At 50.9% G+C, this 57,671-nt stretch carries 50 protein-coding genes and 1 pseudogene (2 of these 51 running past the window's edge); 13 read left to right on the forward strand and 38 right to left on the reverse strand.

Annotated features, from left to right (window positions below; translation table 11 throughout):
• From H6750_00525 to H6750_00535, 3 genes are all read left to right on the forward strand, one after another.
• A protein-coding gene (locus tag H6750_00525; protein MCB9772795.1) for an AAA family ATPase crosses the window boundary here: on the forward strand, positions 1 to 926 show its 3' end. It extends 1,498 nt beyond the left edge of the window; 926 of the gene's 2,424 nt are visible here — the last part of the coding sequence; the start codon falls outside the window, past its left edge; it ends in the stop codon at positions 924 to 926.
• Positions 927 to 1,023: 97 nt separating this feature from the next.
• Positions 1,024 to 1,188, forward strand: coding sequence for a zinc ribbon domain-containing protein (locus H6750_00530; protein ID MCB9772796.1), 165 nt, complete (start codon positions 1,024 to 1,026; stop codon positions 1,186 to 1,188).
• 182 nt (positions 1,189 to 1,370) lie between these two features.
• Positions 1,371 to 2,501 (forward strand): molecular chaperone DnaJ, encoded by a 1,131-nt coding sequence (locus H6750_00535; GenBank protein MCB9772797.1) that lies wholly within the window; start codon positions 1,371 to 1,373, stop codon positions 2,499 to 2,501.
• Between the two features lie 136 nt (positions 2,502 to 2,637).
• On the opposite strand, the gene H6750_00540 is transcribed toward H6750_00535, so the two are convergent.
• From H6750_00540 to H6750_00575, 8 genes are all read right to left on the reverse strand, one after another.
• Positions 2,638 to 4,182, reverse strand: coding sequence for an alpha-amylase (locus tag H6750_00540; protein MCB9772798.1), 1,545 nt, complete (start codon positions 4,180 to 4,182; stop codon positions 2,638 to 2,640).
• A 402-nt stretch (positions 4,183 to 4,584) separates the two neighbouring features.
• Positions 4,585 to 5,007: a nucleoside diphosphate kinase regulator gene (gene rnk / locus H6750_00545; GenBank protein MCB9772799.1), complete on the reverse strand. Its 423-nt coding sequence runs from the start codon at positions 5,005 to 5,007 to the stop codon at positions 4,585 to 4,587.
• A gap of 131 nt (positions 5,008 to 5,138) precedes the next feature.
• Positions 5,139 to 5,381: a hypothetical protein gene (locus H6750_00550; protein ID MCB9772800.1), complete on the reverse strand. Its 243-nt coding sequence runs from the start codon at positions 5,379 to 5,381 to the stop codon at positions 5,139 to 5,141.
• A gap of 200 nt (positions 5,382 to 5,581) precedes the next feature.
• Complete coding sequence (locus H6750_00555) at positions 5,582 to 8,308, reverse strand: cation-transporting P-type ATPase (protein MCB9772801.1); 2,727 nt, start codon at positions 8,306 to 8,308, stop codon at positions 5,582 to 5,584.
• Positions 8,309 to 8,444: 136 nt separating this feature from the next.
• A complete protein-coding gene (locus H6750_00560) occupies positions 8,445 to 9,395 on the reverse strand; it encodes a universal stress protein (protein MCB9772802.1) in 951 nt (316 codons plus the stop codon).
• A 41-nt stretch (positions 9,396 to 9,436) separates the two neighbouring features.
• Positions 9,437 to 10,984: a 4-alpha-glucanotransferase gene (malQ, locus tag H6750_00565; protein MCB9772803.1), complete on the reverse strand. Its 1,548-nt coding sequence runs from the start codon at positions 10,982 to 10,984 to the stop codon at positions 9,437 to 9,439.
• 136 nt (positions 10,985 to 11,120) lie between these two features.
• Positions 11,121 to 11,690: a DUF2934 domain-containing protein gene (locus H6750_00570; protein MCB9772804.1), complete on the reverse strand. Its 570-nt coding sequence runs from the start codon at positions 11,688 to 11,690 to the stop codon at positions 11,121 to 11,123.
• 683 nt (positions 11,691 to 12,373) lie between these two features.
• Positions 12,374 to 12,613: a hypothetical protein gene (locus H6750_00575; GenBank protein ID MCB9772805.1), complete on the reverse strand. Its 240-nt coding sequence runs from the start codon at positions 12,611 to 12,613 to the stop codon at positions 12,374 to 12,376.
• Between the two features lie 885 nt (positions 12,614 to 13,498).
• On the opposite strand from H6750_00575, the gene H6750_00580 reads away from it, so the two are divergent.
• Positions 13,499 to 15,172, forward strand: a complete 1,674-nt coding sequence (locus H6750_00580) for a cation:proton antiporter (protein MCB9772806.1) — start codon at positions 13,499 to 13,501, stop codon at positions 15,170 to 15,172.
• Positions 15,173 to 15,641: 469 nt separating this feature from the next.
• Here the strand turns inward: H6750_00580 and H6750_00585 are convergent.
• From H6750_00585 to H6750_00625, 9 genes and pseudogenes are all read right to left on the reverse strand, one after another.
• Positions 15,642 to 17,155 (reverse strand): annotated as a pseudogene (locus H6750_00585) (SulP family inorganic anion transporter).
• Between the two features lie 564 nt (positions 17,156 to 17,719).
• On the reverse strand, positions 17,720 to 18,193 hold the full coding sequence (locus H6750_00590) for a hypothetical protein (GenBank protein ID MCB9772807.1): 474 nt from the start codon (positions 18,191 to 18,193) through the stop codon (positions 17,720 to 17,722).
• A 468-nt stretch (positions 18,194 to 18,661) separates the two neighbouring features.
• Positions 18,662 to 18,961 (reverse strand): hypothetical protein, encoded by a 300-nt coding sequence (locus H6750_00595; GenBank protein MCB9772808.1) that lies wholly within the window; start codon positions 18,959 to 18,961, stop codon positions 18,662 to 18,664.
• 165 nt (positions 18,962 to 19,126) lie between these two features.
• Positions 19,127 to 19,561: a CBS domain-containing protein gene (locus H6750_00600; GenBank protein ID MCB9772809.1), complete on the reverse strand. Its 435-nt coding sequence runs from the start codon at positions 19,559 to 19,561 to the stop codon at positions 19,127 to 19,129.
• A 131-nt stretch (positions 19,562 to 19,692) separates the two neighbouring features.
• Positions 19,693 to 20,022: a cupin domain-containing protein gene (locus tag H6750_00605; GenBank protein ID MCB9772810.1), complete on the reverse strand. Its 330-nt coding sequence runs from the start codon at positions 20,020 to 20,022 to the stop codon at positions 19,693 to 19,695.
• 188 nt (positions 20,023 to 20,210) lie between these two features.
• Complete coding sequence (locus H6750_00610; protein MCB9772811.1) at positions 20,211 to 20,699, reverse strand: hypothetical protein; 489 nt, start codon at positions 20,697 to 20,699, stop codon at positions 20,211 to 20,213.
• Between the two features lie 147 nt (positions 20,700 to 20,846).
• Positions 20,847 to 21,365: a DUF1264 domain-containing protein gene (locus tag H6750_00615; GenBank protein MCB9772812.1), complete on the reverse strand. Its 519-nt coding sequence runs from the start codon at positions 21,363 to 21,365 to the stop codon at positions 20,847 to 20,849.
• Positions 21,366 to 21,630: 265 nt separating this feature from the next.
• Entirely contained in the window at positions 21,631 to 21,912 is a 282-nt protein-coding gene (locus tag H6750_00620; GenBank protein MCB9772813.1) for a DUF2934 domain-containing protein, read from the reverse strand.
• A complete protein-coding gene (locus H6750_00625; protein ID MCB9772814.1) occupies positions 21,912 to 22,898 on the reverse strand; it encodes a hypothetical protein in 987 nt (328 codons plus the stop codon). The genes H6750_00620 and H6750_00625 overlap by 1 nt, the downstream gene beginning before the upstream one ends.
• 1,284 nt (positions 22,899 to 24,182) lie before the next feature.
• Here H6750_00625 and purE point away from each other — a divergent pair.
• Both purE and H6750_00635 read left to right on the forward strand, forming a co-directional pair.
• On the forward strand, positions 24,183 to 24,683 hold the full coding sequence (purE, locus tag H6750_00630) for a 5-(carboxyamino)imidazole ribonucleotide mutase (GenBank protein MCB9772815.1): 501 nt from the start codon (positions 24,183 to 24,185) through the stop codon (positions 24,681 to 24,683).
• Positions 24,680 to 25,930 (forward strand): 5-(carboxyamino)imidazole ribonucleotide synthase, encoded by a 1,251-nt coding sequence (locus tag H6750_00635; GenBank protein ID MCB9772816.1) that lies wholly within the window; start codon positions 24,680 to 24,682, stop codon positions 25,928 to 25,930. Before purE ends, H6750_00635 begins: the two co-directional genes overlap by 4 nt.
• A gap of 351 nt (positions 25,931 to 26,281) precedes the next feature.
• On the opposite strand, the gene H6750_00640 is transcribed toward H6750_00635, so the two are convergent.
• The 9 genes from H6750_00640 to H6750_00680 form a co-directional block, all read right to left on the reverse strand.
• Positions 26,282 to 27,052, reverse strand: a complete 771-nt coding sequence (locus H6750_00640; protein ID MCB9772817.1) for an STAS/SEC14 domain-containing protein — start codon at positions 27,050 to 27,052, stop codon at positions 26,282 to 26,284.
• 86 nt (positions 27,053 to 27,138) lie between these two features.
• The gene (locus tag H6750_00645) at positions 27,139 to 27,816 is read right to left on the reverse strand and encodes a hypothetical protein (GenBank protein ID MCB9772818.1); all 678 of its coding nucleotides are present in this window, start codon (positions 27,814 to 27,816) and stop codon (positions 27,139 to 27,141) included.
• 112 nt (positions 27,817 to 27,928) lie between these two features.
• The gene (locus H6750_00650; GenBank protein MCB9772819.1) at positions 27,929 to 29,101 is read right to left on the reverse strand and encodes an ABC transporter permease; all 1,173 of its coding nucleotides are present in this window, start codon (positions 29,099 to 29,101) and stop codon (positions 27,929 to 27,931) included.
• Positions 29,098 to 30,252: an ABC transporter permease gene (locus H6750_00655; GenBank protein MCB9772820.1), complete on the reverse strand. Its 1,155-nt coding sequence runs from the start codon at positions 30,250 to 30,252 to the stop codon at positions 29,098 to 29,100. The genes H6750_00650 and H6750_00655 overlap by 4 nt, the downstream gene beginning before the upstream one ends.
• On the reverse strand, positions 30,249 to 32,240 hold the full coding sequence (locus H6750_00660; protein MCB9772821.1) for an ABC transporter ATP-binding protein: 1,992 nt from the start codon (positions 32,238 to 32,240) through the stop codon (positions 30,249 to 30,251). Before H6750_00660 ends, H6750_00655 begins: the two co-directional genes overlap by 4 nt.
• A 190-nt stretch (positions 32,241 to 32,430) precedes the next feature.
• Positions 32,431 to 33,543 carry an efflux RND transporter periplasmic adaptor subunit gene (locus tag H6750_00665; protein MCB9772822.1) on the reverse strand — a complete coding sequence of 371 codons (1,113 nt, stop codon included), beginning with the start codon at positions 33,541 to 33,543 and terminating at the stop codon, positions 32,431 to 32,433.
• 142 nt (positions 33,544 to 33,685) lie between these two features.
• Entirely contained in the window at positions 33,686 to 33,982 is a 297-nt protein-coding gene (locus tag H6750_00670) for an STAS/SEC14 domain-containing protein (protein ID MCB9772823.1), read from the reverse strand.
• A gap of 14 nt (positions 33,983 to 33,996) precedes the next feature.
• The gene (locus tag H6750_00675; protein MCB9772824.1) at positions 33,997 to 36,702 is read right to left on the reverse strand and encodes a bifunctional acetate--CoA ligase family protein/GNAT family N-acetyltransferase; all 2,706 of its coding nucleotides are present in this window, start codon (positions 36,700 to 36,702) and stop codon (positions 33,997 to 33,999) included.
• Positions 36,703 to 36,905: 203 nt separating this feature from the next.
• Positions 36,906 to 37,832: a universal stress protein gene (locus H6750_00680; protein ID MCB9772825.1), complete on the reverse strand. Its 927-nt coding sequence runs from the start codon at positions 37,830 to 37,832 to the stop codon at positions 36,906 to 36,908.
• A 360-nt stretch (positions 37,833 to 38,192) separates the two neighbouring features.
• On the opposite strand from H6750_00680, the gene H6750_00685 reads away from it, so the two are divergent.
• Entirely contained in the window at positions 38,193 to 38,828 is a 636-nt protein-coding gene (locus tag H6750_00685; GenBank protein ID MCB9772826.1) for a YchE family NAAT transporter, read from the forward strand.
• A 1,570-nt stretch (positions 38,829 to 40,398) separates the two neighbouring features.
• On the opposite strand, the gene H6750_00690 is transcribed toward H6750_00685, so the two are convergent.
• Both H6750_00690 and H6750_00695 read right to left on the reverse strand, forming a co-directional pair.
• Positions 40,399 to 41,379: an NTP transferase domain-containing protein gene (locus H6750_00690; protein MCB9772827.1), complete on the reverse strand. Its 981-nt coding sequence runs from the start codon at positions 41,377 to 41,379 to the stop codon at positions 40,399 to 40,401.
• A 364-nt stretch (positions 41,380 to 41,743) separates the two neighbouring features.
• Positions 41,744 to 42,100, reverse strand: a complete 357-nt coding sequence (locus H6750_00695; GenBank protein ID MCB9772828.1) for an STAS/SEC14 domain-containing protein — start codon at positions 42,098 to 42,100, stop codon at positions 41,744 to 41,746.
• A gap of 371 nt (positions 42,101 to 42,471) precedes the next feature.
• On the opposite strand from H6750_00695, the gene H6750_00700 reads away from it, so the two are divergent.
• Complete coding sequence (locus tag H6750_00700; protein MCB9772829.1) at positions 42,472 to 42,612, forward strand: hypothetical protein; 141 nt, start codon at positions 42,472 to 42,474, stop codon at positions 42,610 to 42,612.
• Positions 42,613 to 42,691: 79 nt separating this feature from the next.
• Here the strand turns inward: H6750_00700 and H6750_00705 are convergent, their stop codons facing one another.
• The 9 genes from H6750_00705 to H6750_00745 all read right to left on the reverse strand — a co-directional run bounded on the left by H6750_00705 (position 42,692) and on the right by H6750_00745 (position 54,229).
• Positions 42,692 to 43,018, reverse strand: a complete 327-nt coding sequence (locus H6750_00705) for a DUF2934 domain-containing protein (protein ID MCB9772830.1) — start codon at positions 43,016 to 43,018, stop codon at positions 42,692 to 42,694.
• Entirely contained in the window at positions 43,015 to 43,992 is a 978-nt protein-coding gene (locus H6750_00710) for a hypothetical protein (protein ID MCB9772831.1), read from the reverse strand. Before H6750_00710 ends, H6750_00705 begins: the two co-directional genes overlap by 4 nt.
• Before the next feature lie 312 nt (positions 43,993 to 44,304).
• The gene (locus H6750_00715) at positions 44,305 to 44,550 is read right to left on the reverse strand and encodes a hypothetical protein (protein ID MCB9772832.1); all 246 of its coding nucleotides are present in this window, start codon (positions 44,548 to 44,550) and stop codon (positions 44,305 to 44,307) included.
• Between the two features lie 277 nt (positions 44,551 to 44,827).
• Entirely contained in the window at positions 44,828 to 44,998 is a 171-nt protein-coding gene (locus H6750_00720; protein ID MCB9772833.1) for a hypothetical protein, read from the reverse strand.
• Between the two features lie 74 nt (positions 44,999 to 45,072).
• A complete protein-coding gene (locus H6750_00725) occupies positions 45,073 to 46,116 on the reverse strand; it encodes a response regulator (GenBank protein MCB9772834.1) in 1,044 nt (347 codons plus the stop codon).
• A gap of 175 nt (positions 46,117 to 46,291) precedes the next feature.
• The gene (locus tag H6750_00730) at positions 46,292 to 46,984 is read right to left on the reverse strand and encodes a response regulator transcription factor (GenBank protein ID MCB9772835.1); all 693 of its coding nucleotides are present in this window, start codon (positions 46,982 to 46,984) and stop codon (positions 46,292 to 46,294) included.
• A gap of 234 nt (positions 46,985 to 47,218) precedes the next feature.
• On the reverse strand, positions 47,219 to 47,869 hold the full coding sequence (locus tag H6750_00735) for a response regulator transcription factor (protein MCB9772836.1): 651 nt from the start codon (positions 47,867 to 47,869) through the stop codon (positions 47,219 to 47,221).
• A 297-nt stretch (positions 47,870 to 48,166) separates the two neighbouring features.
• On the reverse strand, positions 48,167 to 50,986 hold the full coding sequence (locus tag H6750_00740; protein MCB9772837.1) for a PAS domain S-box protein: 2,820 nt from the start codon (positions 50,984 to 50,986) through the stop codon (positions 48,167 to 48,169).
• A gap of 138 nt (positions 50,987 to 51,124) precedes the next feature.
• On the reverse strand, positions 51,125 to 54,229 hold the full coding sequence (locus tag H6750_00745) for a PAS domain-containing protein (protein ID MCB9772838.1): 3,105 nt from the start codon (positions 54,227 to 54,229) through the stop codon (positions 51,125 to 51,127).
• Positions 54,230 to 54,618: 389 nt separating this feature from the next.
• Here H6750_00745 and H6750_00750 point away from each other — a divergent pair, with 389 nt between their 5' ends.
• Positions 54,619 to 55,266, forward strand: a complete 648-nt coding sequence (locus H6750_00750; GenBank protein MCB9772839.1) for a superoxide dismutase family protein — start codon at positions 54,619 to 54,621, stop codon at positions 55,264 to 55,266.
• A 312-nt stretch (positions 55,267 to 55,578) separates the two neighbouring features.
• Here the strand turns inward: H6750_00750 and H6750_00755 are convergent, their stop codons facing one another.
• The gene (locus tag H6750_00755; GenBank protein ID MCB9772840.1) at positions 55,579 to 55,974 is read right to left on the reverse strand and encodes a hypothetical protein; all 396 of its coding nucleotides are present in this window, start codon (positions 55,972 to 55,974) and stop codon (positions 55,579 to 55,581) included.
• A 58-nt stretch (positions 55,975 to 56,032) separates the two neighbouring features.
• Between H6750_00755 and H6750_00760 the strand changes: the two genes are divergently transcribed.
• The 4 genes from H6750_00760 to H6750_00775 all read left to right on the forward strand — a co-directional run.
• The gene (locus H6750_00760; protein ID MCB9772841.1) at positions 56,033 to 56,410 is read left to right on the forward strand and encodes a cytochrome c; all 378 of its coding nucleotides are present in this window, start codon (positions 56,033 to 56,035) and stop codon (positions 56,408 to 56,410) included.
• Between the two features lie 63 nt (positions 56,411 to 56,473).
• A complete protein-coding gene (locus H6750_00765) occupies positions 56,474 to 56,875 on the forward strand; it encodes a cytochrome c (GenBank protein ID MCB9772842.1) in 402 nt (133 codons plus the stop codon).
• Between the two features lie 73 nt (positions 56,876 to 56,948).
• Entirely contained in the window at positions 56,949 to 57,143 is a 195-nt protein-coding gene (locus tag H6750_00770; GenBank protein ID MCB9772843.1) for a dodecin domain-containing protein, read from the forward strand.
• A gap of 186 nt (positions 57,144 to 57,329) precedes the next feature.
• Positions 57,330 to 57,671 carry the 5' portion of an archease gene (locus tag H6750_00775; GenBank protein ID MCB9772844.1) on the forward strand. 93 nt of this gene lie beyond the right edge of the window, so 342 of the gene's 435 nt are visible here — the first part of the coding sequence; its start codon is at positions 57,330 to 57,332; its stop codon lies off the right edge, out of view.

Below are 57,671 nucleotides of genomic sequence, written 5' to 3' on the forward strand. Positions count from 1 at the left end.
CATTGCGCCTCAGCTTGATCAGTGATGTGATTCGCGAAGCCGCCTATTGGGCCAGGCAGGATGGCCGGACATTGGTGTCGAACATGCACGTGAAAACAGCTATCGACAAGAAACGCCACCGCACCAATCTGTTAGAAGAAAAACTCCAGGAGGAAATCCAGGAAGGCACGCTCATGGTGGACCTGGAAGGCGAGACGGTTGGTCAGGTCAACGGCCTGTCCATCTATCAGCTCGGAGATTATGCCTTCGGACGTCCCTGCCGGATTACCGCTCGCACGTTTGTGGGCAATGAAGGCGTCATCGATATCCAACGTGAAGCCGAACTGGCCGGGGAAATTCACAGCAAGGGGGTCATGACCCTCGCGGGGTTTCTTGGTGGAAAATTCGCCGAGTTCCAGCCATTCGCCTTAAGTGCGACCCTCACATTCGAACAAACCTATTCGGAAGTGGAGGGAGACAGCGCTGCCGTTGCCGAATTAGTCGCCATTATATCGAGCCTGGCAGATGTTCCTGTACACCAATGCCTCGCGGTGACCGGATCGGTCAATCAACTGGGAGAAATTCAACCCATCGGGGGCGTGAACGAAAAGATCGAAGGATTTTTTGAATCATGCAAAAAACACGGATTGACGGGAAAACACGGGGTGCTGATTCCTGCCAAGAACATCCGCCATTTGGCCCTGCATCATGAGGTGGTGGATGCAGCGGAGGCAGGACAATTTTCCATATATGGGGTCCATACCATTGAGGAAGTGCTCGAGTTACTCACGGAAATGCCTGCGGGAGAAATTCAGCCGGAGGGACAGTATCCTCCCAACACCATTTTTGGACGCGTCACTCAACGCTTAAGTGAAATGGCTCACATTGTCGCAGAGTGGGGAGACCGCCGTTCTCTGGAAACCGTCCACAGTTCCAAGCCTCCGTGACCCATGAGGGGGAAATGGGTCTAGATGAACAAAAATGTTCGAACACCCGCAATGAACTTCTCCCGATTGTGCGGAGAACCCAAGAAGGAGGATGGTCATGCCTCTGTATGATTACAAATGTCTCAAATGTGGGAAGGAATCCCTTCTAGCCCTCACGCTGAAAGAACATGAAACCGGGGCCGCAACATGTCCCTCATGTGGAAGCAAAGAACTGGAGCAACTGGTCACGAGCTTTATTGCAAGAACCAGTTCAAAAAGTTGACGAAGGCTTTCAGTCGCGTGGCTGATAAAAAAGCCCCAACGTGGTCGCGGGAGCATTGTCCCTGAGGAGTAGCACCTTATTGGTGAAAGTCCTGCTTCTTGAGGACGAGGTCTGTCCCTGAGAGAACGACTCTCAACTCGTCCATTTCATTCAAAACGTTCGTTCCATTCGCAAAATTAATCATGCCGGCCAACCAGCCAAAACGTGACTACTATGAAGTTCTGGCGGTGGACCGGTCTTCCAGTCGCGACCAGATCAAACAAGCCTACCGGAAACTCGCGCTCAAATATCATCCCGACCGAAACCACGCGCCGGATGCGGAAGAACATTTCAGAGAAATCGCCGAAGCCTATGCAGTGTTGTCGGACGATGTGAAACGCCGGGAATACGACACCACCGGCCACGTGGGGGTCAGCGAACGTTGGTCTGCGGAAGATCTGATGCGGGATTTTCACTTTGGAGATTTTTTCGGTGGCCGCTTCGACGATCTGTCAACTATATTCGGCGACGTGTTAGGCCGACGGACACGCCCTGGACCCCGCATGAACCGTGGTCTGGATCTGCGATACGATTTGGATCTCGCGCTTGAGGAAGCAGCCAAGGGCGGCGAACGGGACATTCACATTACCCGATCAGAGAATTGCGGAACCTGTCAGGCCACGGGAGCCAAGCCCGGCACCACGCCCACCACATGCACGGAATGTGGAGGATCCGGGCAGAAACAACAGGTCAAAGCCGGAAAGGGAGTACGCATGGTCACCCTCACCACCTGTGCCAAATGCCAGGGGCAAGGCCATTGGATTGAGTCACCGTGTGAGGTCTGTCATGGGACCGGCCACGTGTTTACCCCTCACACGATTAAGGTTCAGATCCCTTCAGGCATTGATGACGGTATGATCATCCGGTTGGCCGGGCAAGGAGAACCCTCAGCAACAGGTGGTTCCTCCGGGGACCTTCTTATCCGGCCACACCTTCGGGCCCATCCTACTCTCCAGCGACAGGGGAGTAACCTATTCACCACAACCTCGTTATCCTTTGTCGATGCTGCACTGGGAACCAAGGTGCCTATTCAGGGATTAGGAGGAGCCTCGCTAAAGGTGACGATTCCGCCAGGAACCCAAAGTGGAACGGCTTTGAGAATTCACAGCCAAGGCATGCCCCGGCTCGATGCCTCAGGCAAAGGGGACCTGTTTGTCATCGTGGAGGTTCGCACACCCACAGATATCACAACCCAACAACGCACTCTGCTGGAAGAATTCGCCCGGTTAGAAAAGAGCAAAATGCCTCAACAACAAGACACGCATCCTCGCTAACCACCGGTGGGACGTCACAACAGACAAGAATGGATTCCTGCGACTAAACGGCTGGGATGACGGCGCAAGAATTGTTTGCCTCAGAACTTACTGCGGGAGAACCCCTAAATTGATCCACCTTCATATACTCTGAACCTCATTTTTTATTTTCACTTTTTCCATCCTCAAGGGATCCATCTCCCACAGAAAAGATATGACATCCGAAAGGATCGAGGCGCACATACAATCCTTTTTGCAGGAGATCCTCTCGTCTACCTTCAAAGGATAGATCGCTGAACCGGTCATACAAGGTGTAGTTGGGGGAGGTGTGCAATTCCATTCCAAGCTCTCCGTTCAAACGAATATACGCTTGGGCAACCATGGGACTCAGGTTCACCACGATGAGTCTCCAATCCCGGTCAGTGGTCCATTGATACGCCAAGACATTACTAAAAGAATCGTCGCCGGCAGAACGCACAGTGAGCATGGCCCATTTCCCGGCATGAAACACGTCTTCATTGGTGATCGCCAGAATTCGGTCATAAAACAAAACAGTCGCTTCATCAGGAGGTTCGTCCTGAGCTCGACAGAGTTGAACCGGAATCCGGATACGTTTTCCAGTGAGTTGCCCTTGATGATATAAACGCATGCCCGGCAATGTGGCCATCAGGACCCCGACCGCAGGGAGACGGACGTTACCAAACGCCGCAGCACTTCTCGGCTCATCGTGATTTTCCAAAAACCGCACAAGTTTGCTTTGAAAGATCGGATCAGCCTGAAGATGCAGGGCGACCTCATGTGGGGTCGAATGGCGAAGCCGGTCATACAATCTTTTGTCGTACGTAAAGTGAAAGCCAAGTTGTTGAAGCTCCCATTCCCGATCCCAATAGACCTCTGCAATCCACATACAATCCGGCAGGAGAGAGATGGCTTCTGTCCAGAACTCCCCGGAAGGGAAGACATCGCCCTTCACATGATTTTTCCATGTCTGCGCAAACACCTCATTGAGCACCAACATCGCCATATCACAGCGAACGCCATCACAATAATTGGCAATTTGTTGCAACTCGCGAATCAGCGCCTTACGCGTATCAGGATTGAAGTAGTTTAATTGCGCAGTGTCAGTCCATGCCGGGCAATTGGGATCCTTGCCATGTGCCAGATATCGAATGCCTTGGGATGTTTCGATGGGAAAAAACTTCGAAGGGAAGTTTGTGACATCCCTGGAGTTCCCTTGAACATAGTACTCCGGATGTCTAGTGGTCCACTCATGATCCAATGCCGTGTGATTGGGCACAAAATCCAGAATCAGCTTGATCCCGCGGTCATGAAGTTTTCCCAATACCTCCTTCAGTTGCTCCCAGGACCCCAGCTCGGGATCAGGCTGATACGCCCGAATGGCATAAGGGGAACCCACGACTTCGTATTCCTGCCAATCGGGAAGCGCTTTGGTGTATTCCTGCTGTAAATCAGCATGTTGCCTTGCAATCCGCCGGCCAAGAGGACTGCGTTCCCATAGCCCCATGAGCCACAGACAATCGAATCCCTTTGCCTGAAGCTCATCCCATTCATGATCAGGCACGTCACCAAGACGAATCGTTCGGTTCATTTTCCGGGAGAGATCATGCAACCAGACCCAGGTATTGATTTCATAGAGATGCGGGTGTGGGCGAGATGAAACAACCGGAGATTGCGGCTTCATAAGATTACATCCCCTCCGTCTTATTCACGTTGAATGCGGGATTCTATAGGATAAGGGATTTGATCGTAGCGACAGTCCTCCAGGCCATCAAGGTATGGGAGGAGAGACACGAAACCCAACGGATAAACCGGACAGCCCTGGGAATAAAAAATCCATTGTGAACAGACGATCGGGGGGCAAGGATTTTCTCATAAATAAGACCCCTTCCATAATGATACCCGAGCCATATTTCCCGGAAGATCTGCTCGATAGGAAGATGTTAGTGTAAATTTTTCCCTCATGATGACCGGCAGTGTGAACCATCAGGCGTTGCCCCGGGCAACGGTTCAACCATTCGTTTGTACGTCTTTACCTTAACAGGTTTCCATACTGTTCATGTGAACTGATAGAGGGCGAAGACATCTACAGATGGAAATCTCCGGCAGCCTCAGGCTGATAGAGAATCTCTTGAATTTTTAACTTCCTCGTCCCAATAGGGACCTGCCATTCAATACTGTCCCCGACCCTATACCCGAGAATGGCCGTTCCAATCGGGGCAAGAATAGAAATCTTTCCTGTCGCAGTATCCGCATCACGCGGAAAGACCAACGTATACTCCAACTCTTCCCCTTTGCTCATGTCTGATAGCCGGACGCGTGAGTTCATCGTGACGACATCAGCTGGAATATCCTTTGGGAGAACGATATATGCCCGATCCAATTCTTCCATTAAGCTTTCCAGATGAATGCTGGTATTTTTGCTACCTTTGAATGTTTGCCAGACTCCTAAGAGTTCAGTGAGTCGATTCAGGTCGAATTCCGTAACATAAATGTCCCGGCGGTCCATCGCATGACTCCTTAAAAGATCAATTTGGGTAACCGAAAAATCTAGGGCATCCACATGGGAGAGGATACCACAATAATCCAGGCGATCGAATTATGGTAATGGAGCAGGCCATAAACGGGGCATGAAAACTATTACGGCCATTTCCAATCTTTAATTTCCGGGATATCGCCGCCGTACTGGGCGATGTACGTTTTATGATCAATCCTTTTATTGCAAAACGCCTGCTTGCGAGGAAGGCCCACCGCAACCAAGGTCTCCAGAATAGGACGATCTTTCTCACAGGCCAAGATCACATCAGGTTCGCCACCTTTGTCGGTACCGGCCCATTCCCAAATCCCGATACCGGCCGTACAATGCCTGATAGCCGCGTCCATGCGCTGAAGCTCTTCCTTAGTCACTGCTGATTTTTTGGGTACACCGGGTTTTCATCTTCTTTTTCTTCATTTCACCCTTTTATCAACATCAGTCATTTCCCTTTGTACGAAACACAAATTATTGTGATCTCTCCTCTCCGGGTATCCCCAAATCCCTTCCGATGCCTACTCGAAAGCCATTCCGACTCACGACCCAGTCGTCAAATTTTCAGATCGGGTGTTCTGAATTTCAGAATAATCCGAAACACAGATTTCTCCACTTCGACCAGCAAATAAATCACCGCGCCAATTCCGATAATTCGAAGCCAGGCAAGTCCATCAATGGCGGTTGTATGAAAGAGCGTCTGCATCACTTCGGTATAGGTAAAGAAGCCTTGCATGCCTAATACCATCCCTATGGTCAGGGGAACATAGGGGTTTCCAAACAATCCGTTACGGGACAGCACCGAACCATAAAACGACCGGGCATTTAATAAATAAAAGGCTTCAAAGACCACCAGCATGTTGACGGCTATCGTCCTCGCGGTTTCGATAGATGCCCCCTGGTCTGTTTCCCATAGGAACAATCCAAACGTGCCGGCCACCGCTAAGGTGGACACAAAGCCGATTCGCCACAGCAGAAACCGCGACAAAATGGCTTCCCCGGGGCTTCGAGGAGGACGTCGCATAACATCCGATTCAGGAGGTTCGACAGTTAAGGACAAGGCCAGTGTCACGGCGGTGATCATGTTCACCCACAGGATTTGTACGGGCGTAATCGGCAGCATGGTTCCTAACAGAATGGCGGATACAATCACTCCGGCTTCGGCGACATTGGTGGGAAGAATAAACAGAATGGACTTTTGAATGTTGTCATAGACCCGACGACCTTCCTCGACGGCATGGGCAATGGAGGCAAAATTATCATCGGCCAGCACCATTTCCGCCGCTTCCTTCGCCACTTCCGTTCCCTTGACTCCCATCGCCACTCCGACATCCGCCCGCTTGAGTGCCGGCGCGTCATTCACCCCATCTCCGGTCATGGCCACCACTTCCTCATCGGCCTGGAGAGCTTGCACAAGCCGTAGCTTATGCTCCGGACTTGTCCGGGCAAAAATATCGATATCCCGAACAACACGCTTCAGTTCCTCATCGCTCAACGTTTCCAGTATCTGTCCCGAGAGAGCCTGTTTCCCATCTCCGATGTGCATCTGCAAGCCGATCGTTCTCGCCGTCACAAGATGATCGCCGGTAATCATTTTGACCCGAATCCCGGCTTGTTGACATTGCCGCACCGCTTCAATGGCTTCAGCCCGTGGGGGGTCAATAATGCCGAAGAGGCCTAACATCGTCAGGCCCTGCTCCACATCTCGAAATCGTAACTCTCGATGTTCGTGATTCGTAGATGCAAAGGCCACTGCCAGCACTCGCTGACCCCGACTCGCCATCTGCTCGATCCGATCGTGCCACGACCGGCTATTCAAAGGATGATCTTCCCCCAGGCTGCGCTGAAACGCGCACATTTCCAACACGCGTTCAGGGGCACCCTTGATATAAATAAATCCATGCCCGGCATGGTCATGATGTAACGTCGACATAAACCGATGTTGGGATTCGAAGGGGATCACATCAGTCCTGGGACACATCTCCAGTTCGAAGTGGATATCCAGAGCCGCTTTTCGTGCCAACGTCACCAAGGCCCCCTCCGTCGGATCGCCATTGATCCGCCAGACCCCATCCACGTGGGACAAATCCGCATCGTTACACAACATTCCGGCACGAGCGAGCTCCATCACGTCCGGAAGATCAGTCAGCACGATCGGGTTGCCAAGCAAAGAAAACCCCCCATGCGGATCATAGCCGACACCACTGACCTCCACGGTATAGGCCGCGGTTGCCAGCGTTTGAACGGTCATTTCATTTCGTGTCAGCGTGCCGGTTTTATCTGAACAAATAACGGTCACAGAGCCCAGGGTTTCAACCGCCGGCAACCGTCGGATAATCGCTTGGCGTCGGGCCATCGCTTGCACCCCGATGGCAAGCGTGATGGTCATAATAGCCGGAAGGCCTTCAGGAATGGCGGCAACGGCTAATCCTACGCTGGCAAGAAACATGTCACTGAACCCATACTCCCGGAACAATACTCCAAAAAGGAACACACCAACCGCTCCGATCACGATGGCCAGGCTTAACCGGCTCCCGAATTCTCCAATCTTTCTGAGAAGCGGCGTGGTTAATGTCTGCACCCTGGCCAGCAAGGTGCTGATCCGTCCAATCTCCGTGGCATCTCCGGTGGCGACCACCACCCCGGTTCCCGTCCCATAGGTCACCAGAGTTCCCGAATAGGCCATGCCCTTTCGATCACCAATAGTCGCGGTTTCCGGCACCGGGTTCATGTGTTTCTCAACCGGGACGGACTCACCGGTCAAGGCGGCTTCTTCAATGCGCAAATCTTTCACCTTCAGAAGACGCAGATCCGCCGGGACTTTGTCCCCGGATTGGAGAAACACAATATCCCCAGGTACCAGGCTTTCCGCCGGAATGGGGCAACGGGTTCCATTACGAAGACCGCAGGCTTGCACGGACAACATCCGGCGAATGGCATCCATTGCCCTTTCAGCTTTCCCCTCCTGAAGGAATCCGATAACGGCATTGATGATTACCACGCCCAGAATCACACTGGTATCCACCCAATGACCCAGAATGGCAGTCACGACACCCGCTCCCAGAAGGATATAAATTAAAATATTGTGGAACTGGGCGAGAAACCGCTGCCAGGAGGATTGCTTTTTAGGTGGACGTAATCGATTAGGGCCATAGAGCGCCAGACGTTGGGCAGCGACTTCCTGTGTTAAGCCCCCCACTTGACTGGCCACTGTCTTGAGGACAGATTCTCCATCCATGGCATGCCAGCATAGGTTTGACTTGTTTTGATCGGATACCGACATCGCGCTCCTTTTAATTGAGGATAAAACCACACATAAGAAACAGGTTTAGAATGCCTCACCTCACCAGCAGACGGCCCTGACCATTGCTTCCTTTACCCTTAGATGGCCTTAAGTCTTCCTGAAGAGGGAAAATGGATCACGCATCAACTTTTTTTCCGGATCTGCCAGGGCGTGTGAGCAACACCGAACATGGCGCATAGCGAGCAATTTTTCTGACGACTCCTCCCAATGGAACCGGCTTACCCCCCGCAAATCCTTTTGATCCCACCAAGATCAATTTTGCCTTCGAACGCTCGGCAATTTTGACAATTTCTTCAGCAGGATCTCCCTTGGTCAACACCGTATCGACTTTCATTCCGAGTCGTTCGACTCTCTGGCTCATCTCGTCCAAATGAGCGGCGCCGTCCTTTTCCGCCTTCTCAAGCAATTGTTCTCCCAATTGCTTAAATTCGGCTTTTCCTTTTCCCCAATACCAGCCTTCCAGGAAGGCGGGCTTTCCCACCACATGCGTCACCGTGACCTTAGGAGGCGTTTTGCCCTTCAACAGACCAAGCATCTGCATAGTACTCAGAGCAACAGCTGAGCCATCGGTGGCGAGAATAATTTTTGCGGCCGTTTTCCCCATCATCACGTGACTTAATTTTTCACGAACCAATAGCACGGAACACGAAGCTTCCCTCATCACCCAATCACTGGTGCTTCCAAGGAGAAATCGCTTGACATTTGACAAACCCCGTGTCCCAATGATGACCAGGTCAATCTGATAATCCTTGACTGCCTGTAAAATTTCCGCTCCAGGAAGCCCTTCCACTACGATGTTCTTAATGTTCAGAGAGCTTTCTTTGAGCATGTCCATTTTGGTTTGCTCAAGGAAAAACTTTGCCTCGGTTATCAGTTGTCCTCTCGCCTGGGCAATCACTCTATCCCAACTCGATGGTCCTCCCGAGGGCACAATAGAGGGGGCATCCTTCATTTCAATCACATGCATTAAATAAATTTCGGATTTTTTTGGCCAGTCCATCGACTTCACAAATCGGATGGCCTCCTTCGCATGTACTGAATAATCAACCGACACCAGAATTTTCATCCGTCTCTCCTTTCCTCAAGAAACCCGTCTTGTCTATCCGTTCAAACCTGCGTGGTCATTGGCCGTCGATCAAATAAATCTGTCAGGTCACGGAGTCGGGTTCCAACATTCTCCGGCAACTGCCCGGGGTGAACCCGCCACTCCCAGTTCCCTTTGAGCGTGCCGGGGCGATTCATCCGGCATCCACTCCCCAAACCCAATACGTCCTGAAGCGGAACCATGGCGAGTTGGGCAACAGAGCTCATGGCCAGTCGAATCACATCCCAATGAACGTCTCGCCCGTCGGTACCAAGATAGCGCAATACACTCACACGCTCCTCCTTGATCTCCTCTTTGGATTGGGTAGTTTCCTTCCCCGGTTCAGCGGTAAACCACCCGACCGTCGTATTATGGTCATGAGTGGCCGTATAAACGATGGAATTCCGAGTATAGTGATGGGGTCGATAGTAATGGGCTTTGGGATCGGTGCCGAAAGCCATTTGTAAAATTCGCATACCGGGAAAACCACAGGAATCCCGTAACGCCTCAACCTCCGGAGTGATCACACCAAGGTCCTCGGCGATCACCGGCAAATCACCAAGTGCGGCTTTCACGGCTGCAAACAATTCGCCTCCCGGACCTTTCACCCATCGACCATGGATGGCATGAGGTTCAGAAGCCGGGATTTCCCAATAAGCTTCAAACCCCCGGAAATGATCCAATCGAATCTTATCGACAAGAGCAAGATTGGCACGAAATCGATCGATCCACCATTGATAATCAGACCCGGCTCTCACGTCCCACCGGTAAATCGGATTCCCCCACCGTTGTCCTGTTGCGCTAAAATAGTCCGGCGGCACCCCGGCCACCACGGACGGTTGACATTGGTCATCCAAATAAAATGAATCAGGATGCGCCCAGACGTCTGAACTATCATGAGCAATATAAATCGGGAGGTCCCCGATAATTCTGACTCCCCTGGCATGAGCATACTGTCTCAGAACGGACCATTGGTGAAAAAACAGATACTGAAGAAACTGATGAAAATCTATGTTATCTCTGAGGCGACGACTGCATTCCTGCAAGGCTTTAGGATCTCGAACAATCAATGGCTTTTCCCATCGAGTCCATGCTTGCCCCGCATAGCTTTCCTTCAAAGACATAAAGAGGGAGAGGTCTTCTAACCAGGAGGCATGCTTTTCACGAAACAACAAAAAGGCTTGGCGATGTTCGGCTGGAGGATTGGCTTTAAACTGCTCAAATGCCTGTTCGAAGATTAGGTGCTTTTGCGTTATGACCAGAGGGTAATCCACACGTTCAGCTGGAAAGGGAGGAGGCCGCCTCGCATCGGATGCCGATATAAATCCATCCTCCACAAGTTTTTCCGGGCTAATGAGTAAGGGGTTTCCTGCAAAGGCGGAAAAACACATGTAGGGGGAATTGCCATATCCGGTCGGACCCAGTGGCAACATCTGCCACCAACTCTGACCTGCGGCCTTTAGAAAATCGACAAATTGATAGGTTGCGGGTCCTAAATCCCCGATGCCCCATCCCTCCGGGAGAGACGTCGGATGTAATAAGATTCCACTTCCTCTAACCAGATTCACCATAATCCCGAGTTAAATGCGCTGAAAAACTGTTGAGTAAAAAGATTAAGATGAACCTCAGGCTTTCCTGACTCTTGGTCATACCTGCAAAACACTGTCGAGATGGTCGGCAGGCAATCTTGAGTTGGAGGTTCACCTTTCAGGGTGCGTGCTTTTGGGTCTTTTTGGGTCGCTTCTTGGAAACGCTTTCAGGAGCGGGCTTCACTTGGCTTTCCCCTGATGAGAAGGTTTTGACGGTATGGATAATTTGCCGCTCAGCCTCAAGCCAATCGTCCATGTCCTTCCCTTTCGTCCGGCCTCGTGCCTCATACAATTCAAATGCGCGTTTGGCAATGCTTGAGTGTAATGCCAATTTAATTGCAGACTCCACCTGATCAAGATTCACCGCTCCGCCATCGCCTTGAAATCCTCCGATCACCTGGTCGACGCCAAGCTGGGACGCCTGTGACATTAATGAACGCACCGAGGTTCCGGCCAGCGCCACAATTCCTCCATGATAATGTTGGGCTCGTAGGTCCTTTAGCACGTTGAGTCCATTTGGTTCCGCCACATACATATCCAACACGACCACTAAGGGGGATTTTTCCTTTACCAGGGGAACCACATCCTGCCTATGAGGAGGAATACAGACTTCATATCCCTTTTCAGAGAGAAAAGCCGAAATCTTTCCTCGAAATTCCTCGTGAAAGGTCACAATCATAATCATCAAGAAATAACCTCCCTCTCAAAATCCTACGAAACTACTCATCCACTATTTCATGGTAGATAGTACAAATTCTATACCATTTTCATTTTGTAAATACATTAATGTACTTTCTCTGCAACTCAAACAGCACGGTGAGTGGATGTGCAGAAAGTAAAATCCCTCATAGAGGCAAATTGCCCCATATTAGGATAGTAATGGAACCCCTTTTAGAGGAATTTCTACACACAATTTTCAGACTCCGGAGATTAATTTTTGGCAGAATCGTACGCTTCGGCTCTTTCAACCAACACCACAGTCAGCCAGCCCGTGATTCTCAATGGACAAATGGTCGCCTCTGCGCCACTGCTTATTCAGGTCCAGGAGGTCTTTTTTTCCAGCCTTTCACCAAAACAACAAAGCCGATCACCCCGATAATGAGCGCGAGTCCGCCCAGTAACATTAAAGCATCCATGTATTTGTCTCCTTACGTTTTACCACATCCCTCTTTTCAACCTTCCTGGCAATTGATGCGAGAAGTATGCGAGATGCAAAATCAGGAAAAAATCATTTAAGTCAATGATTGGACAAACACTCAGGACAGGTATCGCCGGTCGATTCCGGCCTCCGGACTTTTGTTTTCTCTTTCCTCACGGACCGCTGATTCGAAATAACTCCTTCCACAATCAACCAGGAAAGGCATTCTTTCGCTACCCAAAAAATTCAAAGGTTCCTTTGCCTGAGAGGTTTTTTCCATCAGCATCCTTTGTCACCAATTTAAAAGATCCTTTAATTTTGGAACCAGACAATTTCGTTCCATCAGCGGGGATGGTTTCCAAGGCCAGAGTTCCTTCTGTATCGAACCCAAAAGAAGTAAGTTTCCCGTCAACTATTCTCTCAATTTGAACTTCAAAATTTCCACCCAACTCCATTGGATCGGCTGCGACCAATTTTTATGTGCCGGATCCCGTCCTGGCTGGGATCCTGAAGGTTACCAACGGATCTTTCATTGGCGATCAAATAATACCCCGAACGCACGCCGTTAACCGTATGTTGCGAGCGCAGATATGCCGCGACCCCGGTCCAGATATGTCAGCATTCACAGTCCCGGAGACCTTTCCTATGATTCCTGACTGCTTAACATCCGGCAACCAGAAGCAGTGGGAGCCAGACTCCAAAAATAAAATTTTGCGAAATGATGTCATAATGGAATCCAATTCAGTATATGAGAAATGGATGGATGAACAGTTACCTCCTTATGACCATGGAGACCTCCGCAAGAACCCGAAGAGGCCGGGCCACAAGGGTTTGTGTGTACTTGCTACTAGTTAACCAATAGCAAAAGAGAATGGGAAGAGGGTAAATCCTGACAAAATATTTGTCATGTACGATCAAACGCCCAATTGACGCCGAGCAAAAGACAAAAAATTCATTTCATAAATAAAAAGCGCAGAATACCCCTCAACCTGATGAGGGGGGGAGGAATGCGCAAATGCCACAAGAAAACACATCTAAAAGATGCCCCTCAGATTGCTGTCAGGAGCTTCACTCAGGACCATGAAGCTTGGGATCTTCCAGTTACGCGTGGTCAGGATGGTGAATGGGCGCTAACAATATGCTCCTCAACTCAATAGGATCCATGATGAATTGCTGCTGGCCGTGGAACAATTGAAGGATCTGCCGACTCCTCCGGGTGCTCTGCCTGATTCACCCCTCACAATTCGGTTCCTTAAAACTTCCCGCCAACAAATTCTAGATTTTCTTTTAGTGCCTAAATCCCTATAGTATGTTTTCCCCTCGATGCGTGAAAATCCCATGCTAATTTGCTGATTTGTATGTTGCCAATAAACACTATCTTTCAGGAAGTCGCTGCCCTGTTGCTCCTGACAGCGGTGATTGGAGCGCTGGCAGCGGGCTTGCGCCAGCCATTGATCGTCGCCTTTATCGCGGTCGGAATCATGAGTGGTCCGTCCGGATTCAATTGGCTACATTCAGCCGATCAAGTGGACTTATTAGCCAAAATCGGCATCACCCTTCTCCTGTTCATGGTCGGCTTGAAGCTGGATCTGCATTTGATTCGCTCAATGGGGCGAGTAGCATTGGCCACTGGTCTCGGTCAGGTGCTGTTTACCTCGATTGTCGGGTATGGCCTCTCAGTGGCATTAGGTTTCGAACCATTAGCGGCCCTTTATGTGGCCGTGGCGCTCACATTCTCCAGCACGATCATCATCGTCAAATTGTTATCGGACAAGGGCGAGATTGATTCGCTCCACGGACGTATCGCCATCGGTTTTCTTATTGTGCAGGACATCGTGGTCGTATTGGTCATGATCGGCCTCTCCGCCCTAGGGACAGGGGCCACGGAAAATAGCCTCGCACAGGAAATGCTCCTGGTCTTACTGAAGGGGGTTGCCCTTTTGGCCGGCGTGGGAATCCTCATGCGCTATGGCCTGCCGCAATTACTCTATTGCCTGGCCCGTACCCCGGAGTTGATGATGTTGTTTGCGATCGCCTGGGGGGTCTCCCTTGCCGCGCTCAGCGAAGCCTTGGGATTCAGCAAAGAGGTTGGAGGGTTCCTGGCCGGGATTTCGCTGGCCTCGACGACGTACCGTGAAGCCATCGGTTCACGATTAGTGAGCATCAGGGATTTTCTCTTGTTGTTTTTCTTTCTCAGCCTTGGAGCACAGCTGGATATGGGCCACCTGGGCTCTCAAGCCTGGCCGGCCATCGCTCTATCATTATTTGTCCTGATCGGGAATCCCCTGATTGTGATCATCATCATGGGAGTAATGGGATACCGGGCGAGGACCGGCTTTCTGGCGGGCCTGACAGTTGCACAAATCAGCGAATTTTCATTGATCCTGGGCGCATTGGGAGTGACCCTCGGTCACATTGACGATTCAGTGATGGGACTCATTACGCTTGTGGGTCTGATCACCATTGGACTGTCCACTTACCTGATTTTGTATTCACATCCACTATATGAACGATTCGGCACATGGCTACAGATCTTTGAGCGGACCACCCCACATCGGGAACAGGAGGAAGATGACACCTCCAGGGAGGCCCTCAATCCGGATGTCATCCTCTGTGGCCTGGGACGCTACGGCAGCCGGATGGCCGAGGGTTTGCGCAAAAAAGGGTATGTGGTCCTAGGCGTGGATTTTGATCCCGAAGTGGTTGCACTTTGGCATGCACAAGGCTGGCCCGCCTTTTACGGAGATGCAGCCGATCCGAATCTGCCGGGTTCATTACCTCTGACCCGGACCCGATGGGTCGTGAGCACGATCCCGGCGACCTCGACCAACGTGACATTACTACACGCCCTCCGCACGCATGGTTATACCAAACAGTTAGGTATGGCAGCCTATACGGTTCGTGAGGCCGAATTATTGAAACAGGCCGGGGTGAATGTCGTGCTCATCCCGTTTGCCGATGCCGCCGAGCGTGCGGTGGAATTACTGAGTAATTCTCACGTCCTTGCCCTGAAATCCAACAAGAATATGTAAATAGCCATCATGATCCAGAATGCGCGACAAATCATACACCCGATAAAGAGGCATTCAGGGGTCCCTGGTCATGGCCCACCCTGATACCAATCAGTCTCTCATCATTAAATGACTCACAGGGATGCTTCGATCGCGTAGCCTGGATTCCCCTTCCTGTTATTCTTCACATACATACAATGGAGATTTCGTAAACTCTCAAATGTTCCCATCCATGCGTGAGGTACCGTATGCAGCCGCACAGCATAGCCCAACAAGTTTGAACCCGCCGCTATCCTTTCTCCATACGGTTTGTCTCGCTGAAAATTCCTTATTTCTTTAAAAGGCAAGACCCTCCATGTATGTCTTGACCATTTTTTTGCGGAATTGAGTGTCAAATACCCGTCTTGGATTCAACTTGTAAGTGCAACGGTTAGTGATGTGGTCGTATCAAAGAATACCTCATGTGGCGTACGATAGCCGAGCGTTATAATTAGGGAGGAGTGGTCTGCTTTTCAAGCATCTTTGATTCCAATTTTTCCCAATCAACGGACACTGTTCCATCTTGGGTTTCATGAAATTTCTTCCAGGAACTCAGTAAGTTCAGGCAGGCGTGATCAATACACCGTAGTTCATCAAAATCGAGATGAACGTCTTTCTTCAATGGAACATCATCCAAAGCATTGGCAAATTTTGGGAGATTTACGAACGTGGCCGTACCTGAAAATTTGATGGAAATCAGTTTATTGTTCTTGCTGCGGTCCATCGAAACCTGAAGGGTATTAGTTGAATAAATTAACTTCGCAAGTGCCACACCAAGCCCTGCAAGCACTCCAATTAAAAGGTTGGTTGTCACAATGGTCACCACAGTCACCGCATACACGATGACTTCTCCCCGGCCAAATTTTGAAAGTGTTCGAATAGCCTGGACATTGATGAGGGTATAGCCGGTGTATACGAGGAGAGCGGCCAAACTTGCGATGGGAACCAATTCGAGTATTTTAGGAAAAAGTCCGACAAATAAGAGTAACCAGGCACCATGGAGCACAGCTGAGACACGCGTTCGGGCACCACTCTGAAGATTGGCTTTACTTCGGACAATCACTCCTGTCATGGGTAAAGCTCCAAGAAATCCACAGAAAAGATTTCCAATGCCCTGGGCAGACATTTCACGGTTGTATCGGGTCCGGGCTCCCGAATGCATCTGGTCTACAGCAGTGGCGCATAAGAGGGTTTCCGCACTGGCGATAAAGGCAATGGCGATGGCCATGGACAATAGGGATGGATCGAGAAGGGAGGCAAAATCCTCCAGGTTTAAAAAATGGATCGAGCTCCCGAGGCTGTCCCGGAATTCAATATATTCGATGGAGAGATTTTGCATGTAGGCTTCTCCACTGGCGACCAATACCCCCACCAGAGGAGCAGGAATAAATTGAATCTTTTTAGGCACCAGAAATTGCCAAAAATAATAACTGCGATCGTGAGAATTCCAATGCGGGCCGACACTAAATGACTCGAGTCAACTCCCTTCTGAGGGATCAACCCTTTCCACGCGGCCTCGGGAATGGTCAAAATATTCTCAAGTCCGCTTCCTTTGGGCGTGTCCCCGATCATAACGTGAAATTGGCTTGCCAGGATGAGCGCGCCGATTCCCGCTAACATTCCTTGAATCACTGCAGGGGAGACGGCTCGGAACCATTGACCTAACTGAAGAAATCCCGCCAGGATTTGGATTCCTCCGGCCACCAGAACCACGATCCCGAGTTTGCCTATGCCAAAACGCTGAATCACATCGAAGACAATCACGGTCAGACCGGCAGCCGGGCCGCTGACCTGCAGAGGGCACCCGGCAAGGAGTCCGACAACGAGGCCCCCGATAATACCGGTAATAATCCCCTTCACAGGAGGGGCACCCGATGCAATGGCAATGCCCATGCACAAGGGCAATGCCACGAGAAACACCACAACGGAGGCCAGAAAATCGCGTCGTACATCTTTCCACGTCATCGTAAAAAGCTCTTTCCACTCCAGTTTCTTCATCATGCGTCATCCCGCATGCCTCATGAGGAAGAGTGTTCTCTTCCAGGCATCCTGAACCTTTTCGACCTCTTGGAGAAACAATGAATTTTGATTGATGCGGATCCCACAGCCAAGCCCTCCCTATCGCGATGAAATGGATCCATCCATGGAAATTGGAATCCCGTGCGCAACCGACTGGCGACGGCAGGATGAGTCCTCGATTGCTCAAGTTGAACCCATACATTCCCTTTATCGGCATGACAACCAGCTTCTCGCCCTTGAGTTTCGGGGACATTCCCCCTCACCATTTGATCTATCCATAGAATGATCATCTAGAGAAAGAGCAAAGAAATTTCCCGCCGCCCCAATTCCGCGGCGATGGTCATGCCGAACAAATAATGGTGCTATCAATAGAATGTCTTTGACGCAAGCAAAGACCGCCGGCTGGTCGGTGACAATAAAACGCTATGCGACAGCAGGTGGACAAAAACAACACACGTAATCAGCGGATCTACCCTACAGTAAGCTTACACAAACACCACAACTCATGTGTCATGTGCCGTGTTTCTGAGAGGCATTTCCTTCCTTATCTAAATCTTCCGTGGGGACCTCTCCGTTTTTTTCCAATGCCAGGAGACGTTGCCCTTCCGAACGATGCATGGCAGCCAATTCTCGTAATTCTTTTGCCGACTTCCATCGCGTTGAGGCAATCAACATCCACCCGGACCTGGTAAACCCCTTGGGATCCATATGTGGCTTTTTTGCAAGACTTATGGCTCGCTGTTCCAATCTCACCGCCTCACTTTGAAGCTCATCAGCCTGTTGATCATAGACCTGCGCCATCTCCAAGAGATCTTCACCTGTCCAGGGCTTCTCATCTGCTAAATCGGAAGCTTGTTCCGAAGACGTCATCGCATAACTCACCGGTGCCAACATAGTAGGGGGACTTGGTCCTCCCTTTTGGCTTAGGCTCATCACGCCCATTCCACCCAAGACTCCTATCAACACATATGCCAGTGCACGCATAAAATTCCCTCCTGCTTAAAGGGTTACATACATCTTGTAATCTGACAGGAAGTCAATAAAACACGTTTTTACTAAACCATCGTGAAAATGTTTTTGAAGGGCTGTCTCGAATGTCAATATATTCGGGTTCCCATGAAAATCGGCCTAGTTGGGCATTTCAATGCTCCTTTTACTAAGCCTATAAAAAAGGCACCACTCAAGGCAGCTGTGAAAAACCCTTGAGGCTCGTCTTCCTCCGAAGCATTAAGAAGTATCTAAAGGATGATACCTACGAAGAGTGTCATGGCGGTTGAAAAAGCAATACACCTTGCTCCCCTTTCGCTCCAGGCGTTCAGATATCTATGTGACTTTTCCTTTCTCAGCCTAGTAGGATTTTTACGCCCGGATGAAGCTAGGTTGCTTTGAGCTCATATCCTCATTTGACCTGCATGGGACGTTCCTCTGCCCTCCCCTTTTTCCATCAGCACATTATGTTGTTCCATGCCGTGGGTTACGATGTGTACGGGCACTCGGAGGGGGTGGTTCTTTCTCCAACTTCTGAGCGGAACCCCCACTCAGATGTACGTTGACCTTTTGTCCCGCCGCATTGACACAATGAAATTGATCAAAGGTCACGTGAAGCGAGTACCTCCCCGAATGATCACGCCCCACAGACAGCAGATGCCATCCTTCAATGACCGTTCCATCCGGTCCGAGAAGTTCCCATTCAGAGGGATCTGAAGCCTCAAAAACCCTGACTGTGACATAGCCATTAGATTCTGAATTCATGCACCACCTTACATCGCCTCACGAAGAACAGAATGTCTCACTTTCCACTTTCAATATGATCCAACCCCCTCTCCCGCATCTCTAAGATTTCCCCCTCAATAAAGATGGCCGTCTTGTAGATTCCGTGGATTATCCCATTCCAGGAGTAAACGCCGATTTATTGAGCTATTCATTTCCAGATTCTACTCCCAATCCTAATCCAATCCAGGCCCTCAGAAGATCATGTCTTGTCACCGTATACATCACCTCCCCATTTCGCTCTATGGGTAAACTCAACAATCGATGTTCTTCCATGAGATGCACCGCATCCTTGATCGATGTCGTATCAACAACTGAAATCTGGTCTTTTTTCATCACGTCTTCGACGGTCACCTTGTTCAGATCTTTTCCTGCTTCCAAAGCACGGAGGACATCAAATTCACTGATAAAGCCGATAAAATGGTTTTTTTCGTCGACGACCGGCCCCCCCGGCGTATGATGAGAAAGTAACTCGATCGCGGCGGCCAGAGCATTCAATTTCCTACCGAATTTCAATTCATTGGTTGGCACAATCTGTCCGACAGTTTTAAATCCTGAGGCTGGGACACCTTGAATAGCCATATGACCTCCCCACATTAAAATGTAAAAATCTCAATATCCATAGATAGATAGCCAGCCAGCATTACACATTGTTCATAAAATTCCATCATACAAAAAGTTACCCCCTAGCCAAGTTACCGGATATAACGGGCTTAGTTGGAAACCGGGTCATAGATCATGAGGATGGTCACTCCGTCTTTTGTGGAAATAGGAGACACATTACAGTGTTCCGGCATCATCCGATAACTGCCCTGTTCACATAACTGGCCGTCCGTCTCGTATTGCCCCTCAAGAACAAAATGCTGAACGATGCCTCGGTGGCTATGAGGCGTGATCCGGCCGCCGGCAGGAATCCGAACCAGCATGGTCTTGGCGCCAAGGGATGGGTCTTCCCGAACAATCTTGACGTCTGCGGGCCCAGGAAATTCTTGAAGTTTCTCCCACTTCATTGTAGCGGTGTGGTGGAATTTTTCTTTGCTCATTGGTCTCTCCTCCTTTGATTCCTACAGAAGTATTGAAATTGGATGATTATCGCTTCTTTCCAAGAAAAATCTCACACAACGCGTTCGATTCAGATGGCCTGATTCAAGTGTTTGAAACGTCCCTTCGTTCCTCGCGGATGTCCTGGTCCCTCCCACACAAAGGGAACCCATTCTCTCAGGGATCATCTCTAAGGCTTGGAGGAGGATAATGGCGGTGACCAGGCAATCTGGCCGTCCTGATTAAAAAGGGTCAGGACAGGACTTCCATCCAGCAACACACGGAGCCGTGCGCGTGGAACGTCATTTTTGTCTCTGAGCGTGAGGGAAGGCAATCCATCCGGCTGCAGATCCAGAGCCGCTCTCTGCTTACAGCCTTTATCGTTGAGAATTAACGCGGGCTGTGCCTCATTAAAGACACCGAGGAACACACGGTTATGACAGGTTTCATCAGCAAGAGTTAATGCCGGGAGATTACCATTCCACAGAAGCAGCGTGGCCCGTGGTTGGCCATCCTTCGTCACGAGGCGGAATTCCTCCGCCGCCACCACTTTCTTTGGCTGCTCAGATTCCCCTGCCGATACTGCGGCATTCATGAAAACAAGGTTGGACAGAGCCCCACCCATCACCCCGGCAAAAAGAGTTGTCATGACCAATATGCCAAACTGTCGTGTATTCATTTCCCATACCTCATAAAGCATAAATTGTTTGACCCATCATTCCCCTCACAACCTGGCTTGAGATAGGCAAGCTTCCATTTTTAGTTTTGATATCGACATCCGGAAAGAACGGGGGATTTTTGAGATCCCCCGTCCAGTCATGAGTAATTAATTCGGTTGAGGAAACTGCACACCAATCGATTGTGGGAAAGTCACGGTTCCGTCCGGAAACGCCTGTCCTTTTTGCCACAGATGATAGATCACCCCATCGGTTTTACCTGCAGCTTCGGCAATTTCTTTTTTCTTGTTCTCATCATCGACGTCGAGGATAAACAAGCGCCCAGTGTCAATCTCCTCCTGGTGATCATGGAAGTACCGGTGCCATTGGATGAGCGGAAGCGTTCTGGAAGCCTTCTTGGCCACGAAATATTCCACGGCGACGAGCGGAGCATTGGCATCAGTCGTTTCAAACAACAGACACTGAAAAACGGTGTCTGAAATACCCTTACAAAAATGGTGAAATGGACCACCAATCTCTCCATTGTGCATGAGATGCGGCGCTTGGACATGAAGATCATAGCCATCTGCCGGTCCGGAACCAGCGCTCATCGCCGGCACAGACATTCCTCCCACCATCACAACAGTCAACACACTCCTCAGTCCAAGAATTCGATAAAAATGAGTCATGGCAACCTCCCTGCTAAATGTGAACCATTACGCCCCAAATTGAGATATTGGGATCTTTTGTTCGTCATTTCCGATATCTGTGACGGGAAATTCTTTTCCGGATCCAGCGGCAGAGATCTCCGCTTACTACCGGCGGGGATGACGGAGAAAAGCTTTTTCATTTTCCCCTTGTTCAATCGGGAATCCATCCTCACATACCTTGTTCCCTCTTATTCTCAGCCGGAAGCCAGTCACAAAGTCCCTTGTGTTGACCACGTCAGTTTTCTCATCCTGTAGCTAATATCTGACGTTCAGCTTCGAACCAGTCGGCTTGATCTTCCCCGTGACACCCCCCCCGCTCCTCATAGAGCTGATGCGCTCGCTGGGCAATCCGAGCTTCGAGATCGCGGGCAGAGGAATCAGCGCAGATAACAGTGTCGATGTCTGAGTTGGCCGACCTTAAGGGTTTAGCGACTCTCTTTTTAGAGACAACAGCTTTTCTTGAGCCCGATGTGGAAATGGGATTCCTTGCGTCTTTACGGCTCTCTGTTTGTTGATTTGTTCGCATCACAAGACCTCCGTCAACTGATTCTCATTGCGCGTATGCCGCGTTTCCGCCAGACATTCCAATCCAAAAGCCGGGGTTTTTCCTATCGCGCGAATAGTGTCAGCGATACGATCAGGCCGACCCCAGTCGCTCCACAGGACATTTTTGAGTTCAAGCACTCCAACCGATTCAGGGGCACAACCCAAAAGATCCGATGAAAAATTCCGCTTCGGCATTTCATGATAGATTTCACGAAGAGTTTGACTTTCCTGAGGTGTGCCTATAACTTTTTCCAATTGTTCAAACCGTTCCATGACCTCGGGCAAACATTTCCACCCCAATCTCCATAAGGTCTCCATTTTGGCGGTCATGATAAAGGTATTCCAAAGCGCCCCATGAGCCTGAGCGGCCAGCCCCTGAATCGCGTTTGGTTTCTCGAGAAAGGCATCCACCCGTCTCACGCAAAGTCCGCCACTTGATCCCAGGGGTCCTCCTGGTTCGATCCATCCATACTCGAGCTCAAGAGACGTAGGCCTGACACCGAGGAGCATGATGCGATCCTGGAAGATGGCGGTCGCCTGCATAGCCTTTTCAACCGTGTCCATCAATCGATTTTCGGGGAATATAAAATGGTCTGCTGGATACAGCACCACCGTCGCATGGGGATTCCGAACCCGGATGTAGGTTAAGGGAAGAAAAATTCCGGCAGCTGTATCGCAGTTCCGAGGTTGTCCAATCACCTGGCCACAGGATCGATTCGCCGACTGAGCTACCACTTCTCGAAAGTGGTTCTGAGCAATAACGGTTATTTTGTGTTCAGGACGGGTCAAGAGGTCCGCACGATCCCACGTATGTTGCAACATGGAACGATGGCCCACAAATGAACAATACTGTTTGGGCTTGTGATACCCCAGCCACTGCTCAATAAACGGACGGGTTCGTTCCCCTTCTCCTCCCGCCAGGATCACTGACCAGCGTTCTCCCTTTGCCGTGTTTTGGTCTTTCATGAAGTCCCTTCTTTCAGCAGCCCCCAAAACCCTTCTCAAAATTTTTGGTTCTCCCAATGCACGCAGGATCAAGATCTTTCAGTTCTTCTAATAGTTTCGCTCACTTGGTTGGTGTCTCCTCCCATTCGTTTCAAGTTCGGTACCATTATGAAAATTTCTTTTATAATGGGCTTCTGACGTCAGGCATCATTTTCTGATCCCCAAACCAATGGCCCATTTAGCTACAAACAATTTTGCAGGGACGTGGCAAATATCTACAGTGCTTTTCGTGGAATATGGAATTTATAGAAAACGTGAAAAGGAAGCCCTAAGAGTCGAACTCTGCAAAATTCTTATTCCACGGGACTCTCATGAATTGTTGTATCTGGTGTCAGTTTTTGGCTGTCGGCATGGATGGATTGAGGAATTTCTCCGTTGAAAGTGGTACAAACTTTCAAGCGGGGTATGCGATTCCGAAACGCCGTCACGTGGTGGGGAGAGATTTCCGAATCAAAAGCCGGTTTTCTCTGTCAAATTTTCTTTCCGACCACCACGTCATCGCCGAAATGATCTGTTGACGATACCGGTTCAAGGCGGCTCGTCAGGCGGGACTTAAGAAAGTGAATCCATCCGCAGGCATGATTCCGGGAATCATGATGTGCGATGGCACAAGGAAAAAAAAAACGCTCAGTTAGTTGGCATTGACGTCTCTATAAAGAAAGGGGGTAGTCCCCGATTCAAGGAAATTGCCCCGTTCAAATGCGAATTCATTTGTTATCGGGGGACAAAAGCGTGGCCAGGGTATGTGAGCCAGGACCTACGAATGATGAAATGGGACCGATGCCGGTTTATGGGGACAAAGGATATTGGAGTGTTGAATAATAAAGATTTTCAAGGGCAAATTCGCCAGGATTAAATTACTCCTCAAAGGCTCCGGGTCGGTTCAAAAAAGTCCGTCCAGCAAGGCCGCAGCCGTTTTTACGCGCGGAGCGTACGCTGAGTACGTGAGCACGGGAAAATGGCGAGAACGCCGCTGGCGGCTTTTTTCAACAGACCCGATATCCAAATTGCCTGGGACCACGGTCCTGGAACCGTTCAGCCGGAAGTGGTGGTGGCCGGCGGTGCAGAAATTATGGAATTATGATGGTGAAGCGGGGTACAGTAGGCCAGACTGAGAAGAGGGTCTTCCGACAAATACGGTCGGAGCCGGAGAAAAAGGCCGGGACTCGATCTGTTCACGGAACCGGGACCTTTCAGTATGGATGCTGTTAAAGTGGGAATATTTTTGGAGAGGCAACCTAATCAATGAATACTGAATCTGATCATTCGAATCCTCTCGTGGCGATTATCATGGGGAGCAGCAGTGATTGGGAGACCATGCGGCACGCAAGTTTGATCCTCACAGAATTAGCCGTTCCCCATGAATGCCGGATTGTGTCAGCTCACCGCACACCGGATTTTCTCTTTGAGTATGTCGGCTCGGCCCAAAGCCGTGGCATCCATGTGCTCATTGCCGGAGCAGGAGGCGCCGCACACTTGCCGGGAATGGCCGCAGCAAAAACGATTCTTCCGGTTCTCGGAGTGCCGGTCCGGTCTCGAGCCCTGCAAGGCTTTGATTCGCTCTTATCAATTGTCCAAATGCCAAAGGGCATTCCAGTTGCGACCCATGCAATCGGCGAGGATGGAGCGGTCAATGCCGCCTTGCAGGCATCAGCCATTCTTGCCGTATCTGATCACGGCATCGGCCAGCGACTCAAGGCCTATTATGACCAACGACACACCCCGGCACTGGAGAAACTCATATGAATATCATTCTTCCTGGTGGGACGATCGGGATATTGGGCGGAGGCCAACTAGGTCGCATGCTGGCCATGGAAGGCCGCCGGATGGGGTATCGCATTGGCGTGTTAGATCCCGTTGAGAATTGCCCGGCCGCCCAGGTTGCGGATTTTTGTGTGCAATCAGAGCTGACGAACACGCAACGCGTGATGGACTTTGTCTCTCAGGTTGATGTGGTGACCATTGAGACCGAACTGGTGCCCTGGATGCTTCTTGCCGACATTGAAACGGGCCAAGCGACCCGTCCATCCTCTTCCGTGCTCGCTCTCATCCAGGATCGACTGGTTCAACGGGAATTTCTTCAAGATTACCGCTTTCCACAAACTCTCTTTGCCTCGGTCAAAGATCACGCCACCTTGACCGCTGCGGCTCAACACGTGACATTCCCTGCTATTTTAAAGAAGCGCCGTTCAGGATATGACGGTAAAGGCCAAATCCGGGTTACCGGCGTGGACCATCTGAATGAGGCCTGGCGAGAATTAAAGGAAGTCCCGTGTGTTTTAGAAGCCGTCGCGCCCTTCAAGATGGAACTATCGGTCGTGTTGGCCCGCAGTCTTCAGGGAGATATTCAACTCTACCCCCTGGCTGAGAATGCCCATCGGCAGAACATCCTCCATACCACACGCGTTCCGGCCCGGGTGGCGGACACGATCCGTTTACGGGCGAAGGAGCTTGCCCTTTCCCTCTCAGAGGCGCTTGATTACTGCGGAGTCATGGCGGTGGAGCTGTTTCTTCTCGAGGACGACACCTTGTTGATCAATGAGATCGCTCCCCGGCCTCATAACAGTGGACATTTTACCTTTGGGGCCTGCGTGACGTCCCAATTCGAACAACATCTCCGCGCCATTTGCGGATTACCATTGGGGGATACCTCCCTCATGCATCCCGTCGTGATGGTGAATCTCCTCGGAGATCTATGGCGAAACGGACCGCCCAGGTGGGATCGACTTCTGGCTCATCCGCAGGTCCGGCTTCACCTTTATGGAAAAACACACGCCGCGCCGGGACGCAAAATGGGGCATTTTCTTCTGATAGGGGACAATCCAGATCAATCCTATCAACAAGCCGAAGGTCTCCTGCAGGGCAGGATGAATGCAGAGTCTCAAGAGAAAGATATTCCGGTCAAGAATCCAGCCACAGAGCCTTTTCAAAAGCTAGCCAGACCATTGGAGACTCCGGCACGACTGCCGCCGTGTTCCACTCAGGGTTTCTAATGCGGGCTTCGCCTGATACCCATCATAAGGCAGGAAAACCCTAACGCTGAATTTTCCGTGGCGAGAATTCTGGGCCTGTCCATACAATCACCAGGGCATCAACCGCACCGCGCAACCTCTTGATGCCTATAGCCTCGATGATGCCTAAAGAGCGGAACGATATTCGTTCCAAGAAATCATCTGCACTTGCGGATCTAAGGGATCACCCTTCCGGCTAAGACCTTCGTTGCGGTTTGGGAGATTAAAGAACCCAAGTTGACAGGTATTTGCCTAACTCATCCTCCTTGGAGGACTTATGCCAGAGTCAGACCAAATTGGCAGTAGTTCGTAGAAGTGCCCTATTTTCTTTCTTTATGGAGTAGCCTCTGCTCCCAACCAAGCCCATGCCTCACTTTCCCGATCTTCCGGAAATGTCCGCATATCCATATCCGCAAAGGCGGGATTGACGGTCTCAATGACCTTGCACATCCAGCTTGGCGCACCAACGATGGCGTAGCGCTCGACCTTCTGAATGGCCGCCAGCTTTATCGAAAGAAGGCCACTTTGCATAAATATTGCCGGATCAATCCCACCGAAGTGTTTGATCCGGTTCAGCAAACGCACCTTCTGGTGCCGACCAAAAAATGTCTCGAATGTTTTGATGACCTCGGGCATTTCCTTCCCCGAAATCACTCCATCAATCTCAAAGGCCAGGACATCGTCCTTTGATACGGGGAGAAACCGGAAAGCCGAAGGTGGAAATTTGCCTGCTTTCGGCAGCTCCGAGGCCCACTTCATGGCCTCATTGCGCTCATCGGACGGGAATACCTTCATCTCCACAGTCGGCAAAAAAGCGCTCATGAACCCGATCAGGGCTTGGGGCCATTCCTTATCCGAAACAAAGGCAAAGCGGGTGAATTGAGTGATATGCCTGAGAAGCTCGAGATCGGCCTTCGTACCCTCAACACATGCATCGGCGTTCATGTCCGACAAGCCTGTGAAGTCCACTACCATGCCAAGCTGATCATGGTTGAGCAGTTTCTCATCAAGAATACCCTTATACGTTTTGATGTCGTCGCCCGTAAGTTTCCCGCTGAGATGCATGGCAATCACGTGATCCGGCGCGGGTGCTTGTTGATACATAATGATGGCCTCCAGAAATTTGAGGTGTGTTTGAGACGATTCATCCTGGAAATTCTGTATGTAAGACCGGATAGGTTTTCTCTATATTAAGGGGACCACACATAATCCACCTGCTCAAGCGAAACAATGGGGAGAATCATTCCTTCGCCTTCAGTCTCAGTAGAAAAATCATATAAAAGGGATTCCTCCGGGATCAAAGTCCCTTGATAAAGAATTGTCACGTCAACGGATTCCCCTTTACCCCTTCGTTCTTGTATGGCTTCTAATATCGTAGCAGGAGGAACTGCAACCATTTCAAACGGATCCTTCGCAATTTTAAATCTGACAATTCCCCAACTGGTTTTGATTTTGGCTGGACCGATGGCAATCCCGAAACCCTTATGCTGCGGCCGATAGCCGGTAAGACTTCCATGCCAAAGAAACGCAATTCGTTTTTTCAACATTGGATGGCCTATTCTCACGGCATCACGCTTTTCCATTTCTGCCAAGAGCCGATCATACCGTTCATCAACATTTGATCCATACAGATACTTCCAATCCGGAGGACGACTCTCCAGTTCCTTGAGAAAAGATTCAACCGTTGCAGGATCATTGAGAAACGGTGTGTTTTTCGTGATGAGCGATTCCCAGGAATCATCTTGGGTGACATGAAGCGGCCGAACGCCATCCGGCAATGCATCACCCAGTCCGGAAGAGAGGCCAGGAATCATCACGAGCCACAGAACACAGAAAAATACGAGACCATCCCTACTTTCATGAAACATGATATACCCCGTTTTTCAGATCTTCGTTGTATATGCCACCATTCATTTATCCATTACAGGACACCGGCATGTTTTTGCATGACTCACCCTCCGGGTTTCTCCGGCGATCCCCTTAGTCAAACTGCTTTCTAAATCTCCACACGCCGAACCCGAAGGTCGCACTTCCTAGCAGCCCCATGGGCAACACTAAATGCCAGAGACTGGCAAGCCCGGCTCCTTTAAAAAAAATCCCATGGGTAATTTCTATGTAATAGCGTAGGGGGGAAAAAATCATGATATATTGTACCCACTTCGGCATAGCCTCCATGGGAGTGGTAACCCCGGACAAGAGCAGTATAGGCACCAACACCAGAATGGTCATCATCCCAACTTGAGCCTGGTTTCGAGCCAGCGTCGCGGCAAATAATCCAATACCGGCCGTGGTGAAAACGTACAACACCATAATGCAATAGTATAAAGGCAGACTGCCGGCAATCGGAACATGGAGGATGGGACCAAGCACACCAAAAATACTCACACTGACCGCCCCGACGATCATCAGCGTCATGGCCAGGACTTTTGATGCCATGATGTGAAAGGGCGTCAGAGGCGAGACCAGTAACTGCTCAATCGTTCCGCGCTCTTTTTCCCTGACGAGGGCTGCCGCCGGTAATAAAATCGCAAAAAGCGTCGTCATGCGAAGAATGTGCGAGGTCGACTCGAACCAGGCATCTTTTTGCTCAGGGTTATACCACACCCGATATTCGCCGCGGATTTGAGGCAACACATTCTGTCCACTTGAATGTAGGCCTAATCGTTGCTCGACCAGATTTTCACCGAACCTTGCGACAATTTGAGCCGCATAACTCGCAGCGGATAAGCCTTGTGGCGCATTCGTGGTATCGACTTGAATTTGCACCTTCCCCTGCTCGCCCTTGGCTAACCACTCGTGAAACCTGGGAGGGATGTCCAACACCATCATCGTCTCTCCCTGGTCCAAAAGCCGAAGCCCTTCCTCGGGATGACTGATTTCCCCATCGAAACGAAAATACGGTGGCCGAAATCGATAGATGAGTTCCCGAGAGGAGAGACTATGATCGGCATCGTACGCAACCAGACTGGCATGTCTCAGTTGGGCGGTAATGCCTGTTCCCGTGATATAGACGGCCAAGGTGAACGAATACAGAAAAAAGATCAGCAAGGGAAAATCCCGACATAATTGCAATAGCTCTTTTCTGGTCATAACCAGGAGGCGCCGCCACCAGATAAGACTCGCAGCCCAGAATGGGCTCACCCGGGGCCTCATGCCTTTGGCCTTTTCCGAAACAAGAAAAACCCCAACACGAGCAGGGCCGACGTGTACAAAATCAAAATCCCCAGTTTGAGCCCCAAGCCATCAAATCCAAGTCCCTTGAGAAACACCCCCCTCACAATGTCCGTATAATACATCGCGGGAAACAAATGGGCTTGGACCTGAGCCCCAGGACTCAGAGACGAGACGGGAGTGATAAAACCGGAAAACAGAAAGGTGGGGACGGTGGTCAGCACCAGGGTAATAATGAGAGCCGCCATTTGGGTATTCACCAACAGAGACACGAGAAATCCCATCGCCGTACAACACACCACAAAGACGAGAGAGGCCACGGCAAAAAAGAATAAATCTCCTTTAAAGGGCACTTCAAAAAGAAATACCACCACTCCCCACAGCACCATGGCGTTACACGTAGAAATCACCACAAAAGGGAAGAGCTTTCCGACCAAAAATTCCAATCGAGTGACGGTCGAGCTGTAAATATTCATGATGGACCCTCGTTCCTTTTCTCGAACCACGCCCAACGCCGTTAACATGGGAGTGGAAAATATCAGGGAAAACATCACGAGTCCCGGCCCCAATCCCCAAATACTTTTCACCTCCTGGTTATAGAGATACCGGACCTCTACTTGAACGGGTTGAATGAAGGCGCGGGCCTGCTGCCGGGCCATCCCACGGGTGCGGACGAGATAATCAACTACCAGGTCCTGACTGAACGCCCGATTGATCGCAATTACATACCCTTTGGTGATATCGGTACGCACGGGAAAGGTTCCATCGATCAGAATTTGGACGAACGCCGGAAACCCGGAGAGAAGACGTTCTTCAAACTTTTCAGGAATCACAACTACAGCCCGGACCGTTCCCTGCTCCAATAGTTCATTCGCCTCCTGTTCATGCTCCAGGGACCCCTGATACGAAAAATATCGTGACTCCACAAAACGATAGAGATAATCCCGGCTCAAGGCCGTTCGATCACGATCCAGAATGGTGAAGGGGATATTCTCGACATCCAGCACGAGACCGTATCCAAACACGACCATCCAGAGAACCGGCAACAAAAAGGCCAGGACAAGAAATAATCGATCTCGAGTCGTTTCCCGCCATTCCTTTAACGCGAGGGTGCCCACACGCCTCAGATTCACGACGAGCCTCCCACCGCCCTGCCGGAGCCTTCCTGTTCCATCTTCCTCATGCGATACACAAACACATCTTCGAGGGTGAGAGGACGCGGCGACACGCGCTGAAGAAGGATCCCATGCGCATCGCATACCTCCCGCATACGCTGCGTATCCCGTCTCGGATCATCTGACAGCACATGAATATTCGACCCGGCCAGTCCTACATGATGAAATCCGGCTTGTTGGAGGAAGGAAACCGTCGCCACCGGATGAGTCGTCATGAGTTCCAACAGCTCTCCGGCTTCTCGTTCCACTTCTTCTTTTAGATGAGACGGCGACCCCTCTGACACAATCCTCCCACCATCCATTAAGGCCAATCGATCGCAATGCTCAGCTTCACTCATGTAATGCGTCGTCACAAGAAGAGCCACCCCTTCTTCTCGTGCCAAATGCAACAAGATCTCCCAAAACCGGCGCCGACCGACGGGGTCAACCCCTGAGGTCGGTTCATCCAGAAACAACACCTGCGGACGATGAACGAGAGCACACCCAAGAGCCAAGCGTTGCCTCACACCCATGGGCAATTGCCCGGCCAATGTCTGTTCGAAGCCTCCCAGCCCGGCCATCGTCACAATCCAATCCAACCGCGTTTTAGCCTCACGATCCCCAAGCCCATACACCCCGGCAAACAATCGGATATTTTCAAGAACCGTTAAATCCAGATAGAGAGAAAAGGACTGGGACACATATCCGATGCGTTGCTTCAGAGCCCCCGCCGCCCGATACATATTGACTCCGGCTACCCATCCTTCGCCTCCTGTCGGTTGTAGAATCCCTGTAAGCATTTTAATCACGGTCGTTTTCCCCGCACCATTGGAACCAAGAAGACCAAAAATTTCTCCCACTTTAATCTGAAAACTGACCTGATCGACCGCCCGAAAATCACCAAACTGCCGAATGAGTCCACGGGCTTCAATCGCCACCCCACCATTTTGCGAAGACCCGACAAACGCCGAACGCGGCATTGGACCTGTTTCACCAACCAATTGCTGATGACGGAGAAGGGCCACGAACACATCATCCAATTCGGGGGCTTTGGCCCCTAGATTTTTTACCACCACATTTTGGAGAGCGTTTTTCACCATGCTCTGCGCCACCTCCGCCACTTCATCCTCAACAAAGACATGCAACGATGGCCCCATCGCGTCGACTTGTGAAAAGGTGCGCTTGAGTTTGGACATCGCCTCAACCTGGGGATCAGCCTGGACGGTCACTAATACCCCCGGGGCCTGCGCAAGGATTTCCGAGGGAATTCCCGCGGCCAACACCAGGCCCTGAAACATAAGGCTTAGGCGTTGAAAGCGGGCGGCTTCATCCATATACGACGTCGAGACCAATGCCGTGAGACCGCGTTCCTGAACCAAGTCAGACAAAATGGTCCAGAAATCGCGCCGAGAGACAGGATCGACCCCGGTCGTGGGTTCATCCAGGATGATCAACTCCGGTTCATGAATGAGCGTACAGACCAATCCCAGTTTTTGTTTCATACCACCTGAAAGATGCTTCATGCTGCGATGGCGAAAGGGATCCAGACGGGTCATAGCCAGGAAACGACGCTTCCTCAGAAGGAGATCGCGTTCGGACACCATGCGAAGACGGGCAAAAAAATCGATATTTTCTTCGACGGAGAGATCAGGATACAAATTCTGTCCAAGGCCCTGTGGAAGAAAACCAATACGGGCCTTAATTCCCTCAGCCTGTCGTTCAGATTGAATGGGCGTTCCAAACACCTCGACGCATCCTTGTTCATACGACAAAACCCCGGCGATCGCTTTCATAATGCTACTTTTCCCGGCAGCATCCGGACCAATCAATCCATACACCTCTCCCCTCCGAATGTCGAAATGAACCCCCTTGACCGCTTCATGGGTTTTATAGCGTTTATAGAAATTCGTGACACGGACAATGCAATCGGAACTTGGATGAGGGAGGGACTGTGGAGCCCTGTTCAATGCGTTCAAGGGCAATCTCTCCTCAAGAAACGTTTAATTCATCCGCCACAACAGGGAGGGAAAGGGCCACGCATGCCCAGAGGCGAAATGAGGGAAGATCCGCTTTCCGCGCGAAATTCCAGGATTCCCGAACAACCGTTTGACCAATAAAGCCCTGACGACCCATGACGGATAGGTTCACGAGGCTCGACTACCATTGGGGCTTTCTCCACGGAATATCGTCCTTCCACCGGATGACCGCATCGGCCGGCATTCCCGGGGTGAGACGGTGCTCGGGGTTTTCCTCAAAATATAATTTGACGGCATACGTCAGCTTAACACGTTCATCAGGTGTCTGAACTTCTTTGGGAGTGAACTCGGCACGAGAAGCGATATACCGCACCACAGCCGGAAATGGACGATCGGGAAAGGCATCAATAAAGACCTGCGCCAATAACCCTAATCGAACCTTCCCAATCTGAACTTCAGGAACATAGACTTGTAAATACAGGTGGTCCAGATCCACCATCTCGAATAGCGGTGCCCCGGCAGAAACCACCTCGCCAATATCGACCATACGGGTCGTAATGGTTCCATTTGAAGGGGCGCGAATCGTCAAATCAGCTAAGACGCTTTCCACTTCCTCCAAGGCACCCTCGGCCTGATCCCGTTGCCGTTCTAGGCCGGCTACTTCGGCTTCCTTGGCTCGAATTCGTCTCCAACCAAGCTCAGCCTGGGCCAGATCTTTTTGAGTCTGTACCAATAAAGACCGCATGGCCAAAATATCCTGCGAGACCACATCCCATTGTCGCTGTTTCACATCGAATTCCTGAAGGGAAACATTCCCTTTCTCAAACAAAATACGCATCCGGTCCAATTCTCTCCGGGCTTCTCGTTCGACGGCCAAAGCTTGTTGTAATTTGGCCTTAATTTCCCGAACTTTGGCCTCAGCCGATTCAATGGCCAAGGGGACCTGAAGATTCAAGACCGCCAGCTCTTCATGCGTTGCCTGAACGCGAGCTTCAAGCGCCTTCCATCCCTCTTGGGCCTGCTTCACCTGCGCCCGGACCTGAACATCATCAAGTTGCACCATCACCTGCCCTGTGGTCACCGTGTCTCCTTCCCGGACCACCAGCTTGTTGATTCGGCCCATAAATTTGGTGGCCACGGAGATCAGATCTCCCTCGATTCGACCATTGGCTTGAATAAGGCCTTCAGGCCAAGCCGAACGATTTTTCCACCACGTCACCGCAACCAGCACACCGGCAATGAGGAACACCAGCAACAAAACAATGAAAAATGATTGTTTTGACTTAAGAAACATAACGAAATGTTTCAGGTAAATCTAAACCCAAATGGTGGGAAAGAGGAGGTCAGCACGATAATATCGTGTCAATTAAGCCAATAATAACCGCTGAAAAGAAACCCTTAAAACCCGCATTGTAGTCATCGAAAGTGGCGATCCCCTATTCTTTCGTTGCACTATCCCGAACTTTTTTGAGGCGAGGGTTATTATCATACGCCAGCCGCCGTATCGCGTATTGAGCAAGCTCGACTCCCAGCCATGCCAATGCCTTGCGTTCCTGATCTTCCGAAAATGTCCGCATATCCATATCCTTAAACATGGACTTCGCGGTCTTGATGGCCTTGCATCTCCAATTTGGCCCACCGACGGTGGCGTAACCAGTGACGTTCTTTCTGTCCGCCGGCTTTATCGCAAGAGGTCCGCTTTGCCTATAACCTGAAAAGTATCCTTGGGGCAATGATCTCCCCTCGATTATTCAGACGGCCTTCCGGAGGTGAGACTCAGCGTAATCTCCATCGCATCTCCCTCTGTTGTAAGTTTTTGTGTAAATCCGATGCGCCGGGCCAACTCCAGCATCCCGGTATTGTCCGTTAAGACCTGTCCCATGATCTGCGCCATACCCCGCTGCCGGCAATACCGGATCATTTTCTCCAACAACAGTCGTCCCAAACCCTGTCCCTTCAGATCAGACCGCACAATAATGGCAAACTCGGCCGTGTGGTTGTTGGCATCATTAGCCGTGCGAACCACACCAAGGGTTTCAGACCGGTTCGCCTCATCCTTGCCTACCGCAATGAACGCCATTTCCCGGTCGTAATCGATCTGGGTAAAGCGGGCCATTTGTGAATGGGGTAATTCCCGAATGAGTCCGAAAAACCGGAATCGAATATCCTCCTGAGACAACCGTGAAAAAAATTCGTTATGAGCCGGTTCATCTTCCGGACGAATGGGCCGACACAGGATCCGTTTCCCCGATCGCAGCGTCATCCATTCCTCAAGCTCTTCCGGATAGGGACGAATGGCCAAATGGTGCGGACCGGAAATGCGAGACGAAGCAATTTTCATTCTGGCATCCAACGCCAAGACCCCATTCTGGTCTGCGAGAAGGGGATTAATATCCAGCTCAACAATTTCAGGAAAATCCTGCACGAGATGAGAAATTTGCATCAACGTCAGGCAGAGCGCTTCAAGATCAACGGCAGGATGAGTCCGGAAGCCTTGCAATAAGGACGCTATTCTCGTCGCCTGAATCAGATCTTTGGCTAATTTCATGTTCAAGGGAGGGAGAGCCATGGCATGGTCCCCCAACAACTCCACGGCAATGCCCCCCTGACCGAACACAATAACCGGGCCAAACGCGGCATCGACGGTCACCCCCATCAATAATTCGTATGCACCAGGCCGACGGGCCATCGGTTGGACCGTCACACCACGCATCTCCGCTCCCGGATGAAGTTGCTGCAACCGGTCCCTCATTCCCTGAAACGCCGTTTCAACGGCCTTGGAGTTTTCCACATCAAGCACGACACCCCCAACATCCGTTTTATGAGTAATGTCGGGAGAAAGAATTTTCAATGCCACGGGAAATCCCACCTGTTCCGCGAAGCGAATGGCCTGCTCGGGGGTCGACGCGATATGGGTCTCCACCGTGGGAATCCCATAGGCAGCCAGAATGGCCTTTGCCTCCGGCTCATTCAACAGAGAACGCCCCTGCGCTAATTCCTGTTCAATCACGTATCGTGCGGAAGACGTGGCCGGTTGAAATTCACGTGGAATGGATGGGGGAATTTCCATCAGCATGCGCTGTCGTTGGGAGTATCGAATCAGGTGCAGGAAGGCGCGCACCGCCTTTTCAGGTGTACCATAGGTGGGAATATTGGCCTCGGCGAACATACGCCGGGCCTGAAGGGTGGTTTGGCCACCAAGCCAACTGGTCAACACATTTTTCTTGGAGGACGAGGCGCCAACCGCTTTCACCACGGCCAGCGCAGCCTCCTCGCTGGTGACGACTGCTGTGGGAGCATGGGTCACGATGACCGCATCCACATCCGGCGCGTTCAGGATACTGGTCAATGCCTGCGCATAGCGGTCCCCTCTCGCATCCCCGACAATATCAACAGGGTTTCCGTGAGACCAGCTTGCCGGCAATAGGGCGGTCAATTCTTGGATGGTGGCCTCTGACAAGCCGGCGAGGGCACCCCCGCCTTCGGCAAAGGCATCGGCAGCCAGAACTCCCGGCCCTCCTCCGTTCGTCACAATCGCTAATCGTTCTCCCTGTAATGGACGGGCTCGCTCCAGGGTTTCGACGGCATCGAACAATTCATCGATTTCAAATACCCGCAAGATTCCAGCCCGGCAGAATGCGGCATCATACACCTCATCACGACCGATGAGTGCCCCGGTATGGGAACTGGCGGCGGTGGCCCCTTCCGGATGTCGTCCCGCTTTAATCGCCAAGACCGGTTTATTCCGAGCGGCGGCTCTGGCCGCCGACATAAACTTTCTGGCCTGCGTGATGGATTCGATGTACAAAAGAATGGCCCGGGTATCGGGGTCGCTGCCCAGATAATCGAGCACATCACCAACATCGATATCCAGGCTATCCCCCAGGGAAAGAAAATGCGAAAAGCCGATTCCCTTGGATCGGGCCCAATCCAACACAGCCGTGCAAAGAGCGCCTGACTGGGAAAGAAACGCCAGCGAGCCCGGGAGCGCTTCCACGTGGGCAAAACTGGCATTGAGTCCCAGCCGGGGAATAAGCATGCCAACGGTATTGGGACCCAGAATACGTATACCGAATTTCCTTGCGGTTTCCAGCATGTCCGTCCAATCCGTCGCACCCTCCCTCCCCGATGCATCCTGCCTGATGCCGGCTGTCAGAATGACCGCAGCCCGGACTCCGCGTTCGCCTAATTCTTGAAGCAACCGCGGAATAGTGTTGGGAGGGGTGCACAGAATGGCGAGATCGGGATTGGCCGGCAGGGCCTTCACATCGGGATAAGCCAGCACTCCGCACACCGCCTGATACTTTGGATTCACGGGAAGAATAGGCCCTTCGAATCCCCCTTTTAGAAGATTCTGCATCACCACACTTCCCACGCGATGTGGCCGGTTCGACGCACCAACCACCGTAATAGCGCGTGGCTTAAACAGGTACTTAAAATTTCGAATGCTCATGACAGGGACCTTTATTCACAGATGAATACTGTCAAACAATTCCGCAATACCGACCGCCACTGTGGATACGGGATGGAGTGAGGAGGCCGCAGCGAGTTCATTCTGTTGCCCACTTCCTTTGGCACGAGGCGAGCGCCACCAGGACCATGATCATGCAACGATGCAGCATTTTTATCCCAGCCTTGAAAGCACCACTTTTTCTCTTAATGCCGTATGACCGCCACCGAACATCCGGCACCGCTGACCACCTTGTTCGATACACTGCCCAGAAACACCCGCTTGACCCCGGTCGACCCACGCGATCCCAGGACAACAAGATCAGCTCGCAAATATCGAACAGCTTTAAGAATTTCATCTCCTGGATTGCCAAACACCAATCGCTCCTGAATGTGAAGGTCAGGAGCACTCAGGACCTTTCTAGTCTGTTCAAGGAGTTTCGCTCCTTCCCGGCCTCGAATCGCCAGGAGTTCTTCGGCCAATTTGGCAAATTCATCCCCCTTCCTGCTGTCGGCAATCAACGTTTGTTCAGTTTCGAACACATGTTTTTTGACGACATGGAGAATGGTGATCTGTGAGGAAGGGGGTAAGGTCAGGTTTTGAATAAATTCGACGGCCGCTCGGGAATCGGCAGATCCATCAGTAGCCAGGAGAAGCTTCATGCCTCGACCAGCTTTTTTCTCCCGCGCCATGGGGCGAGCGATCAACACCGAGCATGGCGCTTCCTGTAACACCCATTGACTGACACTCCCGAGTAAAATCCCCTTCGCCTTGGAATAGCCCCGTGATCCGAGGACTACCAGATCGACGTCTTTCGCGTGAATGGTTTTTAAAATTTCCTCTCCGGGAAAGCCTTTTTTCACAAGAGGAAACACCTGTACACCCTGATGACTCACCCTTTTTTCGACTCTACCCAGAAACTCACGTGCCTGCTCAAGCGCCTGTTTTTGCACCTCTTGTACCTGCTGGGAGATTTTCAAAATCCGTTCCTTCGCCAGACCCGTAATCTTTTGAGGGACCGGGTTCACATGAAGAAGAAACAGAACGGATCCACCCGGCAGTGTCAATCTGCTGAGAACTTGAATGGCCCCTTCAGAAATACGAGTTTGCTCTACCGCCAACAACACTTTCATTTTGCGCTCCTTTCAACCCATAACAACAGAAACCGCCTGCCCCTTTCCAGTTTACCTGATGTCTCCCTTTCCTGTATTTTCTTTTCTCAATTCCATTTCCGCCAGGCGAATGACAGATCGCCGCACCAACGACACACGATTTCACAGCAGCCAGACCAGTGGAGCGTCAGAGCCCAAGCATGACAATCCGCCAGGAAATGAAGTGAAACATTTCTTTGCTTGCTACAATGAGAAGTATCGCATGACTATACAGGTTTTTCGATGTCATACCCCATCAGAACTCATGCCTTTTGTGGCCGGTGAGCATTTAGAGTTCCCGGATACGCAGATGTATGAGAGGAACCAACCAATAGATACCCGATGCTGGATTATACTGAATACCTGAAAATTTTTGTGGCGCTGTTAGCCGTCATCAATCCCTTGGGGGCGATCTCCATGTTCATCGCGCTCACTCCGGGAAAAGAGATAAAAGCCCGGCAAAACATTGCCAGAATCGCTTCATTCTCGGCCACTCTGATCCTCTTGGTAGCCTTGGTCGCAGGGGAAGGAGTCCTCGCAATTTTCGGGATCAGTGTAAGTTCGTTCAGAGTGGGTGGCGGGATCCTCATTTTACTCCTGGCGATTTCCATGCTTCAGGCACAACGGAGCCTCACGGTGCAGACCAAAGAAGAAGCTGAGGAGTCCGACAGGAAACAGGACATTGCCATCGTCCCGCTCTCAACGCCCTTACTGGCGGGACCCGGTTCGTTGAGCACAGTCGTGCTTCAGTCTCATAAAGGAATCGGCTGGATTCATGAAGCCCTCATTGCCCTTGCAATCGTTGCAGTCGGCCTATGCATTTGGGCGTCCTTACATTTGGCACCGTGGATCTCCCGGCGCTTAGGCCAGACCGGCATTAATATCTTTACACGTATCATGGGACTCATCCTGGCAGCCATCGCCGTAGAATTCATTGCTAACGGATTGAAAGGCTTGTTTCCGGTTTTGGCGGGATGAGACAAAAAGAGTTTGGTGGGCCGACATGAATTCGCATTAGGTCAATGCCGCCTTTTTGGGGTAGCTCTATCCCGCTCGACTCAACAGGAAATCACGTGTGAACCGCTCTTAATCCACTATCGAGTTTAATGGCGTTTTGCCTTACCAGATTCTTTTGTGAATTACCAGAAACAGCCCATGATTCTGTAGGAGTTGCCCCATATGATTCATATGTGGGGTTAGCACGCTCTTCCGGGAAAGGAGGAAGGAACAAGGGAATGAGAGGTCGGATTCGTCCTAAGCTCCATGAGATTCCATGTACTCAATACAGATGTGAGGAATTCCGGAATCTGAAGACGATGATGTGATCAGTGAGAGGTCGAACCTGAAACCAAACCATTCTGACTGGGAAAAGGGGCAAAAACAGTATCTTGAAGAAGTCCCGAGAACGGGATGTGGACCATTCGCGCTCGGCCATACCATTCCCCTGAAGGAAGGATCTCTCCACGCACTGAGGGCGTGGGCAAACACCCTAACGTGGATACAAGAAAAATACCCAATATGATCAAAGCCCATCTTGGACCACACATCATTTCTCCTTTATAAAAGAAGACATTCCAATTCTGTTTCACGAAACAGACTCGTATTCAGCCCGACAACATCCAAAATGAGGTAACACACGTAAAAGGAAACTGGTGAACGGGACTGGAACAATGCCCCCCGATGAACACCGGGCTCTGGTAATTCTGCGCATACAGCTTTGGCTCATGGATTTTCATCATCCATGGCAGCCGGAGATGGGTCTTGCTACCTCCCGTCCTTGCCGACCCATACCGCATCCTTTTCCCATTGATGGAGATTCACCTTTTCCGTTTGGACTGGGGGAATGAATCCTCTTGGCCTTTCCCTCCGGGTTCCTTTCGTGTTTTGGAAGCTATTCGTTTGCTCGATCCCGTTTTTGCGGCTGAATAGTCTCCCTGTCCCGTTGTGGAAGGTCATCCGTAGTCTGGATTTAGACACGTCTTTGATGTTGAGACCAAATAAAGCCTTCAAAGCCCATCCATTAGGAAGACTGACGAGACGAAGATGAAACCACAGAACATGTTCGTGCATATCATACAAACACCTTCTCTTGAGAAAAAATAAAGGCGCCATGATTGTGAGCCGGGGGCAATCTAATGACACGCACAGGGACAATTATTCCAGGAAACCGGCCGTCACTCAGAACGAACAAGGAAGATGTGCAAACGGGAATTCCTGCCATGCGACTGATGAACAGATCTCCCGGGCGATGATGATTTATTCTTCGGCCAATATCTCCTGCTCAACAACGACCCAATCATCAAGTCCTGTCCATGATGTCCGTCTCGACAGTGCATGATTGCATCTGTCCGCCGGGTGATAGCCGCGCGCACATTCCAAATAAGAGATTGAGGGTTCATGAATTCGGTCCCACCAGGGATCATGCTCTCCTGAACTTCTCAAGAGACCTTTCTTATATGATGCCTTTTTTCTCACCGCGCCATTGAACCTACGGGCTAAGGGGGGATTCTGAGGTGTATCGGATGGGCAAATGAATGCATTTTACCCATCATGTCACTTCTATCCGAGAAATGGCATCGGTGGGAGCCAATGACCTTTCTAAAATTTCAGAAGGAAATGCAGGTTTTTTCCCGAGAGTTTTGAGTGTATGGGCAATGCGTTCGGGTTGTCCCCAATCACTCCATAGCACTTCTTCGAATTCCATCACTCCCAGATGCTCAGGAATCCGTTGAAGCAATTCCCGAGAAAAGTCCAGGACAGGCATGTCTCGATAGATCTCTTGCAGCGTCTTATTTTCGTGCGCAGTTCCAATCGCCGCACCTAATTCTTCAAACCGTTCCATCATAACCGGCAGGTTTTGCCAACCAAGCTTCCAGAGAGTGGTCACGTTGGCCACCATCACCAAGGTATTCCAAAGAGCGCCACTTGCCATGACCTGTTTTCCTTCACGGAGGTCCGGTTTTTCAAGAAAGGAACCGACGAGGCGAATACATGACCCATTGGTCCAGCCCAGGACATCGCTCAGGTTGATCCACCCATAATCCAATTCGGGATGGGAAGGAGAAACGCCAAACAGGATCAAACGATCCTGAAGAAAGTGACTTGCGCGAATCCCTCGCCTCACCGTCTCGAGAAAACGAGCTTCCGGAAAGACAAAATGATCGGATGGGAAAATGACGACTGTGGCATCCGCATCCCAGGCTCGAACAAAGGTCAGCGGAAGAAACACTCCTGCGGCTGTTCCACAATTCTGGGGCTGAACAATCACCTGCCCGGACGTGTCTCCATCAATGGCTTCATTCAAAAACTCCCGATGGTTCCGACCGATCACCGTGACCTTATGTTCAGGTCTGACCAAGCGGTCTGCCCGATCCAGCGTATGTTGAAGCATGGATCGTTTTCCGACAAAGGTGCAATACTGCTTGGGTTTATGCCCACCCAACCACTGTTCGATAAACGGGCGGGTCCTTTCCCCTTCCCCACCAGCTAGGATGATCGACCACAACGGATGAGCCTCGGCTCTCAGCATGTTCTTCATCTCCCTCCCTGGGTCATGAATGCCAAAGTACCTTAAGCGTCTTCCCCATTATGGAATATTCTTTGTAAAACATTTCACACAAGGAAGGAACTGGGAATTTCCCTAGTCAAACAGGAAAATGACCCTAGGATACAGCAGTGAACCCCCATAAACGGTATCGGGGATGCCAGGCTAACGTCTTCACCACCGCAGGGATTAACGGAAATGGGTCCGAAGCCGAGCATGCCCTCGTTGAGTGAAAAGAATGAAAGGTTTTAACTCGAACGGCTATTTTTCCAAAATCGCCACCACTTATTCACGGGCCACCTCCTCTGCGGAATCCGGATGACGCCCGTTGGCAAGCGATTTGAGCCCCTCACCCCTTTACCCAATGCCAGGCCTCTTCCGTCTGGTCTGGTGTAAAATATTTACATTGTGCCCTTGGCCAGGGAACAGTAACGTGCAGTCCGCCCTCCAACCATCGTCGGCTTCCCACTACCGCAATTCGTTGATAATCTTGAGCGTTCCGAAGATGTTTAGTTATTTCCTCCCATACAGCTTGTCCATTTTCGCCTTCAACGGTTGCCATATCGCATAAGAAATTAATCGGCCCAACTTCCTCCATCAGATGCGCCAGGTACGCATTCAAGAGATCATACTCTTCGACTGATAATTTACCTTCAACCCGTATTCCCACACTTCCGTCTTCACTTTCATCTAAAATTCGATACATATTGTACCTTTCACCCCCGAAACACGAATTCGTAACCGGCCCGCACGGGATACTTTCCACCGAGAAATCCAATGGCTTGATATTTTTTTCCTCTTAGGTCCAGCACCTCCTTTGGCCTAGAAGCATTTCATCTGCCCTTCCGGGATAGACCCGCTATTCTTTCTCTAGCGAGGGTTATGCCAGGAGAGGGCCGCGGACCAATTCTTTCTGTTCGCAACGGGTTCTGAGGGAACGGACCAGGCTGGGAAAGGTTTACTTGGCCAAAAAGCTACAGGGATGAATGGGGTACTGTTGAAGATTGCAACAACAAGGGAGGAAAATCGGGAATTAGACCCATTGGTCATTCCCAGGATTTATTAGGAGGAACCCAAATGGAATTTAGTCATTCAAAGCTGAATTCCCTCAAGATCGGCGGGGGATACCCGGACAGAGTCGGCACAATTGATATTGTGTATCGACAACCGAGTCCCATCGTGGACAGTCCTAACCCTACTAACCCTTGCCTTCGCTAATCCTTCAAGTCTTAATAGAACGGAGCTCTGTCGACCTTCGCGCAATAACGGCGCAAGGCTGGCTGTCCCGAATTTCGCTCTATGGTTCAATATTTTCCCATGATTCTTCAGCCATGACCTCTTGCTCCGCACGGAACCAATCATCGAGATCCTGACCGTGGTGGCCTCCCCGCCGCTGGTAGAGCTCATAGGCCCGTTCAGCAATGCGCGGCTGAATATCCTCATTCGCGAATGGAGTCTCGCCCTCATGTTCCTCCTCCGGCGGAAGAGGTTTTCGAGTCTTGGCCCTGGAAGATGTCTTAGCGCGTAACGGCTTACCCGAAACTCTCCTGCCTTGACGAGTTGCGCCGGACTGTCCTTCCGGTTCCTTGCGATCACTTGTTGTGAATACGCGTTTCGGACTCATCGGGTCAGCTCGAGAGTAGAGAATGCATGCGGTGAGGAACAGGACATGGTGGCAAGATCTGAGGGGAACGCAGGCTCCTTTCCAAGAACATTCAGCGTGTCACGAATGCGATCTGAGACTTCCCAATCACTCCAAAGCACATCTTCCAGCTCAATCATCCCCAGGCGTTCCGGAACGCGCTGAAGTAATTCGGAAGACACCTCTAATCTGGGCATTTTCTGATACAACTGACGAAGCATGCGACCCTCATGAGTGCTCCCGATGGCTTTTCCTAATCGCTCAAACCGCTCCATGATGACAGGAAGGTATTGCCAGCCAAGCTTCCAGATGGTGGAAACTTTTCCCACCATTACCGATGTGTTCCAGAGTGCGCCTTTGGCCATGGCATTGAGGGCCTGGATGTGGTCGAGTTGCTCAACAAAGGAATCGACTTGCCGAACACATGATCCTCCACTCCAACCCAACACCCCACCCACATTCATCCAGCCATAGTCCAATTCGAGATGAGTCGGACGAACCCCCAACAGCAGGAGGCGATCCTGAAAAATACGACTCCCGCGTATGGCACGCCGAACCATTTCCAAAAAACGGGTTTCCGGAAACACAAAATGATCAGAAGGGAAGATGACCACCGTGGCACTTGGATCCCATGCCCGGATATAGGTGAGAGGGAGAAACATCTCAGGGGCGGTGCCGCAATAGTTCGGCTCAAGAATCACTTGTCCTGCCCGCTGACCTCCTAAGGCCTCTCCTGCGAACCTTTGATGGCTTTGGGCCACCACCGTGATTTTTTGATGCGGAGCCCCAAGGCGATCCGCCCGGTCTAAAGTGTGTTGCAACATCGACCGGTTTCCCACAAATGTACAATACTGTTTGGGCTTGGGATAGCCTAACCATCGTTCAATAAACGAACGTGTTCGTTCCCCCTCCCCACCGGCGAGAATCATAGACCATAAGGCATGGGATTGAGACATAGGGCGGAGCTCCTTCCTTGGCACGAAAAAATTGTATGAAAGCTATGAATAAATCTACGCGGACCTTTATAACGTGGGAAAAAGAGGGAGGGATACAGGGTATTTTCCAAAAAAAGCAAGAAATTTTTCCTAGGGCACTTATGGATGTCCGAAACCACATACCGATCCTATTCCTCTTGCCTGGACATCCCCGCTTTCATGAGCGGAGACCCAACTTCTGGAGAGATAAAAAAAGCTTCTGGATTAAAAACGTCAAAATTCCAGCTTGGATATGAGGACCCGATTAAAATTGGCTAGCCGGGCAAACAGGCTTTAGGCAGTGAATTGCGGTCCTTCAGAATCTTCGGCCAAAATCTCCCTTGCGGCTTTCAACCAACTGGCTAAAGTCGGACCACGAGGCTCACCTGCCCACCGGGAAATCTCATGGGCGCGATTGTCAATTTTGCTCTCTAGTGAATCAGAAGAACCATCAAGCCTCATCCCCTGGTTTTCATTGTCAGGAATTGGCAGACTTTGCACTTCTCCCTGCTTGTTGGCCACGAATGAGACATCTTTCATTGGATCAACCTCCGCCTTGCATTCCCTGGCTACCAGTTCAGCACGACATCATTTCAAGACAGATGAGCAGAACATGGACATGCCCTTTACTGCAATTATCAAACCTGATTGAACGCTCATCGGCGAAGCCATATCAAATCGTGCAAAACCGCCTGTGAACAGTAGCGACCAACACCGCGGCACCTTCTCTTTGGCACATTCAGCGTCGTGAAGCACGAGGAGCATCACAGGCCTTCACCCTCCATGAACCTGGAGATGACATTCATCTCCCTCAATTTCAGGCTTCCATCTGATCATGAATAACCTCACCACATTCCAGACAAACCAGGTACCCGGTTTTCTCGCCTTTTATGTTGACCTGTTCGTCTACCAGGCGTTGATGGGCACAGACTTCTCTCACACCGGTTTTAAGGGTTCCATTCACACGACCGGCCTTATGTTCATTCATGGGTCCCCCTTTCTGAAAAATGCCCAAGACCTCATTTAACAATCCATCAGCTCTAACCGAAATCCCGTCTTCCATCAGGCCACATGGAAACGAGAGGAGGTTTCTGACTTGAACTCATCGTTTTGAAAGATCTTACGGCAGGCTTGTTGAACAGAAGCGAGGTGGAACGGTTTAAGGAAAAATCCTTGAGCACCTTCCTGCAACATCCGCCGGAGCAATGGTTCCTCTGAGGCGCCCGACATCATGACCACCGGCATCTGATGTCCCAACCAGCGTAATTCATCCAACATGGTCCGCCCATCCATAATGGGCATGTGCATATCCAGTAAAATTCCATCCACGCAACGGCCGTCCAACAGATCCAGGCCCTCCCGCCCATTTCTCGCAACAAGCACCTCATATCCCCATTCCTGAAGGGCTTGATCCAACAACCCGGCAACGGAAGGATCATCATCGACCACCAACAAACAGGGACGGACTTCCTGAGCCCTGGCCTCGGTCCCGGCACGCGACACACCCGGCGATGTGGTTTGGAGCGCTTGAAGAATTTCCAGACAGGAAGGGCAATAGGTTTGTGCAGGCTCGATATCGGAGAATGTGAGTTGATGCCTTGCCAAATAGGCATCCAACATTCGCCAGGCATCTGTTCCGACCAGCCCCTCCGAGGGATCATGAACCCGTTCACACCAGGCACAGGAAAACACGAATTGGGAGGCAGGCGAAGATAAGGGGAGGCTATGCCGTAAGACATCTGCCCGGGAAATGACCCCGACAAGCTGCCGATCACGAACCACAGGCATCCGCAGAACCTGGCTGTGAACCATTTCCTTCATCACGACATCAAGCGGATCCTGCTCAAACACATATACCGGTGTGGTCATGGTGTCTTCGACCCGCAGTTCATCCAGGGAATTCACGCGTGAACAGGCTTGCAACAGACGGAGTTCGGTCACGACCCCCAGAATTTCTCCGGTAGGATCGACCACCGGCCATCCGCTGTATTGACCCGAGAGAAATTGCAAAGCCAGACCCTTCTCAAACCGACCGGGTCGAAGAGGAACGGCTGCGGTGTTCATCAGATCTTCCGCCAACGGGAAAGATGAAAAAAGGTGGTTCATCCGAGGGCCTCGCTTTCACATCGGTTTCAACCATGAAACCGTCAGAGTCAAAGGGGATTTTGCTGCTAGGGTGCGGGTGTAAAATACCGATCGACGTAAAAAAAAAGAACTAGGGAAACCCCTAGTCCTTTCGGGAAATAATCCTAGGATGCAGGAGGGAGATAATCGGAATCGCCTACTTCTCAACCAGGCCGGAAGCCACCGCAAACTGGGTCAACTCTGGAATCGTATGCATCCCTAAGGTTTCCATGACCCTGGTTTTATGAAACTCTACCGTTTTAGTGGAAATATTGAGAAGGGTGGCTATGGCTTTGGTGGAACGGCCTTCGGCGATCAACTGCAAGACTTCCCGTTGACGAGAAGTGAGTAGCTTAAACAACGATTTTTCCCCTCCCAGGAAGACATTAAGCGAGACCTCCCCCCGCAGGGCAAAAGGCGTGACATACCGGCGGCCCGCCAACACCGTCTTGACCGCCAATTGCAGTTCGGAACCGGCAGACCGTTTCAAGAGATATCCAGAAGCTCCGGCCTCAAATGCCGCGGTAATATAGGCGGAATCCGCATGCATTGTCAGGAAAATGATTTTACAACGGGGAACAAGCTTTTGGAGATGCCGTGCCGATTCCAGCCCGTTTAAACTCGGCATCGAAATGTCCATGATCACCACATCCGGGTTCAGATGTGAAGCGACTTCCAGCAGCGATCGTCCATCCTCCACTTTCCCCACGACCTCGCCAAAATCCTCAACAAGCTTGGCCACCCCCTCCAGCACCATGGGATGATCGTCCGCCAGCACAATACGGGGAAGATTCGTCAAGGAGCCTTTGCCACATGAAAGATCACGAAGATGAGGGACATGAACGGCCATCTAGACGTTTTCCAGACTATAGGTCACACCCTTCAGCCTCCCGTATTGTATACAAGGAAACCCCACGCACCACTAGGCAAATCCCTAGTTCTCGGAGGAAAACCTCCTAGCCACCTATCCAGGGTTTCACGTGCCGCACTTTTGCCTCAAAGCCTCTCGAATAAATCACCACTACACGGTATGTGCAGTCAGATCAGATCATGAAGTAGGCCGGGAGGCAATATGAACAACCGGTTATTCCTCAGGAGCAATGAGGCCATGCGCGATGGCATATCTCGTTAATTCGGCCGTGCTATGAAGTTGTAATCCACGGATAATCTGCGTTCGATGAAATTCAATCGTTTTAGGACACACATGTAATATCGTCGCGATTTGTTTAGTGCTGTGACCCTCGGCGATGAGTTGAAGAACTTCCCGCTGTCGTGGCGTCAAGGATTTTTTCTCAATCTGGGGAACCGGACTCGTTTGAGATATTGTACTCAAAAAATCCTTGGCAATGGCCGGGGTCACAAAGTACTGCCCTTTCATCACGGCATGGATGGCTTGCATCAACTCTGAAGCCGCAGAACGTTTCAGGAGAAAACCGGAGGCCCCGATTTGAAAGGCTTCCTTTGCATACAGAGGGTCCGCATGCATGGTCAGGAAAATCAGCTTGACCGAAGGAAGTATTTTCTTCAGTTGACGGGCGGCATCCAGTCCATTCAATTTTGGCATGGAAATGTCTAAGACAATCACATCCGGTTCCAAATTCGGAGCAACCTGAAGAAGGGCCCGCCCATCCTCCACTTTCCCCACAAGGTCACAGTCCTCCGCAACCAGTTTGGCCAAGCCCTCCAGAACCAATACATGATCGTCGGCTAATAATACACGAGGTCGGGTCACCATGGAACGTGTCCTATGCTTTTGAGGCACGGCCACCTTGGCCATGCAGATAGTCCTGACCTTTTCCCATGCCCTGGCATTAACACCTTATAATCTGACCCTCATTCCCGACAACCTGTATCGGGAAATTTGGTTGGCTTTGCTCATCTGTATAGCCTTCCTCCCATTCGAAATTAGGAATCTCTCTTTGAAATCTTTCGGACCGATCCCCGAATCTCATCTGCGAGGATGACGGAATAGAAAGACAACCATGAGTGACGGAGTATCCAACTATCCCGAAACCTGACGCCACAAGCCGATCTATGCCACACACCAATCATTTTTTTCGCTACCCGGAATTGAGACCTTCACGGTTGTGCCATGGCCGGGCTGACTCTCCACCAACAGGGTTCCACCCACCAGACGAACCCGTTCTCTCATGCTGACAAAACCCAAGCCTCGGGAAAGGAGCCCGTCCACTTTAAATCCCTGTCCATCGTCTTGAATGGAGAGAGTAATTTCCTGCTCGTCCTCCCTCAAAATGAGATGGACTGCCGAGGCCTGAGCATGTCTTGAAACATTTCGCAAGCTCTCCTGGACCACACGATACAGACATGTGCCCACCCCTTGGGAAACTTTTCGTGCTCCATCAGGCAACTCACACATGACCGGGATCCCTTCCCACTTTTCAAAGTCTTCGCACAACGAGCGAAGAGCCGAGCCCAATCCCAGATCATCGAGAATCGACGGGTGATATTGGTACGCTAAATGCCGAATATCATCGGACAGATTGGCGACGTTTTCATAGAGCTCACGGATCATTGGCGTGACGAGGTGATGATCCGGAAGGACGTCTTGCGCAGCTTGCAGCTTCAAGCTCAGAAGCGCAAGCCGTTGATTGACATCATCATGCAGATCACGGGATATACGCCGGCGCTCCTCTTCCTGCGCAGTCAGGAGTTGGGCAGCCAGTGAGCGAAGCTCCTGCTGTTGAATTTCCAGGCGCTGAGAGGCTTCCTGAAGAATGGTTTCCGCTTGTTTTCTTTGGGTAATATCCGTGGCAATCCCGCACAGTGCATACGGTTTCCCCTTGAGATTCAATAAGGGAAACTTAAATACGTGTTCGATACGGATTCCCTCTGACCAGGCCGAAACTTCATCGGATTCATAGGCCTCCCCGGTTTGAAAAATTGTTTGGTCGATATCCTCAAATCGCGCAACCCGTTCGGATTGAAAAATTTGACTATCGGTTTTCCCCAGTATTTCTTTCTCGGAGAGACCCACATTTTTTTCGAACTGCCGGTTGACCTTCAGATACCGCCCCTCAAGATCTTTGAGCCAGATGGAAACCGGACTGTGATCAAGAATCGCTTGAAGTTGCTCCTGATTCTGCTGAAGCAGCTGCTCGGCCTGCTTGCGAGGGGTTATATCCGTTCCTGTCGCAATAACATATTTGACGTTCCCTCTCAAATCATGAATGGCCTTGGTTTCCCACTGAATCCAACTCAGCTGACGCGATTGATTCACCAGGGCCGATTCAAACAAGACCGGCAGGCGCCCAGACTGGCAAGCCTCCACAATGTTCCTGGCCCCCTGATCATCCTCCCCTGAAATGACACAGAGATTCACAAAAGGTTGTCCCTTTAAATCATAAAAGGAGTATCTGACCATCTGCTCACAGGCCCGGTTGGTGCGAAGAATCCGCAAGTGCGGGTCAAGAATCACCACGAGGGCGCCTGTCGTGTCCAGCACCTGGTTCACAAACCTTCGCTCTTTCTCCAGAGCATCCTGCGCAGCCCGTTGCCTGGTGCGATCAATGCCGGTGGCAATCAGGTATTTCGCCTCACCCTGGTTATCCCGAAGCACGGTATTAGACCAGGCAATCCAGCGCAGTTGCTTCTGTTTGGTGATCCAATAGTTCTCATGAACGTTCGGGGCTTGACCTCGGAGAAATGCCTGAAAATACGCCTTGACCTCTTCCACAGCCGTGGCGGGCAGCACGGTCTCCCAAAATGGCTTGTTCTGAATTTCTTCAGAGGAAAAACCCGTCAGCATTTCACAGGCACGATTGAACCGGATGATGGTTCCCTGGGAGTCCAGGACCACGATCAATGCGGCGGTGGTATCCAAAATTGCCGAAATAAATTCCTGTTCTTTCTCAATCGCCTCCCGTGCTTGTCGACGTTCGGAAATATCCCGCAACACCACCGTGAATAATTTTTTGCCGTGGCCTTTGCTCTTTCCTTTCAATTCCACTCGTGAAATGGTCGCTTCGATCGGAAATTCCTCCCCGTCATCTCGTAGTCCGAAAATCTCCCTCGCCTGCCCCATATCCCGGGAGACCTGCGAATCCTGTCCGAACTGGCGATGGTGTCTATGATGGGCTTCCCGAAACCGCTCGGGGATAAATCGATTAATTGACTGCCCCAGGGCGCTCGAAGCGGGACAGCGAAACATCTGCCCGGCGGCCTCGTTAAACAGCACAATCCGCTCCTCTTCATCGGTAGTCACGATCGCATCCATCACACCATTCACCACCACTCCCATCAAGGCCTGTTGCTCATCATGTGCGATTTCTATTCGTTCCAGTACCGTCACATTTTCGACTGCGATTCGAAACAGATTTGCCATGCCCGAAGATTCCATGGTCTCCAAGCAGCCTTCCAAGCGGACTCGATGGATGCTCTCGCCATGCTGCAAGGTCAGAATATCGGAAGGCTGAGTACCTGGTTTCTTTTGCAACGTTTCCAGATATAGACGAAACATCCCCTGGTCATCCGGTTCCACAAATTCTTCAAACTTTTTGTGGATGATGGTCCGCCGTGGCAGTCCCAGCAAATGACAAAAAGTCAAATTGGCTTCCAGAATGCGACCGCTTCCATCGAGCGTGACGTATCCCACCGGTGTAAAATCAAAAAGGGTGGCATACCGGTCCCGGGCCACCTCCAGGTCAACCTGTGACTGTCGAAGCTCCTCGTTTTGCATCTCTAATTCGATTTGATGCACTTGGAGTTCGTGCACGAGATGTTGCACTTCCTCGGGCGACATCTTTTTTACCTGGGCGGGCGTAGTGTTCAAGGCCATCTCAGCCTTTTGACGCAAGAGGTTATTCCCGGCAGCTGGTTTTTTCTTTGGGCTCATGATTGGCTTTTTCCCGGATTTCTGCCTCCCCATTGTTGCCCTAGACACCTAGCGACTCACCCCTGTTGTCTGAATTCAGATGGATCCCCGCTGACAAATTAGGGGGTTGGCAGAAATCTAGACATTCCCCCGCTTGCGTTATCCGGCATTCAGATTCTGCCGTTCCTCCGTGACATCTTCCATGGCCAGAAAAATCAGTCGCGGCTTACCAGGCTCCTGTTCGAGACGGCGTCCATTTAAGACCAAAGACCGTTGCCCGACACGTGGAAACGCATGCTCGATGCGAAAGTCTTGAAATTTGCTGTTTTGGGGGAGAACCTCCTCGAGTAATCGGCGCAATGCGGGAATATCCCACTCCCCTTCCCCCACCTGATACAAAAATTGCTGTTCCACCTCTGATGGGGCAAGATGGAACATGTGGTAAAGGGCCTGATTGGCTTTCACGACTCGTAATTCCCCATCTAAGACCATCAGCGGTTGACGGACAGTCTGAATAATGCTTTCGGCAAACTCCTGGGCCTCTCGTGCGGCGATTTCTGCTTTTTTGACTTCGGTGATATTGAGAAAAGTGAGGACTAAACCATCAATGGTATTCCTGGCAGTCCGGTAGGGAAGAATTCTGATGATATACCATGCCCCACCGCTGGCTTGAATCTCCCCTTCGTGAAACACGAGCGTGCGAAGAACTGTTTGAGCGTCTTCGATCAGCCGTTCGCCACTTAATTTCGAGGCAATATCCGCCAGTGGCCGGCCGACATCGGTGGCAATGAGATTGATGATCTTTTTGGACGCCGGCGTAAACCGTTTGATGTTCAGATCATTATCCAAAAAGACCGTAGCAATTTGGGTGCTGTTGAGCAGATTATCCAAATCATCGTTTGTCGCGGACAGTTCGTCGATTTTGCCTTGTAATTCGGCATTGACCGTCACCAGTTCTTCATTCAATGATTGCAGTTCCTCTTTGGACGTCTCCAGTTCTTCATTGGTGCTTTGTAATTCCTCGTTGGTGGACTGGAGTTCCTCATTGGTGGATTTCAGCTCTTCATTCGAGGTTTGCAGGGCTTCAATGGTGCGTTGCAACCGTTGTTTCGTATAGCCCAATTCTTGAAGGATGCCTGGTGATGGCGCAACATCGCGTTTAGCGGGTTTAGCGGAAGCTTTCTTTTTCCCCTTTAGGTTACCGGAAGGCCCTTCCGGCTTGGAAGCAAAGGTCACTTGATAGAGCCCTCGCAAGGGTTCCGGCTCATCAATTTGCTTGACCGCCAGATCCACCGACACAAAGGTCCCATTGGTTTTCACGTGAACATCCTGTCGCACGATTTCCTTACCCTTGATCGTTGCTTCATGCAGGGCAGTCGCCAGATCATAACGTAACCCTTCCCTGGCCATGTTCAGCAGGATAAGGTTCGGCTGCCCCGGCGCCGGTTCTAAATAGGTGCCGGTCCGTCCATGGATATAGACAACCTCCCCTCGTTCATTGACGAAGACACAGGCCGGAGCATATTGCTCCAACAACATCGTTTCGACCATGGCAGGGATGGAAGGGGCCGGATCGCGTCGTGAACGGTCCACACCAACCAGACTCTCGCGTTCCGTTTTGATTCCGCCGACCGGGAGCCCCTCAAGGCTGGTTCGATCAGTCGCTCCGGCTTTGCGCTGATAGACTTTCCACTTTCGATCGACGGTCTCGAAGAGCCCTTCCTCAAAATCCCCAATCGTTTCTGAAGACCCCAGAAACAGCAGGCCTGGGTCTTTCAACGCGTAATGAAAGAGCGGAAACAGGCGCCGCTGCGTTCGCCCCTCTAAGTAGATAAGCAGATTGCGGCAGGAAAGGAGATCCAGCTTCGTGAACGGAGGATCGGCCAGCAGATTGTGCTGTGCAAAGATCACGAGATCCCGAATGTCTTTCTTGACACGGTAATTACTGTCTTCTTTTATGAAAAACCGCTCCAACCGTTTCGGAGTTACATCATTCGCGATCCCCGCCGGATAGATTGCTTTCCGAGCCACCTCGATAGCCTGGGCGTCCAAATCAGTCCCAAATACCTGAACATGAAACCGGACCTTCCGGTCCGCCATATATTCCCGAAGAAGGATGGCCAGCGAATAAGCTTCTTCGCCGGTTCCGCAGCCGGGCACCCACACCCGGACGAGATCCCCATCCGATTTAGAATTCAGGAGTATCGGGAGGCCCTGATGCGCCAGAATCTCGAAGGCTGCAGGATCCCGGAAAAAGCTCGTGACGCCGATGAGAATTTCCTGAAACAGCGCATCCAACTCGTGTGGATTTTCTACTAAATAACGCAGGTACTGCTTGGGACTCTCAATCTGATGGACATTCATCCGTCGCTCGATACGGCGGCGAACCGTATTCGTTTTATACAGGGAGAAGTCATTGCCGGTTCGATCACGCAGGAGCACAAACATTTTCTGTAAAAACGGTCCCACATCTTTTTCTTCATCTGGTCCCGATGCCATAGGCGTCAGATAGGGACCTCGGATATAGGCCAGAATTTGCTCGGGCATCTGTGTCGGAGAGCAGACATAATCGACGATTCCGGTCGCGATAGCGCTTTGTGGCATCCCGGTATATTTGGCAGACTGCGGCTCCTGGGCCATCGTCATACCCGATTCCCCTTTTATCGCTTTAAGACCCAATGCGCCATCGGACCCCGTCCCGGACAAAATAACTCCAATGGCGCGATGCTTTTGATCTTCCGCCAGGGAACGGAAAAAGTAATCGATAGGTAAGGGCAGTCGGTCTTGCAAGGCCGGTTCCATTAATTGCAACCGACCGTTGAGCAATCCCAGGTTTTTTCCGGCCAGAGCCAGATAGACCGTATCGGGCTTCAACACTAAACCATCTGCGACCTCCATCACCGGCATGGTGGTACATTTTTGCAAAAGACCAGGAAGCAAACTGATATGGCTGGGAGACTGGTGGGGAACCACCACAAAAGCCAATCCGCTATCGGAAGGCATCCGGGTAAAGAACTCCTCAAAGGCTTCAAGTCCCCCGGCCGAGGCTCCGATTCCCACTATCGGAAAGGCCGTCTGGGGTTTCCGGGCTTTGAATGAACGAGGGCTTTTCTTAAGCGGGGTTGGAGGCTTGGGACTGGATTGTAAGGTTTTTGATGAAATTTTACCCGAATTTCCAGGAGGGGTCTTCTTTGCAGGAACCTTTTTTTTAGTTGGCTTTGCAGGTTTCCCCTTGAATGAATTGGGCTTTATTGGAGTACCCATGCAAGCTTTTCCCCTAGGGGTAAGGTAGACAAGCACCCGGACAGAAGTCCGAATCATAGGGATTTTGGCTCAAAAGGTACAGCCCTTTTTGTCTCTGCCCCTCACTCACCCTGCGATGTATGGCATCGGGCATTCATTTCCGGCAGCTTCCGGTTTGGGTTCCCGCTCACCACACCCTGAGGAGGACAGAGACACGCCATATCCTAACCGTCATGAGGAGTGAGTCATGATTTTCTTACCAGGGTAATTTTTCTTATTTCCTAGGGCATACCCTAGTTCAAGCCATAGTGCGCTTGAGTTACCCTGGTCTCTCTGATTCCCTATACCTCTGGGAACATTCTCAGATGTACCATTCTGTTTTTTTATTTTTTCTTCCAGGGAGGTGTACCATGAAGTCTTCATGCCTGTTCGGGGGGTTCGTTGCCTGCCTTGCGATGGTGGGATTCGGTCACTCAGACGCGGATGCCAAGAGGCTTTTCAACAAGGGGGTCGAGAAGGCCGCGGCCGAAATCGCTGGTTGTACCGATTCCGCTATCCAGGGAAGAGCGACCCTGAAAGAACGTTTCACTGAAGAAGGCATTAAGGAAGTGGAAGTTTCGATGTTTGTGAAGGGATTGTCGGATGGCAAACATGCGGTCCATATCCATGAAGCCGCGGCATGTACACCATGCAGCGCGGCCAAAGGCCATCATGATCCAGGAGCCATTGACCTCTACAGCGGCAACCCCAACGCACCGGACAGCCCTCATTTCAATCACCCGTTTCATATGGGAGACCTTGTGAATATTGAAGTCCGCAACGGGATAGGTGTCATGCATACCACCACGAACCGTATTACCCTCTCAGAGGGGCGCCTCAGTATTTTTGATGAGGGTGCGGGAGACGATGCGGGCAGTGCCTTCATCATCCACACCAACCCCGACCTCTATTGTGACCTGGTGGGCGAGGATGAATTGGTTGCGGGCTGTGCAGGTGGCCCCCGGGATGCCTGCGGCATCATCGAACCGGTCACTCGCCCTGATCGGCATGATCGCTAACAAGTATCCGGTGTTGGCGGGAATCTTCCTCCATACGTCCTGTTCGATAACCTGTCACGGACAGATATTTTTTTATTTGTCGAATGGATCAAGGGTGAGGAAGACTGGGACCAATAGTTCGAAAGCTCTGGGGAAAGATGCTACAGTTCGGTGGCGGTTCCACTGACATTTGCATCTTTCCCCGAACTTTTCTCGGCCGTGCCATGTCACGTTAACTAATTTTGCGGTTCAATGTTTCCTCGCTGGCTATTTATGGTTTCGCCCTATTCTCAATGGGATTGGCACCGTTTTCTCTCCTTATTTTCTCAACATTTATTCCTTCCTCACTCCATATTCCGGATTTGGCATAAGGTTTGATAGATCCTCTTTGTTATCGAATCTCTCTTCACCCTCGCTCACATAGTGAGCAGCATGGTTCGAATGAGGGATTAATACATTCATTGCTTTAGGGACATCACTTGAGAAAAACTTATACCGGGAGGTGACATGATGGATTGTTCCCGCTGCCATGGGTTGATGGTTATGGATACCTGTCTGAATATGGAAAATATTCATAAGACTGTTTGGATTTATGAATGGCGATGTGTGAATTGCGGGGAAATTTTTGATTCGCAAACCCTTTCCAATCGCAAAATGCGCCAACATAAATCCTTTCCCAAACATGCTCAAGAGGTTGCCTGAATGTTTCACACCCAAAGGATACCCCATGAATCATTTGCTTAGTCTTCTCCTGCGGAATGGGAGCCTTGCCTTGCTGATCCTGTGGATGGGAATGAGTTCGGGATGGGCTCAGGAGCAGGATGTCATAGCCGGAGGGAGGCAGCTCTTTCAAAAATTCTGCGTATCCTGTCATGGAACCCAGGCCAAGGGGGACGGTCCTCTATCTGAATCTTTAAAGCCCAAGCCGGCAAATCTGACCAGGTTATCAGCCAATCATGGTGGGACATTCCCCTTTTGGCATGCGTACCGCACGATCGATGGGCGCGATCACATTCCAAGTCATGGCACGCGTGATATGCCGGTGTTTGGAATATGGTTCCGGATACCGGATGATGAAGTCTCGATTGAAACAGAGTGGGCCGACCAAGTGCGAGGGCGGATCTGGCAACTGTTGTCGTACCTGGAATCTATTCAGGAGCCATAAGAGAGGAAGACTCTGACCGTCCATAGATGAATATCCCTACAGATAAGCGAGCAGGAGGACATCATGCATCACCCACACCAATACCTTGGGTTTCTCAGTTTGATCCTCATCATGGCCTGGCCCATTCTGGCGTTCAGTCAGGAAGTTCCAGGCAACCCTCAGAATGGGAAAATCCTGTTTGAAAAGCATTGCGCGAATTGTCATGGAGAAAAAGGGGCCGGTGATGGGCCGGACACCCAATTCCTGTTGGTACAGCCCGCGAATTTTCACTCGTTGGAATCCCGATCAAAAACCGATTGGGAATTAATGAATGTGATCACCTTTGGAGCCGTCTTTTCTCCTATGCATGGGTGGTCAGAGCGTCTGACGGAAGATGAGCGCTGGGATGTCTTGCGATATATCAGATTCCTTGCTCCCTTTAATCCCATCGCCAAACTTCATCCTTCCACAGAGAGGCAGGGATAACAGCTCAACCACTGTATTCAGGTCATTGGGTTATCATTCATTTTCACATTAAGGAGGTTCAGCCATGTCAGACATGTTAAAAGTGATCGAAGTGTTAGCAGAATCAGACAAGAGTTGGGAGGATGCGGCTTCGTACGCCGTGACCAAAGCAGCCAAAAGCGTGCATGGCATTAAATCGATTTACATTAAGGACATGGAAGCCAAAGTGGAAAACAACAAGATCACCAAATATCGCATTAACGCCAACATATCTTTTCTGCTGGATTAGGCAGAAACAAAAGGCCGATGGCTTCCTGCTCCTTGTCATGCTGACCCATTCGGCAAGCCTGCCCTGAGCGCAGCCGAAGGGGCTCAGGGCAAGGTTCATCCAAGGATTTGGCTGAGTTATGCTTCCGTCAACCTGGGGACAGGTCCTTTGCTTGAAGCTCAGGCTGACAACCGGCCAATGACACACATGGACGGCCTTGAGTCTTCAAGAGGGTGGGAGCATTTTCCCCATGAGGCGGATATGGGAATTCGTGGTTTTGGAATCACCAAGCCCCAAGCTTTTGAACAGGTAGCCGTAGCTCTGACGGCTGTCGTGACGGATCCCCAACAGGTTGATCCTCGGCTGGAGCGCCATTTCACCTGCGATGCGCCGGATGATGAGCTATTACTGGTTGATTGGCTGAATGCCCTCATTTATGAAATGGCATGCGGTCACATGGTATTCGGCCGGTTTGACGTCACGATCATGGACCATCACCTCAAAGCCATTGCGCGAGGGGAACCAGTCGATCGTATCAAACATGAACCA

This window comes from Nitrospiraceae bacterium, assembly GCA_020632595.1.
Classification (GTDB): domain Bacteria; phylum Nitrospirota; class Nitrospiria; order Nitrospirales; family UBA8639; genus Nitrospira_E.

What these genes read in the sequence shown, in the direction of transcription:
- H6750_00530 (MCB9772796.1), top strand. Translation starts at nt 1,024, where the DNA reads ATGCCTCTGTATGATTACAAATGTCTCAAATGTGGGAAGGAATCCCTT.
- H6750_00535 (MCB9772797.1), top strand. Translation starts at nt 1,371, where the DNA reads ATGCCGGCCAACCAGCCAAAACGTGACTACTATGAAGTTCTGGCGGTG.
- H6750_00540 (MCB9772798.1), bottom strand. Translation starts at nt 4,182, where the DNA reads ATGAAGCCGCAATCTCCGGTTGTTTCATCTCGCCCACACCCGCATCTC.
- rnk (MCB9772799.1), bottom strand. Translation starts at nt 5,007, where the DNA reads ATGGACCGCCGGGACATTTATGTTACGGAATTCGACCTGAATCGACTC.
- H6750_00550 (MCB9772800.1), bottom strand. Translation starts at nt 5,381, where the DNA reads ATGGACGCGGCTATCAGGCATTGTACGGCCGGTATCGGGATTTGGGAA.
- H6750_00555 (MCB9772801.1), bottom strand. Translation starts at nt 8,308, where the DNA reads ATGTCGGTATCCGATCAAAACAAGTCAAACCTATGCTGGCATGCCATG.
- H6750_00560 (MCB9772802.1), bottom strand. Translation starts at nt 9,395, where the DNA reads ATGAAAATTCTGGTGTCGGTTGATTATTCAGTACATGCGAAGGAGGCC.
- malQ (MCB9772803.1), bottom strand. Translation starts at nt 10,984, where the DNA reads ATGGTGAATCTGGTTAGAGGAAGTGGAATCTTATTACATCCGACGTCT.
- H6750_00580 (MCB9772806.1), top strand. Translation starts at nt 13,499, where the DNA reads ATGTTGCCAATAAACACTATCTTTCAGGAAGTCGCTGCCCTGTTGCTC.
- H6750_00590 (MCB9772807.1), bottom strand. Translation starts at nt 18,193, where the DNA reads ATGCGTGCACTGGCATATGTGTTGATAGGAGTCTTGGGTGGAATGGGC.
- H6750_00595 (MCB9772808.1), bottom strand. Translation starts at nt 18,961, where the DNA reads ATGAATTCAGAATCTAATGGCTATGTCACAGTCAGGGTTTTTGAGGCT.
- H6750_00600 (MCB9772809.1), bottom strand. Translation starts at nt 19,561, where the DNA reads ATGGCTATTCAAGGTGTCCCAGCCTCAGGATTTAAAACTGTCGGACAG.
- H6750_00605 (MCB9772810.1), bottom strand. Translation starts at nt 20,022, where the DNA reads ATGAGCAAAGAAAAATTCCACCACACCGCTACAATGAAGTGGGAGAAA.
- H6750_00610 (MCB9772811.1), bottom strand. Translation starts at nt 20,699, where the DNA reads ATGAATACACGACAGTTTGGCATATTGGTCATGACAACTCTTTTTGCC.
- H6750_00615 (MCB9772812.1), bottom strand. Translation starts at nt 21,365, where the DNA reads ATGACTCATTTTTATCGAATTCTTGGACTGAGGAGTGTGTTGACTGTT.
- H6750_00620 (MCB9772813.1), bottom strand. Translation starts at nt 21,912, where the DNA reads ATGCGAACAAATCAACAAACAGAGAGCCGTAAAGACGCAAGGAATCCC.
- H6750_00625 (MCB9772814.1), bottom strand. Translation starts at nt 22,898, where the DNA reads ATGAAAGACCAAAACACGGCAAAGGGAGAACGCTGGTCAGTGATCCTG.
- purE (MCB9772815.1), top strand. Translation starts at nt 24,183, where the DNA reads ATGAATACTGAATCTGATCATTCGAATCCTCTCGTGGCGATTATCATG.
- H6750_00635 (MCB9772816.1), top strand. Translation starts at nt 24,680, where the DNA reads ATGAATATCATTCTTCCTGGTGGGACGATCGGGATATTGGGCGGAGGC.
- H6750_00640 (MCB9772817.1), bottom strand. Translation starts at nt 27,052, where the DNA reads ATGTATCAACAAGCACCCGCGCCGGATCACGTGATTGCCATGCATCTC.
- H6750_00645 (MCB9772818.1), bottom strand. Translation starts at nt 27,816, where the DNA reads ATGTTTCATGAAAGTAGGGATGGTCTCGTATTTTTCTGTGTTCTGTGG.
- H6750_00650 (MCB9772819.1), bottom strand. Translation starts at nt 29,101, where the DNA reads ATGAGGCCCCGGGTGAGCCCATTCTGGGCTGCGAGTCTTATCTGGTGG.
- H6750_00665 (MCB9772822.1), bottom strand. Translation starts at nt 33,543, where the DNA reads ATGTTTCTTAAGTCAAAACAATCATTTTTCATTGTTTTGTTGCTGGTG.
- H6750_00675 (MCB9772824.1), bottom strand. Translation starts at nt 36,702, where the DNA reads ATGAGCATTCGAAATTTTAAGTACCTGTTTAAGCCACGCGCTATTACG.
- H6750_00680 (MCB9772825.1), bottom strand. Translation starts at nt 37,832, where the DNA reads ATGAAAGTGTTGTTGGCGGTAGAGCAAACTCGTATTTCTGAAGGGGCC.
- H6750_00685 (MCB9772826.1), top strand. Translation starts at nt 38,193, where the DNA reads ATGCTGGATTATACTGAATACCTGAAAATTTTTGTGGCGCTGTTAGCC.
- H6750_00690 (MCB9772827.1), bottom strand. Translation starts at nt 41,379, where the DNA reads ATGCTGAGAGCCGAGGCTCATCCGTTGTGGTCGATCATCCTAGCTGGT.
- H6750_00695 (MCB9772828.1), bottom strand. Translation starts at nt 42,100, where the DNA reads ATGTATCGAATTTTAGATGAAAGTGAAGACGGAAGTGTGGGAATACGG.
- H6750_00700 (MCB9772829.1), top strand. Translation starts at nt 42,472, where the DNA reads ATGGAATTTAGTCATTCAAAGCTGAATTCCCTCAAGATCGGCGGGGGA.
- H6750_00705 (MCB9772830.1), bottom strand. Translation starts at nt 43,018, where the DNA reads ATGAGTCCGAAACGCGTATTCACAACAAGTGATCGCAAGGAACCGGAA.
- H6750_00710 (MCB9772831.1), bottom strand. Translation starts at nt 43,992, where the DNA reads ATGTCTCAATCCCATGCCTTATGGTCTATGATTCTCGCCGGTGGGGAG.
- H6750_00715 (MCB9772832.1), bottom strand. Translation starts at nt 44,550, where the DNA reads ATGAAAGATGTCTCATTCGTGGCCAACAAGCAGGGAGAAGTGCAAAGT.
- H6750_00720 (MCB9772833.1), bottom strand. Translation starts at nt 44,998, where the DNA reads ATGAATGAACATAAGGCCGGTCGTGTGAATGGAACCCTTAAAACCGGT.
- H6750_00725 (MCB9772834.1), bottom strand. Translation starts at nt 46,116, where the DNA reads ATGAACCACCTTTTTTCATCTTTCCCGTTGGCGGAAGATCTGATGAAC.
- H6750_00730 (MCB9772835.1), bottom strand. Translation starts at nt 46,984, where the DNA reads ATGGCCGTTCATGTCCCTCATCTTCGTGATCTTTCATGTGGCAAAGGC.
- H6750_00735 (MCB9772836.1), bottom strand. Translation starts at nt 47,869, where the DNA reads ATGGTGACCCGACCTCGTGTATTATTAGCCGACGATCATGTATTGGTT.
- H6750_00740 (MCB9772837.1), bottom strand. Translation starts at nt 50,986, where the DNA reads ATGAGCCCAAAGAAAAAACCAGCTGCCGGGAATAACCTCTTGCGTCAA.
- H6750_00745 (MCB9772838.1), bottom strand. Translation starts at nt 54,229, where the DNA reads ATGGGTACTCCAATAAAGCCCAATTCATTCAAGGGGAAACCTGCAAAG.
- H6750_00750 (MCB9772839.1), top strand. Translation starts at nt 54,619, where the DNA reads ATGAAGTCTTCATGCCTGTTCGGGGGGTTCGTTGCCTGCCTTGCGATG.
- H6750_00755 (MCB9772840.1), bottom strand. Translation starts at nt 55,974, where the DNA reads ATGGGGTATCCTTTGGGTGTGAAACATTCAGGCAACCTCTTGAGCATG.
- H6750_00760 (MCB9772841.1), top strand. Translation starts at nt 56,033, where the DNA reads ATGGGAATGAGTTCGGGATGGGCTCAGGAGCAGGATGTCATAGCCGGA.
- H6750_00765 (MCB9772842.1), top strand. Translation starts at nt 56,474, where the DNA reads ATGCATCACCCACACCAATACCTTGGGTTTCTCAGTTTGATCCTCATC.
- H6750_00770 (MCB9772843.1), top strand. Translation starts at nt 56,949, where the DNA reads ATGTTAAAAGTGATCGAAGTGTTAGCAGAATCAGACAAGAGTTGGGAG.